Here is a 57,671-nt window from a genome sequence, read left to right on the forward strand (position 1 = left end):
CATAATTGTTAAGAGATTTTGCGTCTGTAACGGCTTGGTTGCTAGTTGGGCAATGTTTTCAATTAAGACTACCAGGGGATGGTACTTCATTTCCTGCTCTAGATCATTGAAAAAAGGAATGTTATTTTGCCGCAAGATCGGTGTCAAATAGGTTTCGTACTCATGTAAATTAGGCGCTAAGACCAAAAAGTCGCGGTAGCGATAATGCTGTAATGCTACCTGCTGGTAAATGGTGCGGGCAACGAAGTAGGCTTCAGCATAGCGGTTATCTGCTCGAACTAGTTGCACCTGATTCAGTTCACTTGGTGCCGGGCTAATGCCGGTCCAGAAGTCATTCAGTCGTTCACGCTGGTTAAGTACAGGTGAGATTGGCACCGTTTCTACCTGATATGGCAACTTATGCTGGTTTATGTAGTTAAGCAGTTGGTTGATGGTCGTCTGAATAACGTAATCGTAGTCGCCTGGTTCAGGGTCCCGGTTGATATCACCGGTTTGGGTTTTAAAAGCCAGCGTAACGCTGCGGGCATGAAGCATAAGTAGCTTGATCGTTAAGCATTCTTGCAGGGTAAAGTGTGAAAAATCGCTAAAATAAAAGTCGGTGTGCTGTAAGTCTGGTTGACTAGCTAAATATTCGTTTAGCTGCAGTTGAACTTCATTAGAAGTGGAGAATTTACCCGCAATGCCAGCAATAAAGGCATCATAAATCACCTTCAAATCGGCCAGCTTATTCTTGGTTTCAAGATCCAGCTTTTCGGAGTCAATGTCATCAAGGTCAAGATTACCCGTACGAACTTCTAAAATCGTTTCATAAAGCTGCTTTACGAGACCAGGACTAATATTGGCACTCTTAAAAAGATGTAATTCAGGTCGCTTTTGCTCGATTATTTTAGCAAGTAGCATGGCCGCAGCGGCATCGTCAAGCTGACTGGGGATGCTGGTGGGAGCATCTTTTAAAAAGAACCAGGCCAGCCGCGAAAAAGACAGAACCTGTAAATTTTTTACCGCTTGCTCAACCTGCTGCTGGCTGACGGCTAGTTTGCTTATTGCCCGTACTTCTGTGGTAAACTTAATGTGATTAGGGACAATGACAAAAGTTTCTTGTTCTGGTGACTGCTGATAATTTGTAACCGCCAGTTGCAAAACTTGTTCTTGCAGCTGGTCGGTCTGTCGACCGACTAAAATTTTGATCATTTGTGCTCTGCTCCTCTGCTACATATTTTAGCATAGGAGCACAGTTTTGATACAGACAATAAGGATTTTAAATTAAATGAAAAACAGTTATTTGGCTCATGGTAAAGTGATTTTAATGGGCGAACACGCCGTTGTTTATGGCTACGATGCCTTAGCTCTGCCCCTTAAGTCGCTGCAAATCAGGACTACGGTTGAACGTGCAGCAGAAATGTGGATGGCGACCGCCAAGTACCATGGTCCTTTTTGGGCGGCCCCAGCTGAATATGATGGATTAAAGTACGTAGTAAGAACTATGCTGACCAAAGCGGCCAGTCAGCAGCCTCTTAAGTTCACTTATCGCGGTCAGATTCCCACTAAGCGCGGCCTGGGCTCAAGCGCCAGTGTTGCTCTGGCTACTACCCGGGTGCTGAACGATTATTTTAAGCTGGGGCTCACTGAGGCAGAAGTTATCGCTATCACTAACCAGGCTGAAACAATCAATCACGGCCAAGCATCAGGTTTAGACGCCGCCACAGTTAACTCTGACCACCTAATCTTTTTTAACCAAAAAAGGGGGCCGGTAGCCCTGCAAGCGGAACTAAAGGCAAGCCTGTTGATTATGGATACTGGTGAATTGGGCAGCACTAAGGAAGCGGTCGCGCTAGTTCACCAGCAATTGGAGCAGTCCCCTGCAGCAGCAAGCAAGCTGGCGACTCTGGGACAATTAGCAACTGAAACCAAAACAGCCTGGCTTAAGCAAGACCAGCAAGGTGTCGGACACAACTTTAACCGCGCCCAAGCGATTTTGACTTCCTTGGATCTTTCCACTGCCAAAATTGCCGAACTGCAAAAAATTGCCCTCTCTCACGGTGCGTTGGGTTTTAAACTATCTGGCAGTGGTCTGGGCGGTATTGTCATTGCCCTGTGCAAAGACCAGGTACTGGCGCGGAGAATAGCTACTGCATGCCAGTCACTAGTTACTAATAGCTGGATTGAGGAGATTTAATGGAAAAAACTGTTCGTGCACACACTAATATTGCGTTAATTAAGTATTGGGGCAAAGCAGATGCTAAACTGCGTCTGCCCTTAATGTCTAGTCTGTCAATGACCCTGGATCAATTTTATACTGATACAAGAGTGGTCAAGAGCGACCAAGATCGCTTTTTTCTTAATGGCAGTGAACAAACCGGTTCAAGCAAGCAACGGGTTTTTGACTACCTGCATGTCTTACAAAAGCGCTTGGGCCAGACTGGACATTTGCGGGTAGAATCCACTAACCACGTGCCGACAGCCGCCGGCTTGGCCTCATCCAGTTCGGCGTTTGCTGCTCTGGCTGGGGCTTTTTGTGCATATTATAAGTTGGAGGTCAGCCGTAAGGAGTTATCTCGGCTCGCCCGGCTCGGCTCGGGCTCTGCCAGTCGATCGATCTATGGCGGCTTTGCCATCTGGCAAAAGGGCACCGATGATGCTTCATCCTATGCCTATGCCCTGGATGAAAAGCCAAAGCTGGACTTGCAACTGCTAGCGGTTGAACTGAATCAGCAGCCTAAGTTTTTGTCTTCAACTGGCGGGATGAGTCAAGCACCCTCCTCCCCCTTTTTTCAGCCCTGGTTAGCGCGCAACCAAGAAGAATTGGCGGCCATGACTAAGGCTATCCAAGACAACGACTTTTCTCGCCTGGGCCAGCTGGCTGAGTTGAATGCCAATGAAATGCATGCCATCAACTTGACCGCTGCACCTGGCTTCACTTATTTTGAACCAGCAACTATTGCCGCTATCAAGCTTGTCCAAAAAATCCGGGCTAGCGGCATCGAATGTTACTACACCATTGACGCTGGTCCTAATGTCAAAATTTTGTGCCAATTAAAAAATGTAAAAGAAATTACTAAGCAGTTTGTATCAGAATTTGAAAATGCTAAGATAGTAATGCAAAGTTTTGGTCCGGGTATCAGCTACCTGGACTAGTTGATGTTTTTAATGATTAGGAGAATGGATTCTTTTGATAACAGAACAAGCCCCCGGAAAATTGTATATTGCTGGAGAATATGGTGTTTTAGAACCAGATTGCCCGGCTATCTTAGTTGCGGTCAACCAGTTTATTCGGGTCTCAATTACGAAAACTAATTCTGCTGCCGGAATAATTCATTCAAGGCAATATTCCCAGGATTCAATTCATTGGGTACGGCGGGGCTTCAAGATGGTCATTGACAATCGGGATAACCCCTTTGAGTATATTTTAGCTGCCATTTCATACACTGAACGGTTCTGTCTTGAGCAGCATGTGAAGATGAAATTGTACGACTTGCACATTAACTCGGACTTGGATTCTTCCGACGGTAAAAAGTACGGTCTGGGGTCAAGCGCGGCAGTTACCGTAGCCACGGTTAAGGCGATTTTACGTTTTTATAATGTGCCATTTAGTAATGAACTGGTTTACAAGCTTTCAGCAATTTCGCATTATTCTGTCCAGGGTAACGGGTCAGCTGGTGACATTGCGGCCAGCGTATATGGTGGCTGGATTGCCTACCAAACCTTTGATAAGAACTGGCTCAAGCAAGAACTAAACCACAAAACACTGTCAGAGGTTGTTAGTGAGGCTTGGCCTGGTTTGAAAATTCAGCTCCTTACCCCGCCAGTTGGACTGAATTTGATGATTGGTTGGAGCCAACAACCCGCTTCGACTTCGCGTCTGGTGGATGAAACTAATGCTAATAAGGCGGCCCTTAATGGTGAATATCAGCAGTTCATTGACTTTTCCCGGCAATGCGTCTTGGAAATGATTAACGGTTTTGAAAATAAAGACATTCACTTAATTCAAAAGCAAATCCGCGTAAACCGGCAATTGCTGCGTCACTTTGCGCGGATTAACCAAATTGCGATAGAAATTCCGCGCCTGTCTAAGTTAATTAACATTGCGGAGAGTTGCGGGGGGGCTGCTAAGACATCTGGCGCTGGCAACGGTGATTGCGGGATCGTCATTGCTGATGCCCAAACAGATGTTACAGCCTTAGAGCAAGAATGGCGCCAAAATGGGATCATGCCACTCGACTTGCACGTGCACCAAAGCAAAATTAAGCAGTAGAGGAAAAACATGTCAATCAGATCTAAGCGCAAAGAAGAGCACCTTACTTTAGCTAGCAAGTTTTACCAGCCTCATCAGGTTAACAGTTTTGACCAAATGCATTTGGTCCGGCCGGCGTTGCCGGAAGCACGTCTTAACTTAGCAGCTATCAGAACTAAAATGTTTGGCAAGGATTTAGCGGCCCCCTTTTTTATTAATGCCATGACGGGCGGCTCAGCCAGGTCCCTGGTAATTAACCGGGCACTTGGTCAAGTTGCTCGCCAAGCACAGATTGCCCTAGCTCTGGGTTCAGCCAGCATTCTAGTCAAGGAAGAAAAGCAGCTAGCCAGCTTTATGGTTGCTCGTGAAGAAAACCCAACTGGCGTAGTTATTGCCAATATTAATGCCAAGACTAGTCCTACGGCTGCTCAAAAAATCGTGACTGAATTAGCGGCTGATGCAATTCAAATTCACCTCAACACAGTCCAAGAAATAGCCATGCCAGAAGGGGAACGAGATTTCCATTGGTTAGCAAATTTACGTGAATTGCGCCAGGTCTTGACTGTACCCATAATTATCAAGGAAGTTGGTTTTGGTCTAGATGAAGCAACTATGGTCTTGCTCCACCGCGAGGGTTTTGACTTGGTTGACATTGCCGGTGCTGGTGGCACTAACTTTGCTCAGATTGAAAATGCCCGTAATCCTGCCGACCTCTCCTATTTGGCCGACCTGGGCCTGCCCACTGTCGTCTCAGCCGTGATGGCTAGCCGCGCCCAAGTCGATTTCGTGGTTTCTGGCGGGGTGCGAAACCCGCTAGACGTGTTAAAGGGGCTTTGTTTAGGCGGTAAGTATGTTGGCATTTCCAACTTTTTTTTGCAAACTTTGCTTGACCACGATGCTGCCTACCTGCTACAGCTGATTCAGGCTTGGCAGCAAGAACTTGCGGGGTTGCTTGCTGTCTATGGTCAAGCAGATCTGGATAACTTGGCAGCGATTAAGAGCTATTATGACTTGCCGTTAAAGAACGTACTTGACCAACTAAATTAATATTAAAAAATGCTAAGTAATTATCCTTAGCATTTTTTAGTTATTCTGTTAGCAGACGCCAGATTTCTTTTTGGACAGCACTTTGGTTGCTGGAGCCAATCACGTGGTTAGCTGCCCGCTTAGCACTAGGTAGAGCCGTTCCAGTGGCATAGCTCCGGCCCACATATTTAAGCATGCCGACATCGTTTCCGCTATCGCCAAAGGCAACCATTTCACGGGGATTAATCTTCAGCTTAGTTGCCAGGTACTTCAACCCGGTTGCCTTATTTAGCCCCTTAGTTGACATATCAATTGAATTCGCCGAACCAGCCACAAAGCTAAGCTGCGGGTATTCGCGCTCTAAAAGTGCCAGCATCACCGGTAGCTGCTCGTCAGCCACTTCAAAGGTGGCCTTGAGGATTTTATCGTCTAAGTGCTCAAAGTTATCGACCAGGGTGAGTTTTTCGTAGTATTTTTTTAATTCTTGGGCAAAGTCAGCACCGTCTTTAGTTAAAACATAGGCACTAGCCAGGCCAGAAACGGTTACTTTTTCATCGAATCGCTTAATTATTGCTAAAATAGTTTGCCAATCTTGCTCGGACAAACTACTGACGTGGATAACCTGCCGGCCCTTGGCCACCAGAGCACCATTTTCAGCAACATAGTACAGTTTATTAGCTACCTGGGGAAAGCGTGAATAGAGATTTTCGAATTGGTTACCGCTGGCCACGACGAATTTAATCCCCTGCTCTTGCATGAGAGCGAATTCGCGCAAGAACAGGTCTTCATCATAGGTTTTTTCATCGGTTAACCAGGTACCGTCCATGTCTGTTGCAATTAACTTAATCATTCTTGTTCACTCAATCTTTCTTTAATATTCGCAATCCTTTAGGATAAAAATTCTTTAAGATACCATTACCAGCTACTTTGCCAAAACTAAAAATGAAGTTGTGGTAGCTGACCAAAACGAATCCCCGCAGTGCTGTTTTAACTGGTAGTGTTTCACCGTGTAAATAGCTTAAATAAGCGGCTGCACTAAGGTCAATTACCCGCTCTTGCTTGACCTGCCCTAGTAGCATTGCGAGTTGGTGACCGGGTTCAAAGCGGTTTTTCTTTAACAACCCCAACTCGCTACCATTGTTGACCACCTTAACATGTAAGTTAGCCGGCGGTAGAACTGGTATAAAGACATGGCCGTGACTAACGCGGCTGCGGTTAGCCCACTCTGCCAGGCAAGTTGGTAAGGTGAAGTAATCAAGTACAGTCGCCACCAGTTCTTGTTCAGACCGGGTTAGCCCCCCTTGCGGAATTTTGGGCTTAGCCAGCTTTTTTTTCGGGGACGGGCATGGTTGTGTTTCCTGACCAGGTAGCCTTAATTTAGCGACGAATTGCCCTTCACCCAAGCCGTCAAAGGGCCAAAAGCGGATAGTCTGGCTTAAGCAAGTCTCGCCCTGGGCCCATTCAGGCCGGCCACTAGCCACCTTAACTCCTCTTAATGCCAGCGGTTGAACCTGGAAGTCAAACTGTTCCACTAGCCAAGAAACGATCTGTTCATTTTCTTCTGGCGCAAAAGTACAGGTCGAGTAGATTAACTCCCCTCCTGGTTTCAGCATCTTGACTGCTGCAAGTAAAATTTCCTGTTGCCGGCGCTGGCACGTGAGGACGTAATCCTGTGACCAATACTGCGCTGCAGCTGGATTCTTGCGGAACATACCCTCGCCGCTGCAGGGTGCGTCCACGAGTATTTTATCAAAAAACTGGGGAAATTGAGCAGCTAAACTTGCTGGTGCTGCACTAGTAACTAGTGCATTCGCAATTCCCCAGCGTTCAATGTTTTCACGTAAAATTTGGGCACGACTGGCTGAAATTTCGTTGGCCACAAGTAACCCTTGCCCGCGCAAAGCCTCTCCAATAGCAGTACTTTTGCCCCCTGGAGCAGCACAGAGGTCAAGTACTCGGTCGCCCGGCTGGACCGCAGCGCTGTATGCTGGAAACATTGCGGCCGGTTCTTGCGAATACACGGTGCCACTGACCCATTCCGGATCGCGGCCGCCAACTTGGCCATACCAAGCATTGCTGATGCCTGGGACGGGCCTGGCTTGGGAATATGATACTTGTTGAAATGACTTTAACTGGTTGATACGGTAAGCCTTTTGGGGCGCATCAGCCATTGCCGCAAAAAGTTCTTCGGCTTGGCCTTCACCCAGTAAATCGCGGTATTTTTGACAAAAAGTAGTGGGTAAGTTAAGCATGTGGGTCGCTCCTGCGCGTTAGATAAAAAATACTGCTGGTGAAAGCAATTGAAACCAGCAACCAACAAGCTAAAAGTAGCCCAAGCAGGTGCTGTGTATTGGAAAAAAAGGCTCGCCAGCACAGGAAAAAGTAAGCTGCTAGGGCTAGCAATAACTCAATTAACATTATTCTGATACCGCGATTGACGAGCCAGTTAAGCAAGAGCTTGCCGTTCAGATGAGTCTTTTTAACGGTTTCCCAGTCAATTAAGGCCAGGAAAAAGTTACAGCTGCCCGCGAATATGATTAGACCAATGGCCAGTAAAATCTCCTTAACTACCGAAAACTTCCGGTTTTGATGTTTTTTGACAAAGGGTGGTGTTTTCAGTTTAGCGCCATAATGTGCAGCTAGTTGGCGGCTTATTTTAACTGAACTATCAATAATGATTACATAGTTTTGCAATTTAAACCGGCCTGTTGGCTGCTGGGGGCCAGTGGTTAGATAGTATTCGTTTTGTTTCATTTGCCGGTAATGCTTGAATGTACCAATTACCGTATAATACTTGTTACCCAAGTCGACGTACTGGTTATTTTGAACTTGTAGTGTTTTGACGCGGGCATTTTGGCCCAAGACTGCGAATGAAACCTTACCTTTGAAATCGTCCCGGGTAAAGTAGCGCCCGTTTTCAGTTGGCAAGGTAACTACATCGTGATTGGACCAGATCAAAGTCTGATTGCGCTCATGCTGACTGGCTAAGTGAATTTGAATCTTGCGTTTGGGGTACTTTTTTTGTAAAAAACGCAAAAATGCACCAACCGTTTGCTTACTTTGTACTTTAAAGTAGCGGGTATTGTTGCTGAGACCGTATGCTTCTAAGAGTTGGTCTGCCTGGTTAGACTGAATGTTGGATAACATGCTACCGATGCCTAAAAAAGACAGAAAAAGGATAATGATTAATATAAATTTTTTAACTTTCATGTTTTAGCTCAAATATCTGTTCATTAATAAAATCAAAACTGTTAAAAGAACGATTGATGCGCTGCAAACCCTCTGAATGGAGAAAGTGCATGGAATGCCAAAAGGCAGCCGAGTTGGTTGCTCCGTTCCGCTCACCAACAAAGAGCAAGTGTGCATTGGGGTTGTACTTCCGCCAAGCATGAACTGCTTCAAGGTCGCTATGGTCAAAGTTGGGAGCCCAGGAACAGATAATCAGCTGGACTGCGGCAAATCGTTCGATGGCCGCCGGGGCAGACGCATCAATGACGGCAACACTTGGTCGGGACCCCGTCTTAGAAGTTTTAGCCCATTCAAGCGAGTCGGTTGCTACAGTTGCAATTCCGGCTAGGTTCAGGGCCTTAGACCATAGAGCATTGCCAGCCATAATTTCTAGCGCCTGCTTGATGTGCAACTGGTCCTTGATTAACCTGGCCGTAGTCAAATTGGGGACGGACCAGACACCGTAGTGAATTGCTAAAAACTGGCGCAGGCTGTTAAAGAGCTGGTTGATAACCTTAACCTGAGTTTTTTTAGCTGGTGCAGTGCGAGCCATAATTTGTTCAAGCTCAGCAGGTGCAAAGCCCAGTGCTTGAGGTGCGGTAGCCGGTATTTGGGCTTGCGCAATCGTAGCTACCAGCTCCTGAACTACTTTTGCCTGCGCGTGGACTTCATGGTCGGCCAGCTCGGCATCTAGTTCATTGATTTTTGCTAGAAAGTTCGTTTTAGAAGAAGTCATATAATGATTTTACCATTCGAGCGGGCAGATTTCAGTGATAAGCAAGCATAAAGCTGCAAATTAAAAGGCACTCAAGTTTTCCTTGAGTGCCTTTTTCACGTCAACTTAGCGACTAGCGGCCATGTAGTCATAGAGTTGGTTAATCTCCTCCGAGGTAAACTCCCCTACGCCGGCCTTCATGGCGTGAATCTTTTCCACGGATAAGTGGCAGGCAAAAGCCAAGCCCGTATCAGTGATCTGATGCTTAACTTGATATGCGATAATTGCAGCGGATAATTCTTCTAGTTGCTTATTCATGATAAATTCTCCTTTACCCATATTTTAGCGAAAAAAACGGGCAAATTCAAAAATTGCTGCTAATAGCCCTGCATTTGGTTAAGTGGCCAGTACCTAAAGAAGACCTTGCCAATTAAGTTTGCCCGCTTTACGGGTCCAAAAATATGAGAGTCTTTAGAAATGTCACGATGATCACCCATTACATAATAGTATCCTTTAGGCACTTTATAGGTGAAGTTGTTGGTGTAGGTGTGGCCGGCATGATTAGCGGCCCGTTTGTATTGGTTATTCAGATAGGGTTCAGATAAACGTTTGCCGTTAACATACAGCTGATCATTTTTAGAAACAAGTTTGTCCCCTGGCAGACCAATGACCCGCTTAATGTAAAGGGCACCAGGAGCATCTTGGGCGGCTTTTGGTGCCTTTAAGACGACGATTTCATTACGCTTAGGCGTAAAGTGCCGAATGGCAAACAAGCGCTGATTATTTTCCAAGGTAGGCTGCATTGAACCACCATCGACCCGATTATTAGATAACACAAAGGTGAATACGAGGTAGAAGATGCCTAAGAATACTGCCATCATTACCACAACATCGAAGAGAAACTTGCCTAGACTTTCTTCTTCAGCTTGTTTTTTTCTTTTTGTTTTAGCCATAAAGCTGCTCCTTTGAGATAGATATTGCTTAATTATAATCAAAATCTGCCCGCTTGCAAGAGGAAGTCAATTCTTCTCCCGGGCTTCAAAGAACTTACTGATTAGAAGCGTGTTGGCGATCATAAAAATGGCATCAATCACTAGCATGACCAGAACGACGAGGACCAAATCAGCACTGGTGTTATTGCCATTACTCTCGATAAATTCAAGAGGAGACGTAATGATATACATGACAAAATTCTTAGACTTAACTAGAATCCAGGCTAAAATAATAATCAGTAAGACATGAATAACTTGGAGTAGCGCTTGACTTGAAACACCAGGAATAAAGTCTAAGATTGCCTGGCTTGAAAAATTAAGGAAACTAATAAAGAGGTAACCAAAAAGCATAGTTAGGATAATTAAGGCCAGCGTACTTAAGCAGTTAAAGACCACTTTTTCTGAAATATGGTAGTGCCCGATCGTACTCAGGAAGTCGCCCAGGCTCGCACGCAAGCTGGGGTCAAGGAAAAGCGACAGTCCATAAACGAAAAGCGCTGGCAAGATGGCTAACAGCAGGTAATACCCCATAGTAGCAAGAGAACTTAGCATGTTATCCAGATAAAATAGCGGATCGCTGATTGGCGTTAGCCGCAAGGTTGGGCTACGATTAAACCGTTCATTTTGAATGCAAGTGATGAGATAAAAGACCAAGCTGAAAAATAGTACAAAAACCAGGTAAATGGCAAGCAGTCCAGAAAAGAAGTAAGTAATGTTGATGTTACCCAGGTAAGTGCCGTTAGGCATGTACTTAGCACCCTGGTTATCAAAGGTCAAGATACTAAGGACCAGGACCCCGATGCATTGAATCAACAACAGGGCATAAGCCCCTTTACTCTTTAAGTTAAATAATTTGGTAAATAAATGCTTAAAAACTGTCATTTTACTCCCTCTTTCTTGGCTGCGTATGCTGCTTATCTGTTCAGCTTACTGTAGCCTATTCGAAAAACTGCAAGTTATTTTTTCTCTCGGGCTTCAAAGAACTTGCTCATTAAGAAAGTATCAGCGACCAGAAAGACGATATCAATTGCCAGCATGACTAAAATTGAAATACCTAACTTGTTGCTGGCATTATCACCAGTCCCTAAAAAGAAATCAAGCGGCGAAGCAATTATCCGCGCTAGATACCCATTGGCCCGAGTTAGTAACCAAGCGATGAAAATGATCAAAACTAGCCTGATGATGCGCAGAACGGTCTTATTCGAAACATCCGGCAAGAAGTCTAGAATGGCGCTACTCGAAAAGTTTAAAAAGCTAACTATGAAGTATCCAAAAAAGCTGATTAAAATAAGTAACATCAAGATTCCCAGCAGGTTGAAAACAACGTCGCTGCCAAAGTTGATGTCGGCCCGTTGAAGAGCCGCTTGAAGATTTGAAAAATCAAGCTTCGTTACCTGTCGGAAGCTGGCATCAAACGTGTAAGAGGCCCCAAACAAAATAAAAATCGATAAAACGTTCAAAATTCCATAATAAGCTAAGGCCACAAAGGAACTGAGGATATTATCGAGATAAAAGGGGCTGTCGCTAATCGGCACTAAGCGGAAGGTCTGGTTCCGGTTGGTACGTTCATTGGCAATGCAGGTGGTAATATAAAAAACTGGGATAAAGAGAAAAGAAAGGGTTGCATAAGTCGCTAAGAGTCCGGGGAAGAAACTGGTAAAGGTATTATTTTTGATAGCTACTTCGGGAGAACCAACACTGATAAAAGTGATGATAGTTAGCGCCAGTGCAACTACAAATTGAATGAGCAGCATTGAATAAGCCTTTTTCGTTTTCGACTTAAACAGCTCAGCAAATAAGCGGTTAAAAATTGACATTATTCTTCCTCCCCCTGGTAAAGCCCCTCGTAGTATTCTTCAACGCTCACGTTGTTAGCCCTAATTTCTTCAGTCGACTTGTGTGCATAGATGGTGTTGCCCTTAATAATGACTACCTCATCGAGCATCGAAGCAATCTCATTAACAAAGTGGTCCGAAATTAGAATGGTGGCTTGTTCGTCCTTCCAGCGAATGATCGAGTTAATAATCTTCTTGCGGGCCATAGCATCAATCCCAGAGAAGGGCTCATCCAATAAATAGAGGTCAGCTTTACGGGCAAAGGTCAAAGCAATAACCAACTTTTCACGCATCCCCTTTGACATTTGCGATAATCGCATGTCTTGGTTCAACCGCATGAATTCAAGCAGTAAGCTAAACTCTTCCTTGTCAAAGTCTTGGTAAATCACTTCAAAAAACTTCACAATTTCTTTGACCTTGGTTGAGCCACCAAAGCCCGTTAAACCATCGGTAAAGGAAGTATGTTCCTTGCGCTCAGCTTCGCGGCTAAAGCCAGCGACCTTAACTACTCCCTGGTAATTCTTGGCCATGCTACAGATAATCCGCATGAGGGTGGTTTTACCCGCCCCATTCTCACCCAGAAGGGCCACGATCTTACCGGGAGTCAGGTCGAGGTTGATATCCGCTAAAATTGTTCTTTGGTTCTTCTTATAGCTTAAATCACTGATTTCTAAAAGATTTGCCATATTTTTACTCCTACTTTATGTATTCTTGCAAAATTGTACTAACTTGGTCGCTTTCCACGCCCAACTCCTTCATACTTTGGACAAATTTTGCTAATTCACTATTAATCAATTTCTGCTTGGTCTGCGCCAGCAAGTCAGTATCAGAGGTTACGAAGTTACCTTCGCCCCTTTTGGTATATAAAATACCCTCAACATTCATTTGTTGCAGAGCCCTTTGAACCGTATTGACATTAACTGTCAGCTGTACGGCCAGGTCACGCACCGAGGGGATTTTTTTACCGGGTTGCAGCTTGCCAGTAATAATTTGCCGGTAGAGGTACTGCTTGATTTGCAGGTAGATGGGAATGTTATCCTTGAATTCCACGAGTTCACCGTCCTTTTACACTGTATTATTTCTCTAATACACAACTAATAATAACTCTTCTTAATCTTTTATGCAATCTTTTTAATTCATTAGTTACAAGTTTAATTAAGCGCTGATTATTTTACTTTAACTGCATCGTGTTCCACAAGTTTGCCGTATTGCCCTTAATTACCTAAAAAGGCCGATAAAATCATTGCTAGCAATGATTCTCCCGCCTTTTTGTCGCTTAATAATAATTGTGCATAATTAGAATTGCTGGTTGAGCTAGGCAAAACCGTTGATTTAGCAGCTTTAGCAACAATAACAAACTTCAACAAAAAAGTACTTTTGCTACCTTTTTTGTTCCACTAGTGGTGGTTTTCGGCGTTCATTTTGACCATGTTGACCATCACATCAACCGCCTGATACATGGATTCTAACACGGTGTACTCAAAACGGCCATGCATGTTTTCTTCTCCCGCAAACAAGTTTGGGCAGGGTAAGCCCATGTAGGTCAACTGTGAACCATCGGTTCCGCCCCTAACCGGCTCCTCATTAATTGTTAGGCCCTCGGCCTGGTAGGCTGCTCTAGCCAAATTGACGATGTCCATTCGCTTTTCAAGTTCATCAGCCATGTTGTAGTATTGATCCCACATTTTTAACTTAATCCGCTCAACGCCAAAGTCTTTATTCATCTTATTAACCAGTGACTGCACTAGCTGCTTGCGTTGCTTTAGACCGGTGCGCTCAAAGTCGCGGATGATATAGTCCAAGTGGGCATTATCGACCGTTCCGGAAAAGTTCATTAGGTGAAAGAAGCCTTGGCGACCAGCGGTTTTTTCAGGGACTTCGTCCTGGGGCAGCTGCTTTTGGAAGTCTATTCCCACCTGAATCGCGTTAATCATCTGTCCTTTAGCAACTGCTGGGTGGACGTTGACCCCCTGGATATCAAGTCCGAATTGGGCCGCTGAAAAAGTACCCCAGTCGAGTTTACCGGGCGCTTCACCGTCAACGGTGAAGGCGAATTCAGCACCAAAATCGGCCACATCAAAATGACTGGCCCCGGTGCCAATTTCCTCATCTGGGGTGAAGGCGAGCCGAATCTTGCCATGCTTTATTTCTGGATGATTCAGCAGATATTCCGCCAAAGTGACCAGTTCAGCTATCCCGCACTTATCATCGCCCCCTAGTAAGGTATCGCCTGATGCAGTAATAATAGTTTGACCGCGGTAGTTTTTGAGCTTAGGAAAGATTTCTGGATCAAGGTAGAAGTCTGAATCGCCTAACTGAATTTTCGATTGACCATCATAGTTTTCATGCACCTGCGGTTGCACATTTGTGGCATTAAAATCAGCAGTATCACAATGGGCTAAAAAGCCCATAACTGGTACCTCACGGTCAATAGTGGCCGGAATTTCGGCGATTACACAGCCCGCTTGCTGGTTATAATGGACATCCGCCAAGCCTAATTCTTTCAGCTCGGGCATAATCACTTGCTTCTGGAAGTCCTCTTCACGCTTGCTTGATGGAAATCGCTCGGCATGTTCATCCGAGCGCGAATTAACCTTAACGTACTTTAAAAACCGCGGCAATAAATTTGAATATTCCATCTTACTCCTCTAATTAACCAAAATCTTGAAATGGATTAGTTGAAACCTGTGACTGGACAACGGGTATGGCCCTGCCCTGCGCGGCTAGCCACTGGTCCAGGCGCTCAGCTAATTTTTCTTTAAAAATCTTTTCGGTATAATGACCAGGATCAACCACTGTCAATCCGGCCGCAATCATATCATGTCCCGTATGGTAATAGACATCGCCAGTAATGAAGGCATCCAGCTGGTCATGAACGGCTTGGTGCCAGTACTTATTCCCATCACCGCAGATAAAGCTGACCGTTGAAATCGGCTTGTGATTATCAGCAGTAATTAAACGTACCAGCTTAATCTTCAGCTTTTCCTTAACGTAATAAGCAAATTCCTCTGCCGTCATCGACTGGTGCAATCTACCCTTGCGGCCAATTGCAATGCCATCGTCATCAGGGCAGAAAGGTTCAACATCTAGTAAATCTAACTCTTCGGCCTGCCAATCACTTGAACCATCTTGGGCCTTGTCGGAGTTAGTATGAATTGCATATACGGTAATTCCATGTTTGATCAGCTTAGCATAAATGGCATTTTGCGGGTCAGCAAAATCTAGGTTGGGGGCTGGACGGAAGATTAACGGGTGGTGGCTAATAATTAGGTTCACACCCTGGTCAATGGCCTCGTCAACCACCTGCATGCGGACGTCAAGGGTGGTCATGATTTTGGTCACTAATTGTTCCTTTGATCCAAGCTGAATTCCTATTGGATCACCGCTGCTAGCTATTTCTTCAGGGAAGTGGCGTTGCAGCAGCTGGATTATGTCGCTAACTTTGGTCATCTAGTACTCCTTTAATCATGGTAATTTCTTCTTTAATTTGCTTGATATGGACGCTATCCTTATTTTTAGCCTTATTTAGGTTAAGCAGTAGCTTTTCGTGATAGGATAACTGGTCGCGCCATTTTTGGATAAAAACGGGGCTTTTGGTCTGTAATAAAAAGGGGCCAAAGTAAATCTCTTCCGGACTTAATTCTACCTTAGTCCTGGCTTGTCGGGCCTTGATTAGTTCGTAGGTGTGACCAGCTTCAGCCACAATGCTTTCAGCGGTGATGGTATAGTCATGATCTAGCAGCCACTGCCGGACTCCAGGTTCACCCACATTTGGTTCTAGCACCAAAGTGGCAAAACTCATTCCTTTAAACCATGCCTCAGCTAAAATTTGTGTCATCAATTTGCCGCCCATTCCGGCAATAATGACGGTATCAACCTGGTCTGCTACCGTTATTGGTGCAAGGCCTGGACCCAAGCGAGTCGCAATTTTGGAGCTGAGGCCCGCCTGGCTAATGTCTGCCTGCGCGTTGGCCAGGGGGCCCTTAGCAATGTCGCTGGCGATGGCAAAATCGACTTTACCAGCCTTGACTAATTCAATTGGTAAGTAGGCGTGGTCGGTCCCGATATCGGCAATCCGGGCGCCCACGTCAACCATGCTTGCTAGCATCTTTAACCGTAAATTCACTCTATAACCCACCTTCTCTGTACTAAAATTTTAGCATACTCTGCTAGCTAAAGGGCGAAAAAATCGTCCCCGGTCTTTTTAACTTGTGTTAGCATATAATTGATAATTAATTAGTAGAGAGGAAATATTCAATAATGGACAGAACCGAACGTGTGACTCTAACCAACATGTGTATGATTACCGCCAATCACCAAATTTTGGTTTTAGACCGCAAGGATCCTACCTGGCCGGGACTGACCTTTCCCGGCGGCCACGTCGAAGCTCATGAATCCTTTCATGATGCTGTCGTGCGTGAAGTTAAAGAAGAAACCAATTTAACCATCACGGATCCCCGTCTTTGCGGGCTTAAACAGTTTTATGATGACCAGAATCAGCGCTATCTAGTCTTCTTTTACATTGCAACTAAATTTCAGGGAACAGTCAAGTCTTCCCCTGAAGGTAACCTAACTTGGATGACCCAGGAAGAACTGCTTACTCACCAACTGGCTGAAAACTTTGACCGCGACCTCCTGGTATATTTCGATCAAACGCGGCAAGAACATTTACTCGATGGCGAGCGTGACGAGCCATTTTAGTAGTAAATTTAGTAGCAAACCAAAAAACTAGCTGATTGAACAGCTAGTTTTTTGGTTAAGTTTTGGCATTTTTAATCTAAAAAGTCACGCAGTTGGTTGGAGCGACTTGGGTGGCGCAACTTGCGCAAAGCCTTGGCTTCAATTTGCCGGATTCGTTCACGGGTAACACCAAAAACTTTCCCAACTTCTTCCAGAGTTCTGGTTCGACCATCATCAAGGCCAAAACGCAGGCGCAAAACATTTTCCTCTCGATCGGTCAACGTATCAAGCACTTGTTCCAGTTGTTCCTTAAGCATCTCATAGGAAGCATGTTGCTCTGGACTGGTTGCATCCTTGTCTTTGATAAAGTCACCCAAGTGTGAATCGTCTTCTTCACCGATTGGGGTTTCCAGTGAAACGGGCTCCTGCGCGATCTTCAAGATGTCGCGCACCTTGGCGGTTGGCATGTCCATTTCAGCACCAATTTCTTCTGGTGTTGGTTCTCGGCCCAAATCTTGCAGTAACTGTCGTTGGATCCTAATTAACTTGTTGATGGTTTCAACCATATGAACGGGAATTCTGATTGTCCGGGCTTGATCGGCAATCGCACGGGTAATCGCTTGCCGAATCCACCAGGTAGCATATGTTGAGAATTTGAAGCCGAGACTATAGTCAAACTTGTCTACAGCCTTCATTAGCCCCATATTTCCTTCTTGAATCAAGTCCAAGAAAGACATTCCACGTCCGACATAGCGTTTAGCAATTGAAACAACCAGACGCAAGTTAGCCTCAGCTAATTCTTGCTTGGCTTCTTCATCGCCCTTCTCAATGCGCTTGGCCAGAGAAATTTCTTGGTCCGCTTTAAGTAGCGGTACCCGTCCAATTTCCTTTAAGTACATGCGGACCGGATCATTCATGCGGACACTCGATGGTGCCGACATATCCTTTAATTCTGCTTTTTCAACGTCTTTTTGTTTTTTTAGGGCAAGCTTAGAAGGTTCGCCCTGGTCGTCTACGATACTGATGCCATTATCTTCAAACTCTTGCACCAGTTGGTCAACGGCCTTACCTTCTAGATCATATGGTGTGACTAGACGGTCAACAAATTCGGTTTCGGTAATCGCCTTATCCTTTTTAACGTCTTTGACCACCTGTTTAACTAGCTGATCTAAAGATAGTTCTTCTTTTTTGCTGGTTTTTTTCTTTTCTACCACAATAAGCCCCCCTTTAACCCTGAATTCTTTTTAACTGCAAAATTTTCTGCGTAATCGCCATAATTTCTTCCGTATCCATTTTTCTTTTTGCGTCCTGCAACTTGCTTAGCTGCTCACGCAATTCAGCATTAACGCGGCGTCTTTTTAAGGCGTTTACTTGTTCATCAATTTCGCGATCAGAAAAATCCTGGGGCATGTCTGTCATTTCAGCATTTACTATTATACCTTGAAGTTGCTCAGGAATAAAATTTAAAAAACTATTGACGGTTGGTTTTTCCTGTTCTGCACAAAAATTTAACCATAATTCAGCCAAGTTCTGGTAATCCTGGTCGGGAAACAAAAACTGCTGCTGCAACAGATAGTCACGCGCGTGGTCAGAATGCATGAACAGGTAAAGCAAGCGCGTTTGTACTGGATCATTAGCCCGGACCGCTGTTTCGCTTGCTGGTGCATAATTTGCTTGTTCGGCTAGGTCTGCTGCTAATGGGACGGTTTTACGTCTTTGAGCCATATTATTTTGGCGCCGATAGCGCAACAGGTTGACCTTGAGCGAATCACGTGCAACGTTCTGTTCTCGGGCTACTTTGTCTAGGTATAAATCTTGCTCAACCGGATTTGGTAGTTGGGCAATTGCTCTAATTGCCTCATCCAAGTAGGCTAGTTTTTCTCGGTCATTGTCCAGGTTGTATTTTTGCGTCAAGCGTTTTAAAAAAAAGTCAGTCGGCGTCAGTGCACCCTTAACTTCATCGAGGTACTTGGCACTGCCGTATTTTTTGACGTAGTCATCGGGATCCAACTTTTCCGGCAAAACAACAATTCCCAAGTTAAAACCACCCGTTTGAGCAAACATTTTGGCCGCCCGCTCCTCAGCGTGGATACCTGCTTCATCACCATCATAGTTGATAATAATATTATTAGTAATCCGACGCAGCATATACACTTGCTGGTCCGTCAGACTGGTTCCCATTGAGGCAATGCCAGACTTAACCCCAGCCTTGTAGGCTGCAATCACGTCCAGATAACCTTCATAGAGAATCAAGTGTCCTTCACTGCGTGCCGCTTTTTTCGCCTCAGCAAAATGAAAGAGAACCTTAGACTTTTCAAAGAGCTTGGTTTCAGGGCTGTTAATATATTTAGCCTCGGTCTTGTCTTTAGTCAGTCGGCGACCGGAAAAGCCGATGACGTAGTCACCTTCATTGGTTAACGGAAACATCAGCCGGTCACGGAAGCGATCAAACATTTCCCCCGCTTTGCTTTGGACAAAGAGACCACTATCTAGCAGGTCCTTATCCTGATAGTGATGTCCCCGCAAGTAGGTCAAAAGCAGGTTATTCTGCTTGGGCGCGTAGCCAATTCGAAAATGATCGATGATGTCCGCACTGAGATCCCGTTCCTGGGCATAATCGAGCCCGCGTTTACCTGCATTAGTTGAAGCCAACACGCGGTGATAGAAGTCAGCTGCCGCCTCGTTGATTTTAATTAGCACATTGGAATATTTAGCCTTTTGCTGGGCAAATTCCTCAATTTCAATATGGGCTAGATCTGCCGCTTTCTGTACGCTTTCGGGAAAGGTCAGGTTTTCCTGTTCCATCAAAAAGTTGAACACATTACCGCCCTTACCGCAGCCAAAGCATTTAAAGAATTGCTTCCCCTCGTTAACGGTAAAAGAAGGAGTTTTTTCTTCGTGAAAAGGACAGAGGCCCACATAGTCCTTACCCTTCTTCTCAAGAGATACGTATTGGCTGATGACGTTGACAATATTGATATTATCACGGACTTTAGCAATTGTTTGCTCTGGGATTAATCCAGCCATCTGTTCACCTTCTGTTGTCGAATTATTTAATTACCAGCTTACTTAGGTCACCTAGCTGCTCAGTCAGCTGAGCCACTGTATTAAGTTGAGCTAGCCGGTTGTTCTTTTGTGCTTCATCTTTGTCCATAATTAGGTTAGTTTCGAAGTAGTGGTTGATTATTGGTTGGAGGTCCACAAAAGCATCATACAGGTCCGTTAAATCACTGATGGTCCGCAGCTTTTCAACAGCATCGTAGAGCTCTTGCTCACTGCTGTTGGTAAACAACCTTGGCTCAACCATAGTTTGTCCTTGGTATTGGGCTTTTTTCAAGATGTTATTGATCCGAATTAGACTTTCAACAACCGGTTTGAATTGGTTGTCATCATGGTGTAATTGCAGAACGTTAGCCGCTGCCAAAATCTGAATTGGATCTTGCTGGCTGGAAGCTAAGACGGCATCGATAATGTCATACTTGAACTTATTCTTTTGCAGGTACTGGTTGATGCGATCGCGAATGAAGGAGGCGATTTCTTCGTCCTGATCATCCGTTTTCGGCATCTTAGCCGGCGTTTGCCCATCAAGAGCACGCACTAGTTCCGGTAGAACTTCATTGAATGGCAAGGACCACTGTTGGTTCAGCAGGATGCGGACAATCCCATAGGCATAGCGTCTAAGGGCGTATGGATCGTTGGATGAGCTGGGGACCATTCCGGCGGCAAAAAAGGTAATGATTGTATCCAGCTTGTCTGCAATTGCCAATAACGAGCCAACCACCGACTGTGGTAGTTCACCTTCTGCCGTTTTCGGCATGTAGTGCTCTTTAATTGCCAAAGCAACGTCAGCCTTCTCTCCGGCCAGACTTGCATAGTGCATACCCATGACGCCTTGAAGTTCCGCAAATTCACCGACCATTTGGGTTACAAGGTCAAACTTGTATATTTCACTTACCCGGTCAAAGTCAGCTAAAGTTTGCTCGTCCAGTTCCCACCGCTGGGCCAGGAATTCACCAATGATGCGCACGCGCTGCATTTTTTCGGCCATTGATCCAACCTTGTCATGGAAGGATACATTAGCTAATTTTTGGACAAAATGGCTCAGCGGATATTTACGGTCTTCATCATAAAAGAATTGGGCGTCATCAAGTCGAGCAACTAACACCTTTTCATTACCGGAAACAACATTATCTAAAAAGTCCCGGGTACCATTACGGATTGAAATAAAGTGGTTGATCAATTGCCCTGCCTGGTTATAGACCTCGAAATAGCGCTGGTTATCCTTCATTGAGGTGATCAGTACTTCTTGGGGCATCTGCAAATACTTCTCATCAAAGGAACCGGCAAAAACAGTGGGGTATTCCACCAGGTTGGTCACTTCTTCAAGCAGGTTCTGGTCAAGTTTGATTTTCCAGTTATTTTGCTGGACCAGGTCCTTCATCTGGTCCACAATCATTTCCTTGCGCTTATTAGCATCTACAACTACAAACTGGTCTTTAAGTGCATCCTGGTAGTCCCCAGCGTTTGCCAAGACAACCGAATCACCTAAGAAGCGATGGCCCTCGGTTTTACGGCCGGCCGTAATATCCAGAATTTTAACGGGAATTACTTCGCTACCATACAGGGAAACTAACCAGTGCAGTGGTCGCACAAACTCGAAGTCCTGTGAGTCCCAACGCATCTTAGTCGGAAAAGTTAGCGTTTTAACTACATCGCTCATCCCCATAAGAATTTCATTGGCCTTTTTACCCGTTTTTTGGAGATGAATGTAGGCGTACTCAGTTCCCTTGAGTTCTTCGAAGTAAATATCGTCCGTCGTCATCCCTTGACCGCGAACAAAGCCTTGAGCCGCCTTAGTCCAATTCTGCTCCGCGTCGAGCGCAATCTTTTTTGCGGGGCCCTTTTTGACCTCATCAATGTCATCCTGCTTTTCTGCTAAGTCTTCAACCAGGATGGTTAGCCGCCGCGGCGTTGAAAAGGTTTTAATTTCTTTAAAGGATAAGTCATTTTCCTGAAGAAATTTTTTCGTTTTGGCTGCCAACTGATTAACACTGCTGGTTACCACGTGAGCTGGCATCTCTTCTATACCAACTTCAAACAAATAGTCTTTAGTCATAATCAAGACCTGCTTTCTTATCTTCTGCATTCTTTAACAGTGGGAAGCCACGTTTTTCACGTTCTTCAACATAAGCCACTGCTACTTCATGAGCCAGATTTCTAATTCTGGCCAAATAGCCGGCACGTTCGGTCACGGAGACTGCTCCGCGTGCGTCTAGCAAGTTAAAGGTGTGTGAACATTTTAAAATATAGTCGTAAGCTGGTTGTACCAAGCTTAACCCGATTAATTCTTTAGCCGTTCGTTCATAAATATCAAAAAATTCCACGAGATCAGCCTGGTTAGATTTTTCAAAAGCATACTTGGAATTTTCATATTCAGCTTCCTTAAAAATGTCACGGTAGAGCACGTTGTCATTCCACTGCAGGTCAAAAACGGAATTTACATCTTGAATATAGGAGGCCAGCCGCTCAAGTCCATAAGTGATTTCACTCATCGTGGGTTTAACCTCTAATTCGCCGACTACCTGGAAATAAGTGAACTGGCTAACTTCCATGCCGTCCAACCAAACTTCCCAACCTACTCCGGCACATCCCATTGACGGATTTTCCCAGTTGTCTTCTACGAACCGAATGTCATGCTCTAGCGGGTTAATGCCTAACACTTGCAGGCTATCCAAATAATACTGTTGAATATCTGCTGGAGCAGGCTTAATAACCACCTGAAATTGGTGGTGTTGGAATAACCGGTTCGGGTTGTCCCCGTAGCGGCCATCTGCAGGTCGTCTTGAGGGCTCGACATAGCAAGCTGCCCAAGGTTCGGGCCCGACTGCACGTAAAAAGGTATAGGGACTCATTGTACCTGCCCCCTTTTCAACATCGTAGGAAGGCATTACCAAGCAGCCCTTGGAAGACCAAAATTCTTCCAATTTAAAAATCATTTCTTGAATAGTTAATTTTTTCTTTGTCATTGTTAATTCCTCCCTGCATCAGGCATAAAAAAAGCCTATGCAACAGCTGCATAGGGACGATTCAATCGCGGTTCCACCCTAATTCAGGGAATATCTTCCCTGCTCTTAATTCGCTTGACTAGAGGTGCCTCTTCCCAGGTGTCCTTACACTAACTGACACTCGCTTAAACTGGTACTTTTTAAATTCCTCATCATTATCAAAACACAAGAATATTCTATCATATTAGGCTAGTAATCTAAAGCACTAGACAAATAAATTCAATTCATCTAAAAATTTCTTAGTCTTCAAATTCAGGTCAATTGTATCTTGGTAGATCCGATCGATTGCCTTGCGGGTACTGTGCTTGATATTCTTACTGATTTGGATTGAACCCAGGCGCTCATACGGGAGCAGCCCAATTGTTCTTAGAACCGCTGTTTCTTTGGGATTTAAATGTAGGCGATCAGCATCTGTAAAAAAGTGCTGGCTACATAAGATACCTCCCTGCTTAATCGAGTAATCGAAATCCCCCTGGTCACGGCCACAAACAAGGCAGTGGCGCAATTCCGGTTCAACGCCGTATGCTGCTAGCAACTGCATCTGTACTATTTGGGTAATCATTTCGGCATCTGCCCCCTGGTCGATTTTTTGCAGGGCAAAAACAGCCAAGTCATTGTACTTACCTAAACTTTGGTATTCAGTAAAGGCGTGGTCAATGAGGTCAAGGATGAATGAGGCATAAGCATTTTTAGTCAGATCGCTAAAAAGCCCGTCAAATTGCTTGATGTTTTTGTAGGTACGCAGCGTGCTGAGCCCCTGGCCTGAGGTATAAAGCACGTAAGTTCCATAAGAAAAATTGAGCAAAGCAGCGCTCAACTTTGACTTTGGCTTCAAAGCTCCCCGGGCGATCATGGTAATGATGCCGTTGTTTTGGGTCATGATTTTTGCTAATAAATCCGCTTCATGGTACTTTTGCCGCTTAAAAACAATCCCCTGAACTTCCTTCAGTTCACGTGCCATTTCACGAAAGATCCTTTTTACTATAACCAATCTGCTTCAAAAACCTCGGATCCGAACGCCAGTTGCGCTGGACCTTGACCCACAAACGGAGATTGACCTTTTCACCTAACAAATTTTCAATTTGCTTGCGCGCATTAATGCCAATCTGCTTGAGCATTTTGCCTCCTTTGCCAATAATAATCCCTTTTTGCCCGCTTTTTTCAACATAAATCGTCGCCTCAATTTGTAGCTTATTCTTTTCATGTTGATTCATCCGTTCAACCCAAACGGCCGCAGCATGAGGAACTTCCTCAGCAGTTAGTTGGAGTAGTTGCTCGCGAATTAATTCAGCCACCATAAAATATTCCGGTCGGTCGGTAATTTGGTCAGGATCATAGTAGTTGGGTCCTTCTGGCAAGTACTTGTACAGCACCTGGGTTAAGTCCGTAATACCGATCCCCTGAGTAGCTGAAATGGGCAAGAATTCCTTGAAGATGTTTAGGTGGCGGTAAGCATCGATTAATGGGAGTAATTCGTTGGGGTGGACCTGGTCGACCTTGTTAATCAAAAGCAGCACTGGTACCGCAGTCTTCTTCAAAAGCTCGATAATATATTCGTTTCCTGCCCCAATCTCTTCTGGTTCAACCATGAACAAAATTAAATCGACGCCGTTAAGAACAGACAGACTGGCCTGGTCCATGTATTGATCGAGTTCCAAGTGTGGCTTAAAAACACCCGGTGTATCAACAAAAACAACCTGCATGTTGGTAGTCGTGTAGATACCAGAAATCTTATTCCGGGTTGTTTGCGGCTTATTCGAAGTAATCGCTACCTTTTGGCCCACTAAATAATTCATTAACGTCGACTTGCCTACATTGGGGCGCCCAACTAGCGCTACAAAACCGGATTTATTTTTTGTGTTTTCAGCCATTATTTACCTCTACCTTGGTCTAACTGGTCTGGATACAGGGGAAGTCCGTACTTTTCTAGGACGCTCCCCTGGATACCAAACATTTCCTTTGCTTCATTTGGGTCAATATGATCATAACCGTTTAAATGCAGAAAGCCGTGAACTAGGGTATAGCCAAATTCACGGTCCCACCCCGTACCATATTCTTTACTATGCCGGTTAATTACTGGAGGACACAGAAATAAATCGCCGATGTCCTGGTAAAAATCCGCGTCTTGGCCAAAAACAGCCAGGTCAAGCTGGTCTTCACCATCTTCAATGGCAAACGAGATAACATCGGTCGGTCGATCTTGCCCGCGATATTCCCGGTTAATTGCCTGACTACGTGCTTCAGCGATAAAGTTAACGCTCATTTCCAGATTGGTTGCGGGGGCTACTTCTTTTTTGGCAAGTATGAGTAGTTCATCAATCCAGTTCTGCCAATCGTGCTCCTGATCTTGCAAAAAGCCAACTTCGTCATTATAAGTAATATCAAGTGGAGCCATCAACTTTGTTCTTCTTCCTGTTCATAAGCGTTAATTATCTTGGCAACAACCGGGTGACGCACAACATCATTTGCAGAAAAGTGAATAAATTTGACCTGGTTAATTTGCTTTAAAATGTGCTGTGCATCGATTAAGCCACTGTGCTGCCGGCCAGGTAAGTCAACCTGAGTCATATCGCCATTGACAATCATTTTGGAATTGAAGCCCAGCCGCGTCAAAAACATCTTCATCTGCGCATCAGTGGTATTTTGGGCTTCATCCAAGATAACAAAAGCATCATCTAAAGTCCGGCCACGCATGTAGGCTAACGGCGCAACTTCAATCACGCCGCGTTCCATCAAGTGGTCGGTGGTGTTGGTCCCCAAAATGGCATAGAGGGAGTCATAGATTGGCCGCAAGTAGGGATCGACTTTTTCCTTCAAGTCTCCCGGCAAAAAGCCTAAGGACTCACCAGCCTCAACAGCTGGTCGGGTCAACACAATGCGTGAAACTTCGCCCCGCTTAAAGGCTGCAATGGCACAGACAACCGCAATGAAAGTCTTACCAGTTCCAGCTGGCCCAATGCCAAAGACGACATCATTTTTGGCAATGGCTTCAACGTACCGCTTCTGGCCCATATTTTTGACTCTAACCGGGCGGCCTTTAGCATCCCGAATTAAAATTTGCTGGTAGAGGTCAGGAAAATATTCGGTAGTCCCCTTATCTGCCATTTTCATTGCACTAACTACGTCAGGGGCACTAATGTTAATCTTGGCGCTCACGACCTGGTCTAGAGCCCGCAAGACCGCAAGAACTTTGTTAGTTGGGGCTTCATCGCCCGCAATGGTAATTTGGCTGCCTGTATCGACGACACTGACGTCGTAATTTTCAGCTAGCAGGTTTAAGTTGCTATCATTTACTCCAACTAGTTTTTGAATATTTTCTGGATTTCTAGGAATAAAATTGGTTTGGGACAAGTTTGGCTCCCTTTCTTAACTTAATTGATCTTGAACTGCCTTAGCAGCAGCTTTGCCATCTGCCTTACCCTTGATTTTGGGCATTAACGCCTGCATAACTTTGCCGAAGTCAGACTTCCCCTGGGCGCCAACTGCAGTTATGGTTGTAGCCACGAGTTTAGCAAGTTCAGCCGCAGACAACTGCTGGGGCAAATAATTTGTGACAATCGCCAACTCTTTTTTAGTTTCTTCAACTAAGTCTGTGCGGCCACCCTTGGTATATTCTGCAATTGACTCTTCCCGCTGCTTTTTTTCACGGTTAAGTACCGTCAGCTCTTCATCAGCATTCAATTCATGTTCAACCTTGATTTGTTCATTCATCAAGGCCGACTTGATCAGGCGCACTGTGTTTAGTTTGATCTGATCGCGCTCTTTCATGGCATCCTTCAGATCAGCTGTAATCTGTTCCAATAAGCTCACCATAACCCCTTCTTTCCATGCGTACCTAGTTAAATTATAGCAAATCTACCGTCTAGTAGAAAAAATAAATTACTATCTACGGTAAACAAACGCTTAAGACTAAAAAACGACCTCTATTCTTTACGGATAGAAGTCGTTTCTCTAAGTACTAATAATGTTTGCGTTTGCGAGCTGCTTCAGATTTAAGCTTTCTACGTACGCTAGGTTTTTCGTAGAATTCGCGCTTACGGTATTCTTGCAAAGTACCACTTCTGGAAACGGAACGTTTAAAACGACGAAGAGCATCATCAATAGACTCGTTTTCGTGAACGACTGTCTTGGCCATATGTGATCCCTCCTTCCATTTCTTGACGTTGCCGTCATGGATTTACTTAATTATATCAAACCAAATTAATCGGTCAATACGTAGAGGCAATGTTTTTTAAAAAGATTGCTCAATTTCTCATTTAATTAACATTAAATCTGTTAAAGACCGGGGCTAAATTGTATAATTAAAAGAAAAAAGGAGCTTACTATGGTTGAAGAAACACCAAAAAAAGAAGTCAACATCGTTATTATCTCTGATTCTGCTGGCGATACCGCCTTTAACAATGCAGTGGCCGCTGCGGCCCAATTCCCTGACGCACAGGTCAATTACCGGCGCTATCCCTTCATTTTTAACCAAGAAAAATTAACTGAAACACTTGCCGAAATAGTCCAGTTTCCTAACCTGGTAATTATCTATAGCCTGGCTAAGGATGAGATGCAAATTCCGATTATCCGCTTCGTGCGCGAGCACCATATTGAGAGCGTGGACATTCTTTCTCCAGCTATGGAAGCAATTCAAAAAATAACTGGGCTCCACCCCCAAAACAAGGTTGGCGCCCAGCACAAAATGAACCAGAAGTATTTTGACCGCATTTCAGCCATTGAGTTTGCGGTGATGTACGATGATGGTAAGGATCCCAAGGGCTTTTTAGAGGCTGATGTGGTTCTCCTAGGCGTGTCCAGAACTTCTAAGACCCCCCTGTCACTCTTTTTAGCCAATAAAAACATTAAGGTGGCCAACCTTCCTCTAGTTCCTGATACCCATATTCCTAAGGAAATTTACCAAATTGATGCCAAAAAAATCATTGGTCTAACCAATGACCTGTCCGTCTTAAATGAATTTAGGCGGCAACGGATGATTTCTTATGGGCTAAATCCAGATACGGTGTATTCCAACACAGATGCAATCAAAAATGAACTCAATTCGGCGCAAAAGCTTTATGATGAATTAGGCTGCTATGTGATTAATGTTGCCCACCGCTCAATCGAGGAAACGGCGGCCTTAATCATGAAGCACTTAGGAATTGAGGAATAGCGTACTTTAAGACGATAGTCCTAGCGTCGAATAAGTTTTATGAGGTAAGGCAAATGACTGATTCACAAGAAAAAAATAATTTAGCTACTGCAATTTTTGCTGGCGGGTGTTTTTGGTGCATGGTAGAACCCTTTGATTCATTGCCAGGAATTAAAAAAGTGGTTTCGGGCTATACCGGTGGCCATGTTCCTAATCCCACCTATGAACAAGTTGCAAGTGGTCTAACTGGCCACACGGAAGCAGTCGAAATCACTTACGACCCACAAATAATATCATATGAAACCCTGCTGCAATACTATTGGCAGGTAACTGATCCAACTGATGCAATGGGGCAGTTTCAAGATCGTGGTGACAGCTACCGGCCAGTCATCTACTATCATTCACCAGCCCAAAAAGCTGCAGCAGAACAGTCTAAGCAAAACTTGCAGGCTAGTGGGAAGTTCGACCAACCCATTGTTACGGCAATCGAGCCCGCTAAACCTTTTTATCCTGCTGAGGACTACCACCAAGACTTCTACAAGAAGAATCCCGCCCGTTATGCCCTGGAAGAATCGGGTGGCCGGACCGACTTTATTAAAAGAAACTGGCAAAAATAAAGTAGACAATCAGGATACTGGTTGTTTTTTGCATAGTTCCAGTAACTTTTGGTAAACTAATTTACGTTTATTAAGCAAGTTTGATAAAAGGTTATAAGGTAATGGATAAACTCGACACATTCAACCGACGTTACAGTCTGCTTTCAAAAATTTCAGCTTCATTTTTTTATTCTTTAGCGGTTGCGTTTGCTTTGAACTTCTTTTGGGCACCCGGTCACATGTACTCTTCTGGCGTTACCGGGTTTGCCCAGCTGGTCAACACGATGAGTGAACGTTTTTTGCCAGTAACCTTGACTACTTCGACCATGTACTTCGCCCTGAACGTGCCCTTATTGCTGCTAGCCTGGTTTAAGATTGGCCATAAGTTTACCTTCTTTACTATTATTACCGTTATTCTAGGTTCCTTAATGATGCGCCTGATTCACCCGGTGGACATGCATGTTGATCCTCTGGTCTGCGCCATCTTTGGTGGCATGATAAATGGTCTGGGAACCGGTTTTGCCTTAAAAAACGGCATCTCGACCGGTGGCCTTGATATTATCGGTATCGTGATTCAAAAGAAAACGGGCACCAGCTATGGTAAAATCAGTATCTTAATTAACCTAGTGATTATTGCCGCAGCAGGCTTTGCTTTTGGTTGGACGCGTGCTCTTTATTCGGCTCTGACCATCTTTATCAACGGTCGGGTCATTGATACGATTTACACCCAACATCAAAAAATGCAGGTAACCATTGTAACTGAACAACCCCAGGCGATTATTGATGGTGTCCAAGAAAAAATGCATCGCGGCATCACTATTTTTCACGATGTTGAAGGAGCATATAGTCATATTGAAAAGAAGGTTTTAATCACGGTGATTGACCGCTATGATATGTACGACATCTTACAGATTGTCAAAAAGAGCGATCCCTACGCATTTATGAGCGTTACTGAGGTTGAACGCGTATACGGTAGCTTCAAAGAACAAGAAATTGTCTAAAAAAGTGCACTTCCAAAAGGAGGTGCACTTTTAAGGTTATTCAAATAATTGCTTATACTCACCATAACCGCGTTTAGCAAGTTGTTCATATGGGATAAAGTCCAATGCTGAAGAATTGATACAATACCTTAAGCCGCCGCGATCAACTGGCCCATCGTTAAAGACGTGTCCCAAGTGAGAGTCAGCATCAGGACTCTTAACTTCGGTTCTTTCCATGTTGTGCGATTGGTCGCGCCGGTATATCAACTTGGCGATCGGTTTAGTAAAGCTGGGCCAGCCGCAACCAGCATCATACTTGTCTGTACTCGAAAAGAGCGGTTCACCCGATACCACATCGACATAGATGCCCTTTTGATCGAAGTTGTCATACTTACCCTGGAACGGGTAATCAGTTGCTCCATGTTGCGTTACCTCAAGCTGTTCGGTCGTCAGTTGCTGCAATTTTTCATTTTTCTTTGCTTGTTCCATTTACTATCACCACCTACCATAACTATAGCAAACTTTACGTAATTACTTGGTTTAGCGGTCTCATAAATTAATGTTATCTTAAATCTCACTTTTGGTAAAACTAGGTTATAATTATTTCAGTACAAAATATAGAAAGGTTAACTATAACTATGCCAAAATTAAGCCCAAATTTATCGGGAAAGATTAATTCCAAGATCAAAAATTTGCCTTCTTCGCAAATTCGTTCTTTTAGCAAAGGAATTGCCCAAATTCCGGAGATAATCATGTTGACGGTTGGTGAACCTGACTTAAATACGCCTGAGCACATTAAGCAAGCTGCAATCACAGCCATTGAAGATAATGATTCACATTATGCCCCCGAAGCTGGGAAAATGGCCTATTTAACGGCAGTTAGCACTTACCTGCAAGAAAGCTTGGGTGTATCCTATGATCCCAAAAGTGAAATCTGTGCAACTGTTGGCGTTTCCGGCGGTTTAAATGTCACTTTTATGGCACTCTTCAATCAAGGCGATAAAGTTATTGTCCCTACTCCGGTTTGGGAAGTGTACTTTGGCATTATTAAAATGGCGGGAGGAGTACCTATCCAAGTAGATACATCTGCTGACAATTTTATTCTGACAGCGGAAAAATTAACCCAGACTTTGGAAAACGAAGGTAACGGGGCTAAAGCAGTTGTTTTGACCGATCCTTCTAACCCAACTGGCCGGGTTTATGCACAGAGCGAACTCAAAGCTTTAGCCCAGGTTATCACTGCATATGGCCTGTACGCTGTTAGTGATGAAATCTACGCCGAATTAACTTACGACCACAAAAAGCACTATTCACTTACCCAAATTATTCCGGATCGCACGATTCTCGTATCCGGCCTATCAAAAAGTTTTGCCATGACGGGCTGGCGGATCGGCTACATTGCCGGGCCAGCGGAAATAATGGCAGCGATTATTAAAATCAATTCCTTCCTCATTACTTCGGTTACCGATAATGTTCAGGCGGCTGCAACCGAGGGCTTAAGAGCTGGTGAAAAAGACTATGCCGCAGCCCGTGCAACCTATGGCAAACGATTACATATTGTTCAAACTGGACTAGAACAAAATGGTTTTGAAATGGCTGTTCCAGAGGGCGCCTTTTATATTTTTGCCAAGATTCCCAGTGCTTTTGGTAGTGATGATGTTGCCTTTGCCAATGATCTGGCTACTAAGGCTAAGGTTGGGGTGGTTCCAGGAAGCTACTTTGGAGCGGGCGGACAAGGTTATGTCCGCTTGTCTTACGCCTCGTCAGAAGAAAAGTTGCAGACCGCAGTTGACCGGATTACCAACTATGTTAAGCAGAGCCTATAACTTAAAGTGCTTATTTTTGGGTTTATTCCAGCTAGTAGTTTAAACTTTATTTAGATGATTTTATTTTTTTAAGAGAGGACCAATTATGCAAATTACGATGAGACAAGAGAAGCTAGCAACTAATGGTCAACCACCGCTAGTGGGAGATCAATTACCAGACTTTAACTTAACCGTGTCCGATGGTTCAGTTCAGCGTGCGGCCAACCTGATTACCAAGCCAACCCTCATTAGTGTTGTGCCTAATATTAATACGAGTGTTTGCAGTATTTCAACTAAGCGCTTTAATGGCGAAGTTGACAAGTATGATGGCATCAACTTCTACACCATTTCAACTAACACCACTGATGAACAGAAGAATTGGTGTGCTGCTGAAGGCGTGAAAAAAATGAAATTGTTGTCGGACAAGGAGCTCGACTTTGGTAAAAAGATGGGTCTCTACGTTGAAGCTGCTGGAATTGATGCCAGAAGTATTTGGATTGTTGATGCCGACCGGAAGGTACTCTACCAAGAATTGATTCAAGAAATGACCAATGAACCAAACTACGATGCAGCTTTAACCTTTTTAGACAGCTTGAAGTAGTTGTTTTAAAAAGAAAAAGCGGTTAGGGTAATACCCTAACCGCTTTTTACTTGCTTAAAAAATAGGTTTACTTAATACTTGCCAAGTTGTAAAGGACTGGTCTTTCAAACTAAATCCTGCAGGCTGAAGTATGTATTCTTTAGCCTTTAAAACCAACGGTGACGAATTGGCAATGGTCAAGTCCGTTAGAGGCACCCAGAGGGCGCCTAACGAGTCCTGACCAGAAAACTGGTCCACGCTGCTTGAACATTTCCCTTAGTCTGCTCAATATCATAAAGCACACAAATGTGCTGGTTGTAGTGCCAACTTTCATAATCCCATGGATATTTAAAGGATGTAACTCCAACTTGCTTAAACGCTAAAGCCGTTAATCCGGTTTCCTCACGAACCTCGCGCACGACCGCTTCAGTCAATGCTTCACCGTCCTCCAAGCTACCACCAGGCAAGTCGTAGCGGTTAATATAGGGGCCGCCCGTTTTTTTGATAACCAGCAGCTTTTGCTGGTCGGCGATTATTCCGTAGCAGCCAAAGGCACGGTGATATTTGGATGACATGTGCTTGTTCCCTCTTGTTTTTATTTTTCGTCCCAATCAGTGTTAGTTCCATATTCCTCTTCTGCCTGCTTTTCTAGGCTGGCATTGGTCTTAACCACACTATCTTGATACTTACTCTCAATCTCAATACCCAGGTCGGACAGCTGCTGGTCCGTTACCGGGGCCGGAGCGTGCATCATTGGTTCAGCTGCATTGGCATTCTTAGGAAAGGCTAGAACATCGCGGATGTTATCCTTTTCGGCTAGCAACATAGCAAAACGATCGAGCCCAATTGCTAAACCAGCATGTGGTGGAAAGCCCATGTCCAGTGCCTCAAGCAGATAACCAAATTGCTCATAAGCCCGTTTCTTAGAGAAGCCCAGTGCTTTAAGCATCTTTTCCTGGATTGACCGCTTGTGGATCCGGATTGACCCCCCGCCAAGCTCATCTCCGTTCATGACGATGTCATAGCTGCGGGCATGGGCTTGGTGCGGATCGGTTTCAAGAAGCTTGATCCCCTCGTCATCCGGCATGGTGAAAGGATGGTGCGCTGCGATCCATCTGCCAAAGCCCTCATCATACTCAAAGAGCGGCCAATCAACCACCCAGACAAAGTCAAAGACATTTTTAGGAATAATCCCCGTTTCCTTGGCAAATGTCCGGCGCAGATAATCGAGTGAATCGCAACAAACTTTCCACTTGTCAGCCACAAAGACCAGCAATTCACCGCCCTCAAGGCCAAATTCGGCCAGCAACGCTGACTTGTTAGCAGCAGTTAAAAAGCGGGCAACCGGCCCCGAAAATTCTCCCGCTTCATACTTAACCCAGGCAAGCCCCTTGGCGTGGTATCGCTTAATGTAGTCCTGCTTCTTTTCAATTTGCTTACGCGAGTATGCTTTTGCCCCATCCTTAACGGCAATCCCTTTGACAAAACCGCCGTTTGCAATCGCACCAGCGAAGACTTTAAAGTCACTGTCCTTGAAAACTGGACTCAGATCATGTATTTCCATCCCAAACCGGGTATCCGGCTTGTCCGTACCGTACTTGTTCATCGCATCGGTCCAAGAAATACGGGCAATTGGCGTTTTGAGATCAATGTCCATGACATCCTTCATGATTTTTTTCAAGAGACCCTCAGTGTAATCCTGCACCTGCTGCTCATCAGTAAAGGATGTCTCCAAATCAATCTGGGTAAATTCAGGTTGGCGGTCGCCCCGCAAGTCCTCGTCGCGGAAGCACCGGGCCAGCTGGTAGTATTTGTCAAAGCCTGCTCCCATGAGCAATTGCTTAAATAATTGGGGTGACTGCGGCAGAGCATAAAAACTGCCAGGATAAATTCGTGATGGTACCAGATAGTCCCGCGCACCTTCTGGTGATGACTTGCCGAGAATCGGAGTTTCAATATTGATAAAGCCATTTTCATCGAAGAATTCGTGAGTGGCGCGCAAGATTTTTGCCCGCAACATAATTGCCTGTTGTAGTGCAGGACGCCGCAGGTCAAGGTAGCGGTATTTCAACCGTAATTGTTCACCTACTTCGGCATCGTTCTTGATTTCAAAGGGCGGATTCTGCGACTTATTTAAAACCGTGATATCGTCAGCGGTCACTTCGACTTCACCGGTTTTCATGTCTGGATTGGCACTGGCCCGCTTCACTACCGTCCCCTTAACCTGAATAACGTCCTCACTCCCTAAGGATTCCGCTAAGGTCATTAATTCAGGGCCTGAATCATGGTTCACCACTACCTGTACTAGCCCTTCACGGTCACGCAGGTCGATAAAGAGAAGGTTGCCCAAATTGCGAATTCGTTGCACCCAACCATACAAATTAACTTCTTGATCAAGGTATTGAGCAGTAATATTACCGCAGTAGTCTGTTCTTTTTTCCATTTTTAATCCTTCAATTGCTCCATCATTTTTTCCATCTGGTCAACATTTTCTAAGTTAAGATCAACTGTTTTACCATCCGCTAGGCGCTTAACGTTCAAAATACCGTTGGCCAGTTCCTGGGCCCCCAACGTAATTACGTATTTGGCCTGGGCCCGGTCGGCCTTTTTGAACTGAGCCTTGAGCTTCTTTTGCTCAACGTCGTACTGGGCACTAAAGCCCTGCCGGCGCAAACTGCGGGCAATCTCAACGGCCTTACCTGCAGTACCTTCGCCAATATTGGTAATAAAGAAGTCAATGCCTTGATCTTCAAACAACTGCGGGTTTTGCTTTTCTAAGACCAGCATCAGGCGTTCTTCCCCGATGCCAAAGCCAACAGCCGGTGTATGTGGTCCGTCGAATTCTTCAACCAGGTTATCGTACCGGCCTCCGCCTAAAATTGTCGTCGCAGACTCCCACAGGCTCTTATCTTCGACCATGAATTCATAAATAATACCAGAATAGTAGTCCAAGCCACGCACCAGGTCGTTATCAATCACATAGTCAATCCCCAAACGGTCGAGCATCTGCGTAATCTGGGCAAAGTTGGCCTTGGTTGCTTCATCTAAGTAATCAATGATCTTCGGAGCTGCTGCCAAAAAGCGCTTGTCTTGGTCATCTTTTGAATCCAAAATGCGTAAGGGATTTTTCTCCAAGCGCCGCTTAGAGTCATCTGATAGTTGGTCTCTTAATGGAGTAAAGTAATTGACCAGGGCATCACGGTAATCATGCCGGACCTGGGCATTGCCTAAAGTATTAAGGTGCAACTCATAGTTTTTCACCCCTAGTTCAGCTAATAAATCGTGGCCCAACATAATGCTTTCAACATCGGACAAAGGGTTGCTAGCACCAAAGCTCTCAATACCAATCTGGTGGAATTCCCGTTGCCGGCCGGCTTGTGGGCGCTCGTAACGAAAAGTCGATTGGATGTAGTAGACGTTAAAGGGCTTAGCCTTTTCTGGTGCATATAATTTATCTTCCACATAGGCCCGTACTACCCCGGCTGTTCCTTCGGGCCGTAAGGCGATGTGGCGGCCGCCCTTGTCTTCGAAGTCATACATCTCCTTTTCGACGACATCAGAAGTTTCACCGCTCGATCGCGCAAAAACTTCATAATTTTCAAAAGTCGGGGTCCGCATCTCCCGGTAATTTGCCCGTTTTAAAAAGTCGCGGACAGTCTGTTCAACCTGTTCCCAAGAGCCAGACTGCTCTGGCAAGATGTCGACTGTTCCTTTTGGTCTTTGAACTCTCATTTATTTCTTCCTTTTACTACAACTAAAAAGCGCCCTTGAATGAATCAAGGGCGCTTTGAATTAGCACGGTACCACCTTTTGCTTGCTGCGAATAACGCTCGCGAAACGATTATTATCTGATAAAGGGGTCACAGTTAGTTTTTATCTGCTCTTTTCACCCTAGGAAGCAGTCTCTAAAATAAAAATGCTAAACTTCAATCTTCGTCATTGATAATTCTTTTTTAGAATATATTTTTACCAGTAAAAAGTCAACCTGGAAAGCTATTTAATGGCAACTTTTACTGGTCAAGAACAATCGTGAACGGTCCATCATTTTCCAGGCTAACCTGCATGTCTGCCCCGAATTGCCCCGTTTCGACAGTTAAACCAGCTTGCCTTAATTCTTGATTAAAAACTGCCCACAATTCAGCTGACTTAGGCGGCCGCATTGCTTGCGTAAAACTGGGCCGGTTACCCTTTTTGGTGTCAGCTAACAAGGTGAACTGACTGACACTCAAGATTTTTCCGCCAACCTCCTTGATTGCTAGGTTAGTCTTACCGTGCTCATCTTCAAAAATACGCATTTTGGTAATCTTGGCGGCTGCTTTCCTGACCTGGTCAAGTTCATCGCCCTCCTTTAGACCGACTAGGAGTAAGTAGCCACGGTCAATCTGGCCCACGGTCTTATCTGCAATTGCCACCTTAGCCCAGTTAACTCTTTGAATTACTACTCGCATTAATTGTCTGCCCTCCGTGTTTCATAAACGTCTGGAATATCGCGTAATTTAGTCAAAATACTATCAAGTTGAGATGAATTGTTAACGGCAACCGTTGCATAAATATGGGCAATGTTTTCTTCATTAACTTTACCAGACAGGTTGTTAATGTTAGGGGTAAGTGAATTTAGTTTGGTCAAAACATCACTTAACAGGCGGCTACGATTATAACCAAAAACCTCAATGTTGGCATTAAAGTTCTGGCCGCTATTTTCGCCCACATTTTCCCATGCTACTTCAATTAATCGGCCTTGACTGCCATCATTGGCAGTGATATTGCGGCAATCTGAACGATGAATCGTTACCCCGCGTCCTTTGGTCACGTAACCGACAATGGCATCGCCTGGAACGGGATTACAACACTTGGCCAAGTGTAACATTAGGTCACTGATTCCTTGAATCATGACCCCATTCTTATGCTTGATCTTCATCGTCGCAGCTGAATTTTTGTGGTCTTGCGGCTTGGAAGCAGACTTTTGCCCTGAATTTAAAATTTCTTCTTCCAGCTGCTGCTGTTTCTTCAACTCATCTGCCCGGCGGAGGTCGGCCGTTAGCCGATTTACGACACTGGTTGCCGACAAGTCGCCAAAGCCAACGGCAGCATACATTTCATCCGTTGTATGGTAGTTTAACTGTTCTAAAATTTGTTCAAGGTGATCCTTATCCAGAAATTCCTTAGGGGACAGATCCTGCTGACGTAGCTTGTCGTTAATCATCTGTTCGCCCTGTTCAATACTATTTTCACGATCAAGATTACGGAAATAGCGGCGAATCTTATTGCGTGCCCGCGAAGTTTTGACCATATCAACCCAATCACGAGAAGGCTTAGCATTTGATTGGGTCATAATGTCGATGACATCACCATTTTTTAACTTATAATCAAGTGGCACTAACTTACCATTAACTTTCGCGCCAACAGCGTGTCCACCAACCTGAGTATGGATTTCATAAGCAAAGTCAAGTGTTACTGAGCCCTTAGGTAGTTCGTAGACTTCTCCTTTAGGCGTGAACACATAAACACGATCTGAAAAGATTTCACTCTTAACGTTCTTCATGAACTCGCCAGCATCTTGCGTTTCATCCTTTAGTTCCAGAATTTCCCGCACCATGTCTAACTTTTCATTTGAACTTGTTTGTGCTACTCCAGTTGTATTGCCGCGCTTGTATGCCCAATGGGCAGCAACTCCGTATTCGGCAATCTCATGCATCTGTTCTGTCCTGATCTGAATTTCCAGCGGCCGGCCACCAGGGCCAATGATAGTAGTGTGCAACGATTGGTAACCATTAACCTTAGGGACTGCAATGTAATCCTTAAAGCGTCCTGGCATTGGTTTCCACTTCGTATGAACTGCCCCCAAAACGGCATAGCAATCCTTAACGCTTTTAACTATTACCCGCACTGCCAGCAAGTCATAGATATCATTAAAGTCCTTGTGCTTGTTGACCATCTTTTTGTAGATCGAGTAGATATGCTTAGGTCGGCCGTATATTTCGTACTTAATACCCAAACTATCTAAACTAGCTTTCAAAGTCTTAATTGCATCTTGAATATACCCTTCACGTTCACTGCGCTTTGAATTCATTAGGTTAACAATCTTATAGTAGGATTCGGGATTTAAGTAGTGAAAGCTCATGTCTTCCAGTTCCCACTTAATTGTCCCGATTCCCAGCCGGTCAGCCAGGGGTGCATAAATATCCATTGTTTCCGAAGCAATCCGGCGCTGCTTGTCAGGGCGCAAGTGCTCCAGAGTATGCATGTTATGGAGCCGGTCGGCTAGCTTAACCATAATTACTCGGATGTCCTTAGCCATTGCAATCAACATTTTACGGTGATTTTCAGCTAAAAATTCCTGGTGTGACTTATATTCGTACTTATTCAACTTAGTGACGCCATCAACCATGAAGGCAACGTCCTTACCAAAGTTTGCTTTGATATCGGCATTAGTAACAGGTGTATCTTCAACTGTGTCGTGTAAAAAACCTGCCGCAATTGTATCCGGATCAAGACTCAATTTGGCTAAAGTGCCTGCCACCTGCGTTGGGTGAACGATATAGGGCTGGCCCGACGCCCGCTTTTGTCCTTGGTGCGCTTCTTTGGCAAAGTCATATGCTTTTTCGACAAAAGCAATTTGTTCCGCTGACATATATTTTTTACAAGCGGCAAGCACTTGCTCATGCGTCATTTCCTTGTATTTCGACATAAAAGACCCTTCTATTTGTATATTTGTTTGTCCATCAGGCCAAAAATTTCAAAAATTAAATAAATCAACCCAAACAGGTAGTTGTAATTTGCATACTTAAATAAAACAAGCAAGCAAAAACAAACTGGTAAAAATAGCAACCAGTAGCGCTTTAGGTTGATTGTTTTAACTAAATTACCCACGTGATAGCTGATGATGCTATTAACCAGAACAAATAAGATGCCAACCCGAACCGTTGTCAGTATTCGTAGTAAACTGAAAATCAGCGGTAGTATGACCACTAACAGCGACCACCAGATTACTGGCATCGGCTGATATTGATTTACCTTTCGAATAAATGGTATGTGCTTAAGTTTATCAATCAATTTGCTAATTCCTTACTTAGTCTTAGATTCATATTATAACTCTTCTTGATCTTCTTTTCTCTCAATTACTAAGCCAACCCACCGTTCTTGTTTCATCGTAAGGGTAATCTGAAAACCATGTTGGTCAAGGGCCTGCTTGATTTTGTCGAGCTGCAAGTAATCGATCCCAGAAAAAATGACTTGCCCGCCATTATTTAAATGTTCATCCAATTGCGGAATTAAATCAAGCAAAATCTCTGCCAAAATATTAGCCACAATCAGGTCATACTTGCCCGATACTCCTGCCAGTAGGCTAGTCTGCCTAATATCAATGTTAGTCAGCTGGTTTAAGGCAATATTTTCGTGAGCAGCTGTAATTGCCTCATCAGAAATGTCAGTTGCGAGTACTTGCTCGGCTCCCAAAAGGGCAGCTGCAATTGCCAAAATCCCCGACCCGGTACCAACATCGACTATCTTCATGGGCTTGATTAGAGCTCGTTCCAGCCCCATCAGAGCTAGCTGAGTAGTGGTATGATTACCTGTGCCAAAGGCCAGGCCCGGATCTAACTTGATTAGTTGCTGATCATTAAATTGGGGCTGGTATTTTTCCCATTCTGGTACAATCGCCAAATGCCGCGAAAGGTTAAGTACATGATAGAATTTTTGCCAAACGGTATTCCAATCCTCGTCCTCAATATAACTGGCACTTACCTGGGCTGGGCCAGTTGCCAGGCCAAGCTGCTGCAGTTCCTTCAACTTGGTTCGATACTCATTGATTAAGTGCTCACGATCACGTTCCCCACTGAAGTAAGCCATAAACTGTAGGTCGTCAGGTAAGTTGGCGATTTCAGCTAGCTCAACTACAGTTGCATCATGCTTCCAGCCTGCTTCTTCAAAGTCAGACCGCCGCCGCACTTCAATTCCCTGACTCTGTAATACGTCTTGACTATAGCTAGTCAGCGCGTCTTCCACCTCGTGGCTGGTCTCTACTTTGATCACTAACAACTTCATCGTTCTACCCCTTTTTGTTTTTCTTTTATCAATGCTATGATTAATGGTGGTGATATTAACTATGTCTAAAAAGAAACAGAAAATTGAAAAAACCCTCGTCGAGAAAATACTTGATCGCAACCAGATTCCCTACCATCAAACGGTCTTTGCTACTCACGCAGATGCAGGCGGTGTAGCCCAAATGGATACTTCTATTTTAAACGAGAATGAACATTTGGTCTACAAGACACTGGTCTGCACTGGCAACAAAACTGGTGTGGTGGTTGGTGTTATTCCGGTAACAGCCCATTTGAGTATGAAGAAGTTGGCCCAGCATTCTGGTAATAAGAAGTGTGAGCTACTCCCGCTAAAGGACCTTGAACGGACTACAGGCTACGTCCATGGGGCCAACACCCCAATCGGCATCTACTTCAAACATCACTTTCCAATTTTTCTTGATGAAAGTATGGAAAATGAAGCAGAGATTGCCGTTTCCAGTGGCAAAGTTGGGCGCAGCGTTTTTCTAGATCCGCATGATTTGCAAAAAGTTACCGCTGGAATCTTTGGTGATTTGTTAGAATAAAGGTTCCTGCTTGGGCGGTAGCAATAGCTGCCAGAACATATTGGTAAAGATAATTAATGAAGCAAAGATAAGGACGATCAAAATGACATTATTAACTGATGAACAACTAGCAAATATCGCACATGATTATTTTCTCAGTAAGTTAAACATTGCCGATATTTCCAAGAAATACAACCTTTCCCGCTACCTAATTACAAAGGCAATCGAAGAAGCCCAAGACAAGGGGATTGTCAAAATCAGCATTTACCAAAGCCCCAAACGCGCCGAAAAACTGGAAAAAGAACTGCAACGTCTGTTTAACCTGAAAGAAGTATACATCTTAACGGACTTGGAAACTAAAAACCAAGATAATGAGATGATTGTTAATTATGCCGCTAAACAGATTCAAAATTACGCTAAGTCCGCACACGTCATTGGCCTAACTTGGGGTACGTTGTTGAAGGACATTATTAACAACTTTTCCGAAACCAATCAGGAAAATCTAACCTTCGTTCAGCTTTTGGGCCAGGCTGTCAATTCGAGTAAACGAAAAAATCAACTAGTCCAAGAGGCTGCAGACAAGTTTAACGCCCAAAGTCTGACCTTCCCGGCCCCGTTATATGCAATCAACCCGGACCTGGTACAGAATATCAAGCAGGAACCCTATTACCAGTATATTGAACACTTCTTTGCGCAGATCGACCTTGCTTTTGCTAGTATCGGAACAGTTCAGTCCCTTGAATCAGGCCAGTTTTTTATGGACCATTATGCAGACCACCTGTTTGAACCGGGGAAACAGGAAGAAATTGCCGGTATTATCTTTGGTCGCCCCTATGACATTAAGGGTAACTTTTACCAGCCGCTTGAAGCCCACATTTCTGGCATTAGTCTTGATGACATTATGCGCATCCCTAACCGCTTTGTGACGGTGAAGAACCGCTTTAAGGAAGATGCCCTACTCGGCGCACTTAGAAGCGGAGTAATCACCCACTTGCTAACAACTAGTGGCATTGCAGAGCGCGTATTACACAAAAATCAGCAGCTCTAACAAAATGTCTGGGCAAAAATTTTACTAATGTATTCCTGCATTTCTGCTACGGAGTGCCGCCGCGAGCGCGCACACTCTTTGGCTGGCCGGTTGCATAAAAAGCATTTGCGCGGTAACAGACCATTATCCAAACGAGATAGGGCCTGTTTTTGGTTTTGCACCAGCACATCAGCGTCAAACAAACGGTTAATTTCAGCTGCATCTTCAAAGGCTATGGCCAGCTGTTTAACCTTGGCGGCGTCTACTTTTAAGATGTAAAACTGCTCACAGCCAGTTTCTTGATGCCAAGTTGCAAACGTTGTGTAGGCAAATTGTTTTTCCTGGAGCCGCTCTTCTAGGTCAGAGATGCCTGCTGCAAATAATTTCTGCAAGTAGCGGTTATTTTTGATTGGTCCTGGAATATTGAGCTTAACATCAAGCAGGGTTGCCTGGGGATACTGCTGAAAGGCTTTTCTTTGTAATGCCAGTCGGTCATCCCGATTGGCTAATACCGCCTTAATATCCTGTTCTCGACCCGCTAGAAAGATTGACTTACTCATTGCAGTCACGTCACCACCCTCTTTTAAATATTATCACTAAAAAAACGTGAAAATCGGCTTTGAACTTATTTTCACGTTTTTAATTTTAGTCTTTAACTTGTTTTATTTGATCAATTATGGTGCCATCCCGATACTGAATTAACGCAACCGTCCGGTTAGTATATTCTAGCGGTTGGGGAACACCAACCTGCTCTTCAGCCATCTTTTGCAGTTCTTTGATGTCCACCAAGTTGAGGTCAGGAACTTGGCTGAAGACTTCGAGTAAGTCCTGACGGTTAGGATTGACGGCAATTCCGCGCTCGGTTACCAAGACATCAATCGAACTGCCAGGTGTAACCACAGTTTCAACCGCTGGAACAACAGTTGCGTTACGGCCACGCACAAGTGGTGCAGTAATGATGGTCAGCTTGGCAGAAGCAGCATCCTGGTGACCACCAATGGCTCCCCGAATCACCCCATCAGACCCCGTCATCACATTCACATTGAAATCAGTGTCAATCTGTAGGGCTGAGAGAATCGCGATATCGAGGTTATTAACCACTGCGCCCTTGTTATGCGGATCAGCGTACCAAGAGGCATCAATTTCTTGCTGACCACTATTCTTGGCCATGGACAGGGCTGCGCCCTTGTCAAAATCCTGGACATCCATGATTTTCTTGACCAAGCCCTCCTCTAAAAGATCGGTTGTTGGCTTGGTAATTCCGCCTAGAGCAAAAGAGGCTGTCAATCCGTCTTTAAGCATTGACTGGCGCAAATAGCGCGTAACTGCTAGTGCTGCACCACCAGAACCAGTTTGGAAAGAAAAGCCCTGCTGATAGTAAGGTGAATTCACGATTACCTGATTAACCATCTCGGCAATCTTTAATTCCTTAGGATCCTTGGTAAAACGGGTAGCACCGGAACCAATCTGGTCAGAATCGCCAATTTTCGCTACCTTAACAACGTAGTCAACCTGTGTTTGCTTAATTGATGCCGGCGTATTAGGATAATCAACAATGTTGTCAGTCAAAAGGACGACCTTGTCGGCATATTGAGCATCGATTAAGGCGTAACCTAAAGAACCAAAGACTGCTTCACCGTCTTGACCATTGGCATTGCCAGCGGGATCAGAAACTGGAACGCCCAAGAAAGCAACGTCGATTTTGATCTCGCCCTCTTCAATTGACCGAGCACGATTACCGTGTGAACGAAAGATGACCGGATTCTTCAGTCCACCCCGCGAGACAAATTCACCTAGACTACCGCGCATACCAGACGAAGTGATATTGGTGATTACTCCCTTTTTAATGGCCTCAATTACCTTATCGTTCATAATACCGGTAAGCGAGGATGGAGCCAAAGTTAAATTCTGGTAGCCCATTGCAATAATTTGGTCCATTACTTCATTGAAGGCAAAGTCTCCATTGCGAAAATGGTGGTGGAATGAAATTGTCATTCCATCTTTCAAGGTCTCTTTAATAACCTTGGCCAGTGATTCAGCCACCTTATTTGTTCCCGTAGTAACTGCCACTTTAGGTGCTACCCGTTTTATTTCCGGATTACCAATCTCACTTGACGTAAATGGTGCTAAATTCATTTGTGCCATTAATGCAGCTGGTAATTCACGGTTTACCCTATTTTTCAATGTACTTTCCCTCCTCATCAATCAGCTTAGAAGCCTTGGCCGTTTCAAGGACCCGGTTAGCTTTTTCAACCACTGGCTTATCAACCATCTTACCGTTCAGCGAAATAACTCCAGAGCCTTTAGCCTTGGCTTCGCGAATCGCATTTTGAACGGCTAGGGCCGCTTCAATCTCATCCTTAGTCGGGTTGAAAACCTCGTTGACCATTGAAACTTGTCGCGGATTAACGAGTGACTTGCCGTCATAACCCAATTCATAAATATAACGAGTTTCTCGGTAGAATCCCTCCAGGTCATTCATATTGGAAAAAACCGTGTCAAAGGCATAGACATCAGCAGCCCGGGCTGCTTGGAGAACCATATTACGCGCAAATTCGAGTTCACGACCATCGGGATAACGGTGGGTGTGCATGTCGGCGGTGTAATCTTCACCAGAAACAGCCAGTCCCATCATTAATGGCGAGGCTGTGGCAATTGCTGGTGCATTCAAAACCCCCTTGGCGCTTTCAATTGCCGCCATCACACCAATAGAGCCCTGGGCTAACCCATATTCCGCTTCAGCTCTTTCCAGGTCATGAACTAATTTTTGAATCATTTCCGCCGATTCAGTCTTAGGCAGCCGAATAACGTCCACGCCAGCTCGTACCATCGCTTTGACATCTTCGTCATAAAACGGTGTATCTTGCCCATTAATTCTGACCACAATTTCCGCTCCTCCGAAGTCAACCGTCTTGATGGCGTTATAAACCAACATTCTAGCTGCATCTTTTTCAGTCAAGGAAACCGCATCTTCCAAGTCTAGCATAATGGAATCTGCCCCATAAATACCAGCATCCTTAATCATTGCTGGATTGTTACCAGGAACAAACATCATGGTTCGCCGCAAACGATTTTTAACGTAAGTCATTTATTGCAATACCTCCAATTTGGGCTGGTCTGTTGTTCCGGTTGCCCGTTGCACAGCAGCTAACGTCCGCGCTGCAATGACACAGTCAAGGGCCCCTTTATCCGTTGCCTTGATCTTGGCACTAGTAATACCAAAATCGGTCAAAGTAGCGGTAATTACCTTTTTAATTTGCTTACCATAAGCCTTAGCAACCTCTGAATCAAGCTCAATTTGAATTCCTCCGGTTGCCGGTGACACCATAATTTGGATATCAGAAGATTCTAAAGTGCCGGCGACACCAACTGTTTTAATTTCCATTAATGTTCATTCCTTCCTTAATTCTTTTTTGTAAATCTTGCTGATGCGCTAGCATAAAATTCATCGTGCTAGCTGGCACCAGTGCAGCAATTGCCGCAATCTGATCTGTTTTAAGCAACTGTCTAACGCGAGTTGCTGTAATAATTTGCTCCTTAGTGCTAAAGCGTTCAACAATTCTGACGTCAATCTCAGGACTTAGGATACTAACCAAACTTTGGTTATAGAAATTAGTTGTCCGTGAAAATGGTTCAGTTCCTAGATAACGACGTTTAATTGCTAATGCTGGTGCAATCTTATTTTTAAAAACAAGGGCGTCAACTGCAGTTTGACTGACAATCAGTTCAGCGGGCGACTTTAAAAAATAAGCCGGAAAAGTTGATTGCGAAACTAAATAGTCGCCCCCGCTGACGACCAGCACATTGTCCAAGTCGGCCGTACCGGCCTTAACCAGTTCCTGCCGTTCTTTCGTGTTAAACAGCGAAGCATCTGTTGCAACAACAAAGACATAAACCAGGCCATTTTCTCGACTGGCTAGTTCCACCAGTTGCCGGTGTCCAAGTGTAAAGGGGTTGGCATTCATGACGATAGCCGCAACTTGCTGACTAGCTTGGTTAGCAACCTGCGGAAGATTAACCAAAAAGTCATCAATATCAGGTGTCCCACTTTCCAAAAAGGCAGCCGTTTCAGTTCGAGCTAATTCAGTAAATCCCAGATGGGCAAAACTAGCTGCATACTCCTCCTTGGTAAAGACGAAACTGTGGTAAATATTTTGATTAAACAAATACTGCTGCAAAACTGTCACTAGTTGATTGAACCGCGCCCCTGCTACTGCATCTTGGTTACAGACAGCAAGATATTTCAAAACATTGCCAGCAACACTGCCAGTGCCGACTAGTTCATTTTGATCATCAAATAGTCCAAAGGTATGGTCAATAACCTCAACTTCCCGTGAACTAAAGTTGGTAATCCCCCTTTTTGCCAGGAAATTTTCCCACTTTTTGCGCGTCGCTGGAATATTTAAATACAAGTCAACTATCTTATCCATTTGCTTTTACCTTTTTAAGAAAGCTCATCACTTGCTGATAGACCAGCTGGGGTTGTTCCGCTTGTAGCAGATGACCACAATTAGGAATTGTTTCAGCCTTAATCACAGAATTTAGGGTCGTCATGGCAGTAGCAAAGTGGTAGTCAAAAAACGGTGAATTTTCACCTGCTAGGACCAACATTGGCACTTTCAATCCAACCAATACATCCCGCCAGTCTTGCGCTGCATGGTCAATCCGACAGAGAAAATTATCTTCGGGATGATATGGGAACTTCTGCGCTTCAGCCTTAGCCTGGTTGAACATGGTGTCATCAACGTGGCTATAGATACCAGTACCAAAATCAAATTTTAGGTACTGCGGAAAGTTTTCCCAAGTTAAATCTTTAAAGCCATACTGCCAAGATTGATCCTTAATCATCTTAGGTGGCTGATCTAAGTCAACCAGGGCCCGAAAACGGTTCTCACCAAATAATGAAATAGTCGCCCATAAGTTGGCCGCTCCCATCGAATTACCTATGCCAACCACAGATTTTAGGTTCAGCTGCTGCATCAGTTCTGCCAAATCGGCAGCGTGTCGACTTATTCTTTGTCCTTTAAAGGTGCGCTCCGATTTGCCTTGATTGCGCGGATCGAGCACAATAAAACGAAAATCCTGACTAAAGAGTTGAGCGCACTGCTGCCACATTAGTGCCGAACCACCAATACCTGGAACGGCCAGGATTGGTGGCTGATCGGTTAAGCTATCATAATAATTAAGCCTTACCCCATCATTGGTAATGAAGTTAAATTGTTGCAGCATTTTACCACAAGCCCATAATTTTCATCCAAAGACTGCCAATTACTCCAAAAATCAGCAAGTAGATAATACCTAAAATAAAGTTCAGCTTCCACCATTCACCTTGTTTGATATAACCGGTGTTAGCTATGATTGAAGCGGGACCGTTGGCATAATGTGTAGTTGAAGCATTAATCGCACCGGTAAAGGCAAGCAGCATGGCAGCGAGTCCAAGTGGAGCCCCGGTAGCAACTGCGACTGACAAGAAGGGCAGATAAAGAGCGGTCATGTGAGCTGTCCCACTGGCAAAAAAGTAGTGTGTATAAAACATTAATACTACTAAAACTGCCAACACAATTTCCCAACTGATACCGTGCAAACCCATTTGAATTGACTTGGAAAACCAGTCAATAAAACCGAAAGAAATCAGCTTGCTAGCCATAAAAATTAAAATCGATAACCAGATCAAAATATTCCATGCACCAGTTTGCTTTAGGGCATCGTTCATCGTTAACACCCCCGTCAAAAGCAGTAGTCCAACTGCTAGAAAGGCAACAAAGGTCGAGTCTAATTGCGGCAGCTTAAAGATGCCTGATAATACCCACAAAATGATTGCGAGAAAGAAGACCGCTAGCATCACTTTTTCCGGCTTAGTAACAGGTCCTAATTCACTAAGTCGATCATCTGCCCATTTTTTGGCATTTGGCGTTTCCTTAATTTCTGGTGGAAAAATCCGGTAGATTACCAGTGGAATGACAATTGTTGCCACAATAACTGGAACGAGGGCCGCCGTGAACCAACTGACCCAAGTCATGGTATAGCCCTTTTGTGCAGCCATCTGTGACGCCACCATATTGGGCGCCGCACCGGTAATGAACAATGCAGTCGACAGGATATTGGCATGAAAAGCTAACATACTCAGATAAGCACCAATCTTTTTGCGCGAAGGATCATTAGGCAATGAATCGTAGTCTTTTGCAATCGATTCGGTGACTGGCCATACCACGCCCCCCGTTCGGGCACTGTTGGACGGAATTAGCGCACCCAAAATTAGTTCTAGGGCGGTTATTGCATAACCTATACCAATTGACCGCTTGCCAAACCGCCGTATCATCCAGTAAGCAATTCGGTTGCCCAGACCAGTTTTGCTGATACCATAGGCCATGATAAAGGCCATGGCGATTAGCCAGGAAGCAGAATTACTAAAAGCACTCAAAATTCCCGAAGTTACCACACCAGTTTTGGGGTTCACTTCATCCTTAATCGGAGCTAGGCCGACTAAAACAGTTACAATCAAGCCAATCAGAGTTGTCCCCCCAATTGGTAAGGGTTTAGTAATACAACCCACAATCGTCGCCACAAAGATGGCAAACATTTGCCAAGCGGCTAGCGAAAGTCCCGCTGGTCGCAACGGCGTCATGCACCACAAGATAATCCCGCAAACAAGGGGAAGCACAAACCCGCGATAATTTACCTTTTCTAAATTTTTCATAATTTTCCCTTTTAACTTTCAGGGCGATAATAATCGTCAATTATTTGATAATCTTTATGCTTAAGTTCATTATCAATCCAAGCGAGGTCGCCCGTCCCCTCGTGATAACTTGCCGCTTTGGCGTCATCTTTTTGGTGAAAAGCTTGCGCCCGAGCTAGCAAAGTTGCTGCTTCAGCACGCGCAATTTTGATTACACCATCACCGTCACCCAGAATCAGGTCACCGGGATTTACGGCAATACCTCCGCAAGAAACTGGCACGTTGATTTCGCCTGGACCTTCCTTATATGGTCCGTTAGGCGTAGTACTAACTGCATAGATTGGTAGATCCCAGTTGCGGAGGCTGTCAATATCACGCATAGGACCGTCAACAACGACGCCAGCTACATGTCTTTGATCGCGTAACCACGTCATCATCACTTCACCGATAACTGCCCGGGTGTTGTCTTCCTCGTTATCAATTACCAGTACATCGCCCTCATGACAATACTTTAGGGCAGCATAAAGGGTCAGGTTGTCTCCCGGCCGATTATGTACGGTAAAGGCCGGTCCACACATTTCTTTTTGGGGTTGCGACATTAACTTAATGCGGGGCGCCATCGCCCCAGTTCGGTTCATGCAATCCGCAACATTTGAAGCCGGTAATTCGCGATAGGCCTGGATTAAATCTTGATCAGGTAATTTTCTTTTTAAATAAATGCGCTTTCCGTTTTGCATATTAAGGCCTTCTTTTGCTTAAGCTAAATCAATGGCTGCTAATACTTCCTGCATCTTTTCGGCGGAGTTGCGCATCTTCTTTAATTCAGCATCAGATAGCTTAGTTTCGAGTACTTGATTAATTCCTGCCCCATTGATTACAGTTGGCGTACCTAAATAGAGGTCATGCTTGATGCCATATTCTCCATTAATTGGAGCTGACAGCGGTAGCACAATTGCCCGATTTTCCAAAATTGCACTGACAATTTGCGTCAACATCATGGCAATTCCGTAGAAGGTGGCACCCTTATGCTCAATGATTGCACCACCCTTTTGGCGGACGTCCTGTTCAATTTCGGCCAGGACCTGGTCATTAATGCCACTAAAGTCACGTAAAGCCTTACCAGAAATAGTGGACTCGTCAAAGTTTTCAAAGGAGGTATCACCGTGTTCGCCCAGAACCAACGAGTTGACCTCAGTAACCGGTACTTGCAGCTTTTTAGCCAATTCAACCTGGAGACGCGCTGAATCCAGTGAAGTACCTGTCCCAATTACCTTGTTTTTTGGAAAACCTGATAGTTTCTGGGTTAACGTGGTCAGAATATCAACCGGATTGGCAGAAACAACAAAGATTCCTTGGAAGCCTGAATCAACTACTGGCTGAATGATACTTTTCAAAATGCCGACATTTTTGTTAACCAGATCAAGCCGAGTTTCTCCGGGTTTGCGTGGCACTCCGGCAGTGATAACTACAACATCAGCATCTTGGGCATCAGCATATTCACCCGGATGAACATTACAGCCACCAACCAGCGGCGTAATATCCTCCAAGTCCATCGCATCACCGACCGGTCTTTTTTTGACGACATCAGCTATTACCAATTCATCAACCTTAGTATGTTGCAACAAGTCATTAGCAAAAGTCGAACCAACAGCACCGTCACCAACAAGTAATATTTTTTTGGTCATAATTATTTCCTTTCAAAAATTAAATTTTTACTATTCTCTACTATAACTAATTATAAATTTAATTCTTATTTTTGCAATATTTAAAATAAATAAATTATTTTTTATATATTTAAAAATATTTGTATTTTTGGAATACTTGCTTAACCACATAAAAAGACACTTAACAATGTTAAGTGTCTTTTTATGTTTACTAACTTCTACGCACGAAAGCTGTCATTTGAATTCCGGCTTGACGACCAAACACGACCGTTTCCGCAATCGAGTTACCGCCGATCCGATTGTTACCATGTAAGCCGCCAGAAACTTCACCGGCAGCATAGAGACCCTTGATGATATTTCCATCAGTGTCTAATACCTCAGTTTTGGGTGTAATGTGAATCCCCCCCATTGTATAGTGAATAGCGGGATTAACATGAATAGCAAAGAAGGGCCCACGAGCAATAGTCCGGTCCATCCCCGTTTTGCGGCCAAATTCCTCGTCTTTTTGCGCAGTTACAGCGCTATCCCAAGTTTGAACAGTCATCGTTAGTCCGGCGGGGTCAATGCCACTTGATTCGGCTACTTCTTCTAGGGTATCACCGCGGCTAACCAGTCCAATGCTGTCATAAAACTCCACCGCGGTAAAGTTCTGTCGGATCCCCTGATCAAAAATCAAATATGCCCCGTCTTCATGTAAGTTACTAATCGCGTTAGACACAATTTTGCGGGTGTCCATTTCGTTAATAAACCTTTGACCTGCCTTATTAACAAGGATAGCACCCTCGCCGCGGAGTCCCTCACCAATCAAGTAGACGTGTTCCGTATCAGTTTGGGCAGTCGGATGAACTTGGATAAAGTCCATTTGTTCAAGTTGAGCTTCAATTTGCTCGGCCAGTTTCAGACCATCACCGGTTGCGCCCGGCTGATTGGTGGTTTTGTAATCGACTAAGTCAGGACGGTACTTTTTGATTAACTCTTTCGAGGACCCAAAGCCACCAGAGGCCAGAAGCACTGCCTTGGCCTTAACAGTTTTAACACCCGCGTCCGTGTCTAGCTTGACGCCCACGACCTTCTGTCCATCATCTTGCAGTAATTCAATTACCTTGGATCGGATAAAAACCGGAATTTTTGCTTTCTGAACTTGCTCCAGTGCGCCAGACACCAAGTAACTGCCCACAGGGGCCATGGAAGCAGGCCGGTGAGCCCGCTTTTTGCTCATTCCCCCCGTAATCGTGAGGTTACTCAGATCAATACCGTGATCACTGAGCCAGTCAATTGCACTGGCAGAGTGATCCACAAAATATCTCAGTAGCTCGCGATCATTTAGGCGACCACCACCTTTAAGCGTTTCACGGAAAAAGTCTTCTTTGTCGTCAATAATACCTGCTTTTAACTGGACTAAGCTCTCAGCGGCGTTCATTCCAGACGAGGCCCGACTGGTATTGCCACCTAATTGGTCGTTCTTTTCAAAAACTGCAACCTTCAAGCCTAGCTCATTAGCCTGGAGCGCAGCGGTCAAACCTGCTCCACCGGCTCCGACAATAATTGCGTCGTAACTTGGCGCAATCTCATCAGTTCGGTTTGGTGCAAAAACAAATTTAGCCATTAATCAATTCTCCCTTTTATTCTTCTGGTTTCGTCCGGTCAATATTGGTCATCTGCATGTAATCCATCCAAGCTTCATATTGCTCTTCAGTGACCTTACCACTCTTTAAAGCTGCTGCCTTAAGGGTTGACCCTTCCTGGTCGGCAGTTTGTGCAATTTTGGCAGCATCATGATAGCCAATGTGCGGTGATAAAGCAGTAACTGTCATCAACGAGTCTTCTAATAATTCATTCATCTTGCTAGCGTTAACAGTCAGACCCGCAATCATCTTGTCAGCAAAACCCGTAATGGTCCCCGTTAATATGTCACACGAGTCCAAAAAAGCAGTAATCATGACCGTCTTGAAAACGTTCATTTCAAAGTTGCCTTGTGAAGCAGTAAAGGTGATAGTCGTATCGTTCCCAAAGACCTTTGCTGCAGCCATGGTCACTGCCTCCGCTTGGGTTGGATTTACCTTACCAGGCATAATTGAGGAACCTGGTTCATTTGCCGGAATATTTAATTCATGGTAACCAGCTCGCGGACCAGAAGCCAGGAAGCGGATGTCTTGGGCGATTTTAAACAAATCGGCCGCCAGAGTTTTGAGTGCACCGTGCACTACATCAATTCCAGAATGGTGAGCCAAACCCCAGAACTTGTTGGTCTCCACTTCAAACTTATGTCCATAAACTACAGATAATTGGGCAGCAATCTTGCTCGTCATTCCCGGCGCTGCATTTAGCCCTGTACCAACCGCCGTACCACCAATTGCCAACTCATAGAGCGTCGGCTTAAGTTCCTTGATATAGGCTAAATCGTGCTTTAAAGCCGCTAGATAGCCGGATACTTCCTGGCCAAAGGTAATTGGGGTGGCATCCTGCAAGTGAGTCCGGCCCACCTTGACTGTCGTCCAATACTGGTCTTGCTTGACCTTTAGTTCATTGATAAGGTGCTGAAGAGCTGGTTCTAACTTATCCAGTGCCTCAACCGCCACAATATTCATCACTGTCGGATAAGTATCGTTAGAAGACTGCCCCCGATTAACATCATCATTAGGCAGAATTGTTAATTCGGGGTGCAACTTGTTGGCCAGATTAGCAACCACCTCGTTAACATTCATGTTACTTTGAGTGCCTGATCCAGTTTGGAGCACGTGTAAAGGAAAGTCTTTGCGCAAGTCATCATCATTTAGTGCCAATAACTGGTCAATTGCTTCCACAATCGCTTGCCCCTTCTCCTGAGGCTCGTCACCGACTTCAACGTTAGATACAGCCGCCGCCTTTTTTAACTGCAAAAAAGCACGAATAACTGCTAGTGGCATTAACTCCCCACTGGGAAAATTATTCCGACTGCGCTCTGTTTGCGGACCCCATAAAGCATTTTTGGGAATTTTAACCGGACCAATCGTGTCACTTTCAATTCGGTACTCTACTTCACTCATCACTAAACTCCTTTTGTCTTGTTTTACTGTATGAAACCTACTTAACTAATAACTATTATTTATCATACCTGCTAACAGTTGCTTTTTCAATATCTTTAAAATAAATGGCAAATTATTTAATTTTTTAAAAAAACGAAAGTTTAAAGATCTCGCTCTTACCAGTGGCCTAAATTTTTAAAGTTTCAGCATTAATAGCTACGATTATGGTAGAAAGTGCCATCAAAGCTGCACCAACTGCTGGCGTGAGGATAATTCCCCAGGGTGCCAAAAGTCCGGCCGCCAGCGGAAGCGCAACGATGTTGTAGCCTGCGCCCCACCACAAATTTTGGACGGTTTTTTGTTGCGTATGCTGGGCCAATTGTAAGAAGCTAATAATATCAGTTGGATTACTGTTAACTAAGACAACGTCAGCCGAGTCTACCGCTACATCCGTACCAGCACCAATGGCAACGCCAATATCAGCCTTGGCCAAACTAGGCGCATCATTGATCCCATCACCTACCATCATCACCTTGCTAACTTGGTCTTGGAACTGGGCAACAATTTTTTCCTTATCTTCTGGCATTAAATCGGTATAAACTTCAGTTATGCCTAACTTTTTTGCAATTCCTTGCGCAGCCTCGCGATTATCTCCAGTTAACATAACTGGTGTAATATTTAACTTTTTAATCTGTTTAATTAAAGATTGGGCACCAGGTTTAATCTCGTCGCCAACTAGCAAATAGCCTAGGACGGTTCCTCCTTCTATGAGGTAACTAGCGGTATTATTTAAGGTATCAATTGCCGGAAAGACTTCAACTTGCGATCGCGCTGCCTGTTCATTAACAAGCTGATAATGATGACCATTGATGGTACCGCTAATCCCCTCACCTGGCAGATTTTGACCATTAGTTAACGTCAGTAAGTCAACCTTTTTGGCTTGGGCAAATTGCAAGACACTCTGGGCAATCGGATGAGTTGAATCCTGTTCTAAAGAAGCAGTAATGGCCAGTACCGCTTGTGCGTCGAGGTCAGAACTCAAACTAGCAAACTTATTGACCCGGAACTTTCCTGCGGTCAAAGTGCCCGTCTTATCCAATAAGAGATAATTAAGTTTTGAGCTAACGCTAATGACTTTACGGTTTCTAATCAAAAGACCATGCTTTGCTCCGATAGCCGTGGATTTAGCATTAACTAAAGGAATTGCTAGCCCCAAGGCGTGCGGGCAGGCAATGACCAGGACAGTGACCATGCGCTCTAAGCCAGTACCAATACCGCGCATGCCAGTCCAAACAATTAAAGCAATAAGTCCCACAACTAGAGCGGCATAGAAAAGCCAGCCCGAAACGCGATCAGCCAGGTCCTGCAGCCTGGACTTGGTCATCTGCGATGACTGTACTAGCTGGTTAACATTAGCCAAAAAACCTGAATTAGCCGGACTATTGACCTTGACCGTCAGAGCACCACTACCATTAAGCGAGCCCCCGATTACTCGATCACCTTTTTTTCGGAAGACCTCGCGGGCTTCCCCCGTCATTAGCGACTCGTTAACCCGACTAGATCCTGCTAGAATAGTACCGTCTAAGGGGATACTTTCACCGGCCTTAATCAAAATAAGTGCGCCTCGTTTGACGTCATTAATTTCCACCTCAACGGTTCGCTTACCCTGTTTTTGGTGTACTTTATCAGGCAAAAGCTTGGCTAAATCATGAACCGAGCTATTGGCCGACATTACCGACGACATCTCAATCCAGTGACCGAGCAACATAATTAAGATTAAAGTAGCCAGTTCCCAAAAAAAGTCCATTGTATGTTCTGCACTCTGTACTAAGTCATTGCGGATGAAGGCATACAAACTGTAGAGGTAGGCCGTGGAAATTCCGAGCGTAATCAGCGTCATCATTTCAGGCCGGCGCTCTTTTAACTCAGAGCAGGCACCCTTAAAGAAAGGCCAACCACCGTAGCAAAATAAAATAGTGGCAAAAACTACTACCACCCAATCCGAATCGGGAAAAGAGAATTGAAATGGTAGACTAATGCCCATTGCTGGTGCCAAAAACAAGATTGGCAGTGCCAAAACCACCGAAACCAGTAAGCGCTGCTTTAAATTGCCCATCGGCATCATCTGCTGATTACCCATGTTCATGTTTCCATGCTCATGACCAGCGTGCATTGCAGTCCGCTTTTTGTCTTCATTTTCGTTTTTAGCCAACTTGCTCAGTCCAATCTTTTAACTCATAATCACTTTATTCTTCTCCTTCAATCTACTTTTATTAATAGTAGTTGTCAAAAAAAGTGGCTCATCTAAAAGCTAATCTGCATAGTTTTGCTACTGCTTTGGTCGTTTGCGGTAAAAATGCACCAGTAAGCCAGCGGCAATTCCGACCGCTGCCGGAATTACCCAGTCCAGACCAATTGCAGCCAAAGGCAACAAACGTACTTGGAGTTCCTTGATAAAATGAGCCCACGGACTTTGGCTGATAACCGGGGGAAACGAGGCTAACATATCGAGTAGTGCAGGAATCATGGTCAGTCCGATTGCCCAAAAGTACACAACTGGATCGCCAGCAAAAGCTGTCTTAGCAATCGACAGGACAATTAACACAATGGCAATTGGATACAAAAACATCAACATTGGGGTTGACCAAGCAATGATTGTGTCGAGGCCAAAATTGGCCGTCACAAATGATGCAAAGGTCATGATTGCCAGCCAGGTATGATAACTGATTTTTGAAAAGCTGCGGTGAAAGTCCTGGGCAAAAGCCGCTAGCAGGCCCACTGCGGTCGTTAAACAAGTTAGCGTCACCAAAGTAGCCAGGAGGGCATGCCCAAAGTCACCAAGGTAATAAGTAACAATCTGATTGAAGGCTGTACCACCTTCAGCTGAGGGCTTAAAGTGCTTAAGCGTTGTAGCCCCCAGCCAAATCAGTGCAATATAGATCAGTCCAATTGCGCCAGTGGCAATAACACCAGCGCTCGCAGTAACCTTTGCGTTACTCTTAGCAGAAGTCTTGCCTAGCTGTTTGACCGCTGAAACAATCGTATAACCAAAGGCCAAGCCAGCTAAAGCATCCATCGTGTTATAGCCCTGCAGAAAACCATTAAAAAAGGCCATATTGTGATAAGCAGCAGTGACTGTCTGCTGATGAGCCGCACCCATTGGCTTTGCAGCTGCCAGCAGAAAAACAACAAACAGTAAAAGTAGAAAAATTGGATTCAAGACGCGACCAACACTGTCCAAGATAGTTGTTTCTTGATAAGAAATAATAAACGCTAAAATAAAAAAAATAGCGGAAAAAACGAGTAGGCATGGCTGAGCCAGCTTGGCTGGTAAGACAGGTTGCAAACCAACCGAAAATGAAATACTAGCGGTCCGCGGGGTTGCAAATAAGGGGCCCAGGGTCAGGTGGATTAGCACCATAAAGGCCAGCGCAAACTTTCGGCCCAAAGGACGACCAATATCGTAGATTCCCTTGGCATGACTGACACTAATCGCTAAAACGGCTAACAGTGGCAAAAGCACGGCGGTTACTAAAAAACCGGCAGTAGCAGCCAGCCACTTGGCTCCTGCTAGTTGGCCCAAGTGAACAGGAAAAATCAAATTTCCTGCCCCAAAAAACAAGCCAAATAATAGGGAAGCAATCACTAAATATTGCTTCCAGGTTAATGGTTTGGTATTTTCATCCGGTCTAATCTCTTCCATACAATCTTCCTCAATTTCTTAACTAGCAGCGTCTTTAAAATAAAAAAGCACCCTTGATTGTCATCAAGGGTGCTTCACGCACGGTACCACCTATTTTACTGCCTAATTCTCAAAAGCCGCAGTCACTTCACGTACAGCCCAATTGCGATACGCTAACACGATAATGGGTGTCACCAATACTAACTACTTAAATTCACTAGCTTGCTCAAAGTTACTTTCAGATTGTTTTCACGATCCCTTTTCACCATCAGGACTCTCTAATACGCTACCTACAACCTTACTCTTCTTTTCATTGCATTTTTCTATTAATAATATTCTAATCAACAACTTATTTATTGTCAACCAAAAAATAAAACTAGCTTACGCTAACTCAATCATAGCTGTTAGCAATATCGTTTACACAAAATTGGCGTAGTTGTTTTTTAACCAGGTAACAAGGGATTTAGCAGCTTTAGTCATGCCATATTCAAGCATCGCTATCCCATAATGCGGCTGCACTGGATATATTAGCGGAATACCATGTAGCTGCCGATCCGCAAAGTCTGAAACAAAATTAGCCCAAATACCCACCCCCAAATTAGCTTGAACCATTACATGCGAATTTAAAATGTTGTTAGAATAAACCAAATTTAAATGCTTATTCTCTTTGACAATCGCCTTTTGCAGTTCATTTTGGGAAGGTGGACACCACTTACTATCTAAAAAAATCAAGCGATAATTACTCAAACTGGTTAATGGCAAGGCTGCTTCACTAGCTGCCTTGGGACCATAAAAATTGGCATAATATTTACCTTCAACCAAATCCGTATAATGGATATTGGCAATTTTGGCCACGATGTCAGGCATGGTAAAGATCAAATCGCAGTCTCCATTTAACAAGTGATCTTTTAGACTATTATGAGCAAAATTTTCCAAGTAGATATTTGGCCAGTTGTTAGCTTTAACTTGCCGATATTCTTTAATGATATTAGGTAGCATTGAAATTTCATACGGCGTTCCGCTGTAACCTATGGTTAGATCTTCCGCTCTGGCACTAGCAATTCTTTGGGCCTTTTGGACCGACTTATTGTAGAGGTTTAACATGGGCTTCATCGAAGCATAAAAATTTTCTCCACTTTTCGTTAACTGTACCTGCTTTCTTGTCCGAT

58 protein-coding genes, 1 pseudogene and 1 other annotated feature (2 of these 60 running past the window's edge) are annotated in these 57,671 nt (G+C 44.5%); of the genes and pseudogenes, 13 read left to right on the forward strand and 46 right to left on the reverse strand.

What is annotated here, in order from left to right; translation table 11 throughout:
• A protein-coding gene (locus R8389_RS04085; RefSeq protein WP_317638209.1) for a PD-(D/E)XK nuclease family protein crosses the window boundary here: on the reverse strand, positions 1–1,191 show its beginning. The gene continues 2,283 nt to the left of window position 1, outside the view; the window shows 1,191 of its 3,474 coding nt (coding positions 1–1,191); the start codon lies at positions 1,189–1,191; its stop codon lies beyond the left edge, outside the window.
• A 76-nt stretch (positions 1,192–1,267) separates the two neighbouring features.
• On the opposite strand from R8389_RS04085, the gene mvk reads away from it, so the two are divergent.
• From mvk to fni, 4 genes are read left to right on the forward strand one after another with little or no spacing between them, the layout of a single operon-like run.
• The gene (gene mvk, locus R8389_RS04090; protein WP_317638210.1) at positions 1,268–2,176 is read left to right on the forward strand and encodes a mevalonate kinase; all 909 of its coding nucleotides are present in this window, start codon (positions 1,268–1,270) and stop codon (positions 2,174–2,176) included.
• On the forward strand, positions 2,176–3,135 hold the full coding sequence (mvaD, locus tag R8389_RS04095) for a diphosphomevalonate decarboxylase (RefSeq protein ID WP_317638211.1): 960 nt from the start codon (positions 2,176–2,178) through the stop codon (positions 3,133–3,135). The genes mvk and mvaD overlap by 1 nt, the downstream gene beginning before the upstream one ends.
• Positions 3,136–3,169: 34 nt before the next feature.
• Positions 3,170–4,252 carry a phosphomevalonate kinase gene (locus tag R8389_RS04100; protein WP_317638212.1) on the forward strand — a complete coding sequence of 361 codons (1,083 nt, stop codon included), beginning with the start codon at positions 3,170–3,172 and terminating at the stop codon, positions 4,250–4,252.
• Between the two features lie 9 nt (positions 4,253–4,261).
• The gene (gene fni / locus R8389_RS04105) at positions 4,262–5,278 is read left to right on the forward strand and encodes a type 2 isopentenyl-diphosphate Delta-isomerase (protein WP_317638213.1); all 1,017 of its coding nucleotides are present in this window, start codon (positions 4,262–4,264) and stop codon (positions 5,276–5,278) included.
• A 40-nt stretch (positions 5,279–5,318) separates the two neighbouring features.
• Here the strand turns inward: fni and R8389_RS04110 are convergent, their stop codons facing one another.
• The 14 genes from R8389_RS04110 to R8389_RS04175 form a co-directional block, all read right to left on the reverse strand.
• On the reverse strand, positions 5,319–6,107 hold the full coding sequence (locus tag R8389_RS04110) for an HAD family hydrolase (RefSeq protein WP_317638214.1): 789 nt from the start codon (positions 6,105–6,107) through the stop codon (positions 5,319–5,321).
• Positions 6,108–6,117: 10 nt separating this feature from the next.
• Positions 6,118–7,509: an RsmB/NOP family class I SAM-dependent RNA methyltransferase gene (locus tag R8389_RS04115; RefSeq protein WP_317638215.1), complete on the reverse strand. Its 1,392-nt coding sequence runs from the start codon at positions 7,507–7,509 to the stop codon at positions 6,118–6,120.
• Complete coding sequence (locus R8389_RS04120) at positions 7,502–8,467, reverse strand: ABC transporter permease (RefSeq protein WP_317638216.1); 966 nt, start codon at positions 8,465–8,467, stop codon at positions 7,502–7,504. The genes R8389_RS04115 and R8389_RS04120 overlap by 8 nt, the downstream gene beginning before the upstream one ends.
• Positions 8,457–9,221, reverse strand: coding sequence for an SAM-dependent methyltransferase (locus R8389_RS04125; RefSeq protein ID WP_317636780.1), 765 nt, complete (start codon positions 9,219–9,221; stop codon positions 8,457–8,459). The genes R8389_RS04120 and R8389_RS04125 overlap by 11 nt, the downstream gene beginning before the upstream one ends.
• A gap of 105 nt (positions 9,222–9,326) precedes the next feature.
• A complete protein-coding gene (locus R8389_RS04130; protein ID WP_317636781.1) occupies positions 9,327–9,518 on the reverse strand; it encodes an LBP_cg2779 family protein in 192 nt (63 codons plus the stop codon).
• Between the two features lie 59 nt (positions 9,519–9,577).
• The gene (gene lepB, locus R8389_RS04135) at positions 9,578–10,153 is read right to left on the reverse strand and encodes a signal peptidase I (RefSeq protein WP_317636782.1); all 576 of its coding nucleotides are present in this window, start codon (positions 10,151–10,153) and stop codon (positions 9,578–9,580) included.
• A 66-nt stretch (positions 10,154–10,219) separates the two neighbouring features.
• Complete coding sequence (locus tag R8389_RS04140; protein ID WP_317636783.1) at positions 10,220–11,074, reverse strand: hypothetical protein; 855 nt, start codon at positions 11,072–11,074, stop codon at positions 10,220–10,222.
• Between the two features lie 74 nt (positions 11,075–11,148).
• Positions 11,149–12,009 (reverse strand): hypothetical protein, encoded by an 861-nt coding sequence (locus R8389_RS04145; protein WP_317636784.1) that lies wholly within the window; start codon positions 12,007–12,009, stop codon positions 11,149–11,151.
• On the reverse strand, positions 12,009–12,713 hold the full coding sequence (locus tag R8389_RS04150; RefSeq protein WP_317636785.1) for an ABC transporter ATP-binding protein: 705 nt from the start codon (positions 12,711–12,713) through the stop codon (positions 12,009–12,011). Before R8389_RS04150 ends, R8389_RS04145 begins: the two co-directional genes overlap by 1 nt.
• Before the next feature lie 10 nt (positions 12,714–12,723).
• Positions 12,724–13,077, reverse strand: a complete 354-nt coding sequence (locus tag R8389_RS04155) for a GntR family transcriptional regulator (RefSeq protein ID WP_317636786.1) — start codon at positions 13,075–13,077, stop codon at positions 12,724–12,726.
• Between the two features lie 164 nt (positions 13,078–13,241).
• Complete coding sequence (locus R8389_RS04160) at positions 13,242–13,394, reverse strand: hypothetical protein (RefSeq protein WP_317636787.1); 153 nt, start codon at positions 13,392–13,394, stop codon at positions 13,242–13,244.
• Positions 13,395–13,424: 30 nt separating this feature from the next.
• Positions 13,425–14,666, reverse strand: coding sequence for a peptidase T (gene pepT / locus R8389_RS04165; RefSeq protein WP_317636788.1), 1,242 nt, complete (start codon positions 14,664–14,666; stop codon positions 13,425–13,427).
• Positions 14,667–14,679: 13 nt separating this feature from the next.
• A complete protein-coding gene (locus tag R8389_RS04170; protein WP_317636789.1) occupies positions 14,680–15,477 on the reverse strand; it encodes a Nif3-like dinuclear metal center hexameric protein in 798 nt (265 codons plus the stop codon).
• Positions 15,464–16,153 (reverse strand): tRNA (adenine(22)-N(1))-methyltransferase, encoded by a 690-nt coding sequence (locus R8389_RS04175; RefSeq protein ID WP_317636790.1) that lies wholly within the window; start codon positions 16,151–16,153, stop codon positions 15,464–15,466. Before R8389_RS04175 ends, R8389_RS04170 begins: the two co-directional genes overlap by 14 nt.
• Before the next feature lie 134 nt (positions 16,154–16,287).
• On the opposite strand from R8389_RS04175, the gene R8389_RS04180 reads away from it, so the two are divergent.
• Positions 16,288–16,728, forward strand: a complete 441-nt coding sequence (locus R8389_RS04180) for an 8-oxo-dGTP diphosphatase (protein ID WP_317636791.1) — start codon at positions 16,288–16,290, stop codon at positions 16,726–16,728.
• Between the two features lie 71 nt (positions 16,729–16,799).
• Here R8389_RS04180 and rpoD read toward each other — a convergent pair whose 3' ends face one another.
• From rpoD to rpsU, 10 genes are all read right to left on the reverse strand, one after another.
• On the reverse strand, positions 16,800–17,921 hold the full coding sequence (gene rpoD, locus R8389_RS04185) for an RNA polymerase sigma factor RpoD (protein WP_317636792.1): 1,122 nt from the start codon (positions 17,919–17,921) through the stop codon (positions 16,800–16,802).
• A 13-nt stretch (positions 17,922–17,934) separates the two neighbouring features.
• Positions 17,935–19,734: a DNA primase gene (dnaG, locus tag R8389_RS04190; protein WP_317636793.1), complete on the reverse strand. Its 1,800-nt coding sequence runs from the start codon at positions 19,732–19,734 to the stop codon at positions 17,935–17,937.
• Positions 19,735–19,756: 22 nt separating this feature from the next.
• On the reverse strand, positions 19,757–21,823 hold the full coding sequence (glyS, locus tag R8389_RS04195; protein WP_317636794.1) for a glycine--tRNA ligase subunit beta: 2,067 nt from the start codon (positions 21,821–21,823) through the stop codon (positions 19,757–19,759).
• Positions 21,816–22,733: a glycine--tRNA ligase subunit alpha gene (gene glyQ / locus R8389_RS04200; protein ID WP_317636795.1), complete on the reverse strand. Its 918-nt coding sequence runs from the start codon at positions 22,731–22,733 to the stop codon at positions 21,816–21,818. Before glyQ ends, glyS begins: the two co-directional genes overlap by 8 nt.
• A gap of 244 nt (positions 22,734–22,977) precedes the next feature.
• A complete protein-coding gene (gene recO, locus R8389_RS04205; protein WP_317636796.1) occupies positions 22,978–23,733 on the reverse strand; it encodes a DNA repair protein RecO in 756 nt (251 codons plus the stop codon).
• A 1-nt stretch (position 23,734) separates the two neighbouring features.
• Positions 23,735–24,643: a GTPase Era gene (gene era, locus R8389_RS04210; protein ID WP_317636797.1), complete on the reverse strand. Its 909-nt coding sequence runs from the start codon at positions 24,641–24,643 to the stop codon at positions 23,735–23,737.
• On the reverse strand, positions 24,643–25,167 hold the full coding sequence (gene ybeY / locus R8389_RS04215; RefSeq protein ID WP_317636798.1) for an rRNA maturation RNase YbeY: 525 nt from the start codon (positions 25,165–25,167) through the stop codon (positions 24,643–24,645). Before ybeY ends, era begins: the two co-directional genes overlap by 1 nt.
• Positions 25,167–26,123 carry a PhoH family protein gene (locus tag R8389_RS04220; protein WP_317636799.1) on the reverse strand — a complete coding sequence of 319 codons (957 nt, stop codon included), beginning with the start codon at positions 26,121–26,123 and terminating at the stop codon, positions 25,167–25,169. The genes ybeY and R8389_RS04220 overlap by 1 nt, the downstream gene beginning before the upstream one ends.
• A 15-nt stretch (positions 26,124–26,138) precedes the next feature.
• Complete coding sequence (locus tag R8389_RS04225; RefSeq protein WP_317638251.1) at positions 26,139–26,582, reverse strand: GatB/YqeY domain-containing protein; 444 nt, start codon at positions 26,580–26,582, stop codon at positions 26,139–26,141.
• A gap of 148 nt (positions 26,583–26,730) precedes the next feature.
• Positions 26,731–26,907: a 30S ribosomal protein S21 gene (rpsU, locus tag R8389_RS04230; RefSeq protein WP_046306945.1), complete on the reverse strand. Its 177-nt coding sequence runs from the start codon at positions 26,905–26,907 to the stop codon at positions 26,731–26,733.
• A gap of 189 nt (positions 26,908–27,096) precedes the next feature.
• On the opposite strand from rpsU, the gene R8389_RS04235 reads away from it, so the two are divergent.
• From R8389_RS04235 to R8389_RS04245, 3 genes are all read left to right on the forward strand, one after another.
• Entirely contained in the window at positions 27,097–27,924 is an 828-nt protein-coding gene (locus tag R8389_RS04235; protein WP_317636800.1) for a pyruvate, water dikinase regulatory protein, read from the forward strand.
• Between the two features lie 53 nt (positions 27,925–27,977).
• Positions 27,978–28,520: a peptide-methionine (S)-S-oxide reductase MsrA gene (gene msrA / locus R8389_RS04240; RefSeq protein WP_317636801.1), complete on the forward strand. Its 543-nt coding sequence runs from the start codon at positions 27,978–27,980 to the stop codon at positions 28,518–28,520.
• 101 nt (positions 28,521–28,621) lie between these two features.
• Positions 28,622–29,500, forward strand: coding sequence for a YitT family protein (locus R8389_RS04245; RefSeq protein ID WP_317636802.1), 879 nt, complete (start codon positions 28,622–28,624; stop codon positions 29,498–29,500).
• 36 nt (positions 29,501–29,536) lie between these two features.
• On the opposite strand, the gene msrB is transcribed toward R8389_RS04245, so the two are convergent.
• Complete coding sequence (gene msrB, locus R8389_RS04250; RefSeq protein ID WP_317636803.1) at positions 29,537–29,968, reverse strand: peptide-methionine (R)-S-oxide reductase MsrB; 432 nt, start codon at positions 29,966–29,968, stop codon at positions 29,537–29,539.
• Between the two features lie 149 nt (positions 29,969–30,117).
• Between msrB and R8389_RS04255 the strand changes: the two genes are divergently transcribed.
• Complete coding sequence (locus R8389_RS04255; protein WP_317636804.1) at positions 30,118–31,305, forward strand: aminotransferase class I/II-fold pyridoxal phosphate-dependent enzyme; 1,188 nt, start codon at positions 30,118–30,120, stop codon at positions 31,303–31,305.
• Positions 31,306–31,390: 85 nt separating this feature from the next.
• The gene (gene tpx, locus R8389_RS04260) at positions 31,391–31,885 is read left to right on the forward strand and encodes a thiol peroxidase (protein ID WP_317636805.1); all 495 of its coding nucleotides are present in this window, start codon (positions 31,391–31,393) and stop codon (positions 31,883–31,885) included.
• A 54-nt stretch (positions 31,886–31,939) separates the two neighbouring features.
• On the opposite strand, the pseudogene R8389_RS04265 reads toward tpx, so the two are convergent.
• The 5 genes and pseudogenes from R8389_RS04265 to R8389_RS04285 all read right to left on the reverse strand — a co-directional run bounded on the left by R8389_RS04265 (position 31,940) and on the right by R8389_RS04285 (position 38,552).
• A pseudogene (locus R8389_RS04265) lies at positions 31,940–32,439 on the reverse strand (NUDIX hydrolase).
• 20 nt (positions 32,440–32,459) lie between these two features.
• Positions 32,460–34,307 (reverse strand): aspartate--tRNA ligase, encoded by a 1,848-nt coding sequence (gene aspS / locus R8389_RS04270; RefSeq protein ID WP_317636806.1) that lies wholly within the window; start codon positions 34,305–34,307, stop codon positions 32,460–32,462.
• A 2-nt stretch (positions 34,308–34,309) separates the two neighbouring features.
• Complete coding sequence (gene hisS, locus R8389_RS04275; RefSeq protein ID WP_317636807.1) at positions 34,310–35,596, reverse strand: histidine--tRNA ligase; 1,287 nt, start codon at positions 35,594–35,596, stop codon at positions 34,310–34,312.
• Positions 35,597–35,874: 278 nt separating this feature from the next.
• Positions 35,875–36,312 carry a D-aminoacyl-tRNA deacylase gene (gene dtd / locus R8389_RS04280; protein WP_317636808.1) on the reverse strand — a complete coding sequence of 146 codons (438 nt, stop codon included), beginning with the start codon at positions 36,310–36,312 and terminating at the stop codon, positions 35,875–35,877.
• Positions 36,312–38,552, reverse strand: a complete 2,241-nt coding sequence (locus R8389_RS04285; protein ID WP_317636809.1) for a RelA/SpoT family protein — start codon at positions 38,550–38,552, stop codon at positions 36,312–36,314. The genes dtd and R8389_RS04285 overlap by 1 nt, the downstream gene beginning before the upstream one ends.
• Positions 38,553–38,744: 192 nt before the next feature.
• Here R8389_RS04285 and R8389_RS04290 point away from each other — a divergent pair, with 192 nt between their 5' ends.
• On the forward strand, positions 38,745–38,867 hold the full coding sequence (locus tag R8389_RS04290; RefSeq protein ID WP_317636810.1) for a hypothetical protein: 123 nt from the start codon (positions 38,745–38,747) through the stop codon (positions 38,865–38,867).
• An 83-nt stretch (positions 38,868–38,950) separates the two neighbouring features.
• On the opposite strand, the gene prmA is transcribed toward R8389_RS04290, so the two are convergent.
• Positions 38,951–39,907 (reverse strand): 50S ribosomal protein L11 methyltransferase, encoded by a 957-nt coding sequence (gene prmA / locus R8389_RS04295; protein WP_317636811.1) that lies wholly within the window; start codon positions 39,905–39,907, stop codon positions 38,951–38,953.
• 61 nt (positions 39,908–39,968) lie between these two features.
• On the opposite strand from prmA, the gene R8389_RS04300 reads away from it, so the two are divergent.
• Both R8389_RS04300 and R8389_RS04305 read left to right on the forward strand, forming a co-directional pair.
• Positions 39,969–40,469, forward strand: a complete 501-nt coding sequence (locus R8389_RS04300; protein ID WP_317636812.1) for an aminoacyl-tRNA deacylase — start codon at positions 39,969–39,971, stop codon at positions 40,467–40,469.
• Between the two features lie 82 nt (positions 40,470–40,551).
• Positions 40,552–41,496 (forward strand): sugar-binding transcriptional regulator, encoded by a 945-nt coding sequence (locus R8389_RS04305; RefSeq protein WP_317636813.1) that lies wholly within the window; start codon positions 40,552–40,554, stop codon positions 41,494–41,496.
• Here the strand turns inward: R8389_RS04305 and citX are convergent.
• The 14 genes from citX to R8389_RS04375 all read right to left on the reverse strand — a co-directional run.
• The gene (gene citX / locus R8389_RS04310) at positions 41,493–42,035 is read right to left on the reverse strand and encodes a citrate lyase holo-[acyl-carrier protein] synthase (RefSeq protein WP_317636814.1); all 543 of its coding nucleotides are present in this window, start codon (positions 42,033–42,035) and stop codon (positions 41,493–41,495) included. The two genes, R8389_RS04305 and citX, sit on opposite strands and share 4 nt — an antisense overlap.
• Positions 42,036–42,120: 85 nt before the next feature.
• Entirely contained in the window at positions 42,121–43,659 is a 1,539-nt protein-coding gene (gene citF, locus R8389_RS04315; protein ID WP_317636815.1) for a citrate lyase subunit alpha, read from the reverse strand.
• On the reverse strand, positions 43,649–44,563 hold the full coding sequence (locus R8389_RS04320; protein ID WP_317636816.1) for an aldolase/citrate lyase family protein: 915 nt from the start codon (positions 44,561–44,563) through the stop codon (positions 43,649–43,651). Before R8389_RS04320 ends, citF begins: the two co-directional genes overlap by 11 nt.
• Complete coding sequence (gene citD / locus R8389_RS04325; RefSeq protein WP_317636817.1) at positions 44,564–44,860, reverse strand: citrate lyase acyl carrier protein; 297 nt, start codon at positions 44,858–44,860, stop codon at positions 44,564–44,566.
• A complete protein-coding gene (gene citC, locus R8389_RS04330; protein ID WP_317636818.1) occupies positions 44,850–45,905 on the reverse strand; it encodes a [citrate (pro-3S)-lyase] ligase in 1,056 nt (351 codons plus the stop codon). The genes citD and citC overlap by 11 nt, the downstream gene beginning before the upstream one ends.
• Entirely contained in the window at positions 45,898–46,704 is an 807-nt protein-coding gene (locus tag R8389_RS04335; RefSeq protein ID WP_317636819.1) for an alpha/beta fold hydrolase, read from the reverse strand. The genes citC and R8389_RS04335 overlap by 8 nt, the downstream gene beginning before the upstream one ends.
• A gap of 1 nt (position 46,705) precedes the next feature.
• Positions 46,706–48,172 (reverse strand): DASS family sodium-coupled anion symporter, encoded by a 1,467-nt coding sequence (locus R8389_RS04340; protein WP_317636820.1) that lies wholly within the window; start codon positions 48,170–48,172, stop codon positions 46,706–46,708.
• 11 nt (positions 48,173–48,183) lie between these two features.
• The gene (locus R8389_RS04345) at positions 48,184–48,888 is read right to left on the reverse strand and encodes an RraA family protein (RefSeq protein WP_317636821.1); all 705 of its coding nucleotides are present in this window, start codon (positions 48,886–48,888) and stop codon (positions 48,184–48,186) included.
• Positions 48,889–48,906: 18 nt separating this feature from the next.
• On the reverse strand, positions 48,907–49,836 hold the full coding sequence (locus R8389_RS04350; protein ID WP_317636822.1) for an L-lactate dehydrogenase: 930 nt from the start codon (positions 49,834–49,836) through the stop codon (positions 48,907–48,909).
• Between the two features lie 190 nt (positions 49,837–50,026).
• Entirely contained in the window at positions 50,027–51,421 is a 1,395-nt protein-coding gene (locus tag R8389_RS04355) for a flavocytochrome c (protein ID WP_317636823.1), read from the reverse strand.
• A 16-nt stretch (positions 51,422–51,437) separates the two neighbouring features.
• Positions 51,438–52,841 carry a class II fumarate hydratase gene (locus tag R8389_RS04360; protein WP_317636824.1) on the reverse strand — a complete coding sequence of 468 codons (1,404 nt, stop codon included), beginning with the start codon at positions 52,839–52,841 and terminating at the stop codon, positions 51,438–51,440.
• 166 nt (positions 52,842–53,007) lie between these two features.
• The gene (locus R8389_RS04365; RefSeq protein WP_425604667.1) at positions 53,008–54,993 is read right to left on the reverse strand and encodes a copper-translocating P-type ATPase; all 1,986 of its coding nucleotides are present in this window, start codon (positions 54,991–54,993) and stop codon (positions 53,008–53,010) included.
• 156 nt (positions 54,994–55,149) lie between these two features.
• Entirely contained in the window at positions 55,150–56,523 is a 1,374-nt protein-coding gene (gene brnQ / locus R8389_RS04370) for a branched-chain amino acid transport system II carrier protein (RefSeq protein WP_317636826.1), read from the reverse strand.
• Positions 56,524–56,585: 62 nt separating this feature from the next.
• Positions 56,586–56,825 (reverse strand) — a binding site (T-box leader).
• A gap of 94 nt (positions 56,826–56,919) precedes the next feature.
• A protein-coding gene (locus tag R8389_RS04375) for a LysR family transcriptional regulator (protein ID WP_317636827.1) crosses the window boundary here: on the reverse strand, positions 56,920–57,671 show its 3' portion. The gene runs 145 nt beyond the window's last position; the window shows 752 of its 897 coding nt (coding positions 146–897); its start codon lies beyond the right edge, outside the window — the gene reads right to left on this strand; the stop codon is at positions 56,920–56,922.

Source organism: Lactobacillus xylocopicola (genome assembly GCF_033096005.1).
Lineage (GTDB): Bacteria > Bacillota > Bacilli > Lactobacillales > Lactobacillaceae > Lactobacillus > Lactobacillus xylocopicola.

Bases quoted from the DNA above. Each gene is read 5' to 3' on its own strand.
- pepT (WP_317636788.1), bottom strand. From the start codon at position 14,666: ATGGAATATTCAAATTTATTGCCGCGGTTTTTAAAGTACGTTAAGGTT.
- hisS (WP_317636807.1), bottom strand. From the start codon at position 35,596: ATGAGAGTTCAAAGACCAAAAGGAACAGTCGACATCTTGCCAGAGCAG.
- dtd (WP_317636808.1), bottom strand. From the start codon at position 36,312: ATGCGAGTAGTAATTCAAAGAGTTAACTGGGCTAAGGTGGCAATTGCA.
- R8389_RS04305 (WP_317636813.1), top strand. From the start codon at position 40,552: ATGACATTATTAACTGATGAACAACTAGCAAATATCGCACATGATTAT.
- R8389_RS04150 (WP_317636785.1), bottom strand. From the start codon at position 12,713: ATGGCAAATCTTTTAGAAATCAGTGATTTAAGCTATAAGAAGAACCAA.
- R8389_RS04255 (WP_317636804.1), top strand. From the start codon at position 30,118: ATGCCAAAATTAAGCCCAAATTTATCGGGAAAGATTAATTCCAAGATC.
- R8389_RS04355 (WP_317636823.1), bottom strand. From the start codon at position 51,421: ATGGCTAAATTTGTTTTTGCACCAAACCGAACTGATGAGATTGCGCCA.
- era (WP_317636797.1), bottom strand. From the start codon at position 24,643: ATGGCTGAAAACACAAAAAATAAATCCGGTTTTGTAGCGCTAGTTGGG.
- mvk (WP_317638210.1), top strand. From the start codon at position 1,268: ATGAAAAACAGTTATTTGGCTCATGGTAAAGTGATTTTAATGGGCGAA.
- R8389_RS04130 (WP_317636781.1), bottom strand. From the start codon at position 9,518: ATGAATAAGCAACTAGAAGAATTATCCGCTGCAATTATCGCATATCAA.
- R8389_RS04345 (WP_317636821.1), bottom strand. From the start codon at position 48,888: ATGCAAAACGGAAAGCGCATTTATTTAAAAAGAAAATTACCTGATCAA.
- R8389_RS04245 (WP_317636802.1), top strand. From the start codon at position 28,622: ATGGATAAACTCGACACATTCAACCGACGTTACAGTCTGCTTTCAAAA.
- dnaG (WP_317636793.1), bottom strand. From the start codon at position 19,734: ATGGCTGGATTAATCCCAGAGCAAACAATTGCTAAAGTCCGTGATAAT.
- citX (WP_317636814.1), bottom strand. From the start codon at position 42,035: ATGAGTAAGTCAATCTTTCTAGCGGGTCGAGAACAGGATATTAAGGCG.
- R8389_RS04115 (WP_317638215.1), bottom strand. From the start codon at position 7,509: ATGCTTAACTTACCCACTACTTTTTGTCAAAAATACCGCGATTTACTG.
- ybeY (WP_317636798.1), bottom strand. From the start codon at position 25,167: ATGGCTCCACTTGATATTACTTATAATGACGAAGTTGGCTTTTTGCAA.
- R8389_RS04360 (WP_317636824.1), bottom strand. From the start codon at position 52,841: ATGAGTGAAGTAGAGTACCGAATTGAAAGTGACACGATTGGTCCGGTT.
- msrA (WP_317636801.1), top strand. From the start codon at position 27,978: ATGACTGATTCACAAGAAAAAAATAATTTAGCTACTGCAATTTTTGCT.
- brnQ (WP_317636826.1), bottom strand. From the start codon at position 56,523: ATGGAAGAGATTAGACCGGATGAAAATACCAAACCATTAACCTGGAAG.
- lepB (WP_317636782.1), bottom strand. From the start codon at position 10,153: ATGGCTAAAACAAAAAGAAAAAAACAAGCTGAAGAAGAAAGTCTAGGC.
- R8389_RS04300 (WP_317636812.1), top strand. From the start codon at position 39,969: ATGTCTAAAAAGAAACAGAAAATTGAAAAAACCCTCGTCGAGAAAATA.
- R8389_RS04350 (WP_317636822.1), bottom strand. From the start codon at position 49,836: ATGACCAAAAAAATATTACTTGTTGGTGACGGTGCTGTTGGTTCGACT.
- rpsU (WP_046306945.1), bottom strand. From the start codon at position 26,907: ATGGCCAAGACAGTCGTTCACGAAAACGAGTCTATTGATGATGCTCTT.
- R8389_RS04125 (WP_317636780.1), bottom strand. From the start codon at position 9,221: ATGACTTCTTCTAAAACGAACTTTCTAGCAAAAATCAATGAACTAGAT.
- R8389_RS04235 (WP_317636800.1), top strand. From the start codon at position 27,097: ATGGTTGAAGAAACACCAAAAAAAGAAGTCAACATCGTTATTATCTCT.
- glyS (WP_317636794.1), bottom strand. From the start codon at position 21,823: ATGACTAAAGACTATTTGTTTGAAGTTGGTATAGAAGAGATGCCAGCT.
- R8389_RS04110 (WP_317638214.1), bottom strand. From the start codon at position 6,107: ATGATTAAGTTAATTGCAACAGACATGGACGGTACCTGGTTAACCGAT.
- citD (WP_317636817.1), bottom strand. From the start codon at position 44,860: ATGGAAATTAAAACAGTTGGTGTCGCCGGCACTTTAGAATCTTCTGAT.
- citC (WP_317636818.1), bottom strand. From the start codon at position 45,905: ATGGATAAGATAGTTGACTTGTATTTAAATATTCCAGCGACGCGCAAA.
- R8389_RS04335 (WP_317636819.1), bottom strand. From the start codon at position 46,704: ATGCTGCAACAATTTAACTTCATTACCAATGATGGGGTAAGGCTTAAT.
- R8389_RS04290 (WP_317636810.1), top strand. From the start codon at position 38,745: ATGATGCTATTAACCAGAACAAATAAGATGCCAACCCGAACCGTTGTC.
- R8389_RS04170 (WP_317636789.1), bottom strand. From the start codon at position 15,477: ATGACCAAAGTTAGCGACATAATCCAGCTGCTGCAACGCCACTTCCCT.
- prmA (WP_317636811.1), bottom strand. From the start codon at position 39,907: ATGAAGTTGTTAGTGATCAAAGTAGAGACCAGCCACGAGGTGGAAGAC.
- tpx (WP_317636805.1), top strand. From the start codon at position 31,391: ATGCAAATTACGATGAGACAAGAGAAGCTAGCAACTAATGGTCAACCA.
- R8389_RS04365 (WP_425604667.1), bottom strand. From the start codon at position 54,993: ATGCACGCTGGTCATGAGCATGGAAACATGAACATGGGTAATCAGCAG.
- mvaD (WP_317638211.1), top strand. From the start codon at position 2,176: ATGGAAAAAACTGTTCGTGCACACACTAATATTGCGTTAATTAAGTAT.
- R8389_RS04140 (WP_317636783.1), bottom strand. From the start codon at position 11,074: ATGACAGTTTTTAAGCATTTATTTACCAAATTATTTAACTTAAAGAGT.
- fni (WP_317638213.1), top strand. From the start codon at position 4,262: ATGTCAATCAGATCTAAGCGCAAAGAAGAGCACCTTACTTTAGCTAGC.
- R8389_RS04320 (WP_317636816.1), bottom strand. From the start codon at position 44,563: ATGACTTACGTTAAAAATCGTTTGCGGCGAACCATGATGTTTGTTCCT.
- R8389_RS04285 (WP_317636809.1), bottom strand. From the start codon at position 38,552: ATGTCGAAATACAAGGAAATGACGCATGAGCAAGTGCTTGCCGCTTGT.
- R8389_RS04340 (WP_317636820.1), bottom strand. From the start codon at position 48,172: ATGAAAAATTTAGAAAAGGTAAATTATCGCGGGTTTGTGCTTCCCCTT.
- glyQ (WP_317636795.1), bottom strand. From the start codon at position 22,733: ATGACAAAGAAAAAATTAACTATTCAAGAAATGATTTTTAAATTGGAA.
- R8389_RS04180 (WP_317636791.1), top strand. From the start codon at position 16,288: ATGGACAGAACCGAACGTGTGACTCTAACCAACATGTGTATGATTACC.
- R8389_RS04120 (WP_317638216.1), bottom strand. From the start codon at position 8,467: ATGAAAGTTAAAAAATTTATATTAATCATTATCCTTTTTCTGTCTTTT.
- recO (WP_317636796.1), bottom strand. From the start codon at position 23,733: ATGGCACGTGAACTGAAGGAAGTTCAGGGGATTGTTTTTAAGCGGCAA.
- msrB (WP_317636803.1), bottom strand. From the start codon at position 29,968: ATGGAACAAGCAAAGAAAAATGAAAAATTGCAGCAACTGACGACCGAA.
- aspS (WP_317636806.1), bottom strand. From the start codon at position 34,307: ATGGAAAAAAGAACAGACTACTGCGGTAATATTACTGCTCAATACCTT.
- R8389_RS04145 (WP_317636784.1), bottom strand. From the start codon at position 12,009: ATGTCAATTTTTAACCGCTTATTTGCTGAGCTGTTTAAGTCGAAAACG.